Origin of the sequence: Type-D symbiont of Plautia stali (assembly GCF_001485335.1) — a bacterium.
Lineage (GTDB): Bacteria > Pseudomonadota > Gammaproteobacteria > Enterobacterales > Enterobacteriaceae > Pantoea > Pantoea vagans_C.
Window position 1 is genome coordinate 1 of record NZ_BBOC01000038.1, and the last position, 48,992, is coordinate 48,992.

At 55.2% G+C, this 48,992-nt stretch carries 44 protein-coding genes and 2 pseudogenes; 30 read left to right on the forward strand and 16 right to left on the reverse strand.

Annotated features, from left to right (window positions below; genetic code table 11):
• Positions 1–41: 41 nt before the first annotated feature.
• Complete coding sequence (locus PSSD_RS13375; protein ID WP_058972571.1) at positions 42–893, reverse strand: helix-turn-helix transcriptional regulator; 852 nt, start codon at positions 891–893, stop codon at positions 42–44.
• Between the two features lie 116 nt (positions 894–1,009).
• Here PSSD_RS13375 and PSSD_RS13380 point away from each other — a divergent pair, with 116 nt between their 5' ends.
• Positions 1,010–2,419: an MFS transporter gene (locus tag PSSD_RS13380; protein ID WP_039332618.1), complete on the forward strand. Its 1,410-nt coding sequence runs from the start codon at positions 1,010–1,012 to the stop codon at positions 2,417–2,419.
• Positions 2,420–2,633: 214 nt separating this feature from the next.
• Positions 2,634–5,071, forward strand: a pseudogene (gene bamA, locus PSSD_RS13385) (outer membrane protein assembly factor BamA).
• A gap of 201 nt (positions 5,072–5,272) precedes the next feature.
• Here the strand turns inward: bamA and PSSD_RS13390 are convergent.
• From PSSD_RS13390 to PSSD_RS13410, 5 genes and pseudogenes are all read right to left on the reverse strand, one after another.
• Positions 5,273–6,358 carry an ABC transporter ATP-binding protein gene (locus PSSD_RS13390; RefSeq protein ID WP_058972572.1) on the reverse strand — a complete coding sequence of 362 codons (1,086 nt, stop codon included), beginning with the start codon at positions 6,356–6,358 and terminating at the stop codon, positions 5,273–5,275.
• A 3-nt stretch (positions 6,359–6,361) separates the two neighbouring features.
• On the reverse strand, positions 6,362–7,303 hold the full coding sequence (locus PSSD_RS13395) for a carbohydrate kinase family protein (protein ID WP_058972605.1): 942 nt from the start codon (positions 7,301–7,303) through the stop codon (positions 6,362–6,364).
• Between the two features lie 8 nt (positions 7,304–7,311).
• Positions 7,312–8,151, reverse strand: coding sequence for a carbohydrate ABC transporter permease (locus PSSD_RS13400; RefSeq protein WP_039332612.1), 840 nt, complete (start codon positions 8,149–8,151; stop codon positions 7,312–7,314).
• Positions 8,141–9,049, reverse strand: a complete 909-nt coding sequence (locus tag PSSD_RS13405; RefSeq protein WP_039332610.1) for a carbohydrate ABC transporter permease — start codon at positions 9,047–9,049, stop codon at positions 8,141–8,143. The genes PSSD_RS13400 and PSSD_RS13405 overlap by 11 nt, the downstream gene beginning before the upstream one ends.
• A gap of 9 nt (positions 9,050–9,058) precedes the next feature.
• Positions 9,059–10,306, reverse strand: a pseudogene (locus PSSD_RS13410) (extracellular solute-binding protein).
• A gap of 258 nt (positions 10,307–10,564) precedes the next feature.
• On the opposite strand from PSSD_RS13410, the gene PSSD_RS13415 reads away from it, so the two are divergent.
• Positions 10,565–11,734: an ROK family transcriptional regulator gene (locus PSSD_RS13415; protein WP_058972573.1), complete on the forward strand. Its 1,170-nt coding sequence runs from the start codon at positions 10,565–10,567 to the stop codon at positions 11,732–11,734.
• Positions 11,735–11,887: 153 nt separating this feature from the next.
• Here PSSD_RS13415 and PSSD_RS13420 read toward each other — a convergent pair whose 3' ends face one another.
• From PSSD_RS13420 to PSSD_RS26600, 3 genes are read right to left on the reverse strand one after another with little or no spacing between them, the layout of a single operon-like run.
• Positions 11,888–12,595: a GNAT family N-acetyltransferase gene (locus PSSD_RS13420; RefSeq protein WP_058972574.1), complete on the reverse strand. Its 708-nt coding sequence runs from the start codon at positions 12,593–12,595 to the stop codon at positions 11,888–11,890.
• A 60-nt stretch (positions 12,596–12,655) separates the two neighbouring features.
• Positions 12,656–13,030 carry a hypothetical protein gene (locus tag PSSD_RS13425; RefSeq protein WP_058972575.1) on the reverse strand — a complete coding sequence of 125 codons (375 nt, stop codon included), beginning with the start codon at positions 13,028–13,030 and terminating at the stop codon, positions 12,656–12,658.
• Positions 12,990–13,238, reverse strand: coding sequence for a hypothetical protein (locus PSSD_RS26600; protein ID WP_072034423.1), 249 nt, complete (start codon positions 13,236–13,238; stop codon positions 12,990–12,992). Before PSSD_RS26600 ends, PSSD_RS13425 begins: the two co-directional genes overlap by 41 nt.
• Before the next feature lie 547 nt (positions 13,239–13,785).
• Between PSSD_RS26600 and PSSD_RS13430 the strand changes: the two genes are divergently transcribed.
• The gene (locus tag PSSD_RS13430; RefSeq protein WP_058972576.1) at positions 13,786–14,244 is read left to right on the forward strand and encodes an acyltransferase; all 459 of its coding nucleotides are present in this window, start codon (positions 13,786–13,788) and stop codon (positions 14,242–14,244) included.
• Here the strand turns inward: PSSD_RS13430 and PSSD_RS13435 are convergent.
• Genes PSSD_RS13435 through PSSD_RS13445 form a run of 3 tightly spaced genes read right to left on the reverse strand, consistent with a single transcriptional unit; the run spans position 14,241 to position 18,614 of the window.
• On the reverse strand, positions 14,241–16,031 hold the full coding sequence (locus PSSD_RS13435; RefSeq protein WP_058972577.1) for an ABC transporter ATP-binding protein: 1,791 nt from the start codon (positions 16,029–16,031) through the stop codon (positions 14,241–14,243). The genes PSSD_RS13430 and PSSD_RS13435 overlap by 4 nt on opposite strands.
• A complete protein-coding gene (locus PSSD_RS13440; protein WP_058972578.1) occupies positions 16,028–17,470 on the reverse strand; it encodes a M81 family metallopeptidase in 1,443 nt (480 codons plus the stop codon). Before PSSD_RS13440 ends, PSSD_RS13435 begins: the two co-directional genes overlap by 4 nt.
• Positions 17,471–17,480: 10 nt before the next feature.
• Positions 17,481–18,614: an ROK family transcriptional regulator gene (locus tag PSSD_RS13445; RefSeq protein ID WP_058972579.1), complete on the reverse strand. Its 1,134-nt coding sequence runs from the start codon at positions 18,612–18,614 to the stop codon at positions 17,481–17,483.
• Positions 18,615–18,815: 201 nt separating this feature from the next.
• On the opposite strand from PSSD_RS13445, the gene PSSD_RS13450 reads away from it, so the two are divergent.
• From PSSD_RS13450 to PSSD_RS13470, 5 genes are all read left to right on the forward strand, one after another.
• Positions 18,816–20,351 carry an ABC transporter substrate-binding protein gene (locus tag PSSD_RS13450; protein WP_058972580.1) on the forward strand — a complete coding sequence of 512 codons (1,536 nt, stop codon included), beginning with the start codon at positions 18,816–18,818 and terminating at the stop codon, positions 20,349–20,351.
• 3 nt (positions 20,352–20,354) lie between these two features.
• Entirely contained in the window at positions 20,355–21,275 is a 921-nt protein-coding gene (locus PSSD_RS13455; RefSeq protein ID WP_058972581.1) for an ABC transporter permease, read from the forward strand.
• Positions 21,275–22,141, forward strand: a complete 867-nt coding sequence (locus tag PSSD_RS13460; protein WP_058972582.1) for an ABC transporter permease — start codon at positions 21,275–21,277, stop codon at positions 22,139–22,141. The genes PSSD_RS13455 and PSSD_RS13460 overlap by 1 nt, the downstream gene beginning before the upstream one ends.
• On the forward strand, positions 22,138–23,070 hold the full coding sequence (locus PSSD_RS13465) for an ROK family protein (protein WP_058972583.1): 933 nt from the start codon (positions 22,138–22,140) through the stop codon (positions 23,068–23,070). Before PSSD_RS13460 ends, PSSD_RS13465 begins: the two co-directional genes overlap by 4 nt.
• Positions 23,071–23,288: 218 nt before the next feature.
• Positions 23,289–24,524 carry an MFS transporter gene (locus PSSD_RS13470; protein ID WP_058972584.1) on the forward strand — a complete coding sequence of 412 codons (1,236 nt, stop codon included), beginning with the start codon at positions 23,289–23,291 and terminating at the stop codon, positions 24,522–24,524.
• 70 nt (positions 24,525–24,594) lie between these two features.
• Here the strand turns inward: PSSD_RS13470 and PSSD_RS13475 are convergent, their stop codons facing one another.
• Positions 24,595–25,476 (reverse strand): LysR family transcriptional regulator, encoded by an 882-nt coding sequence (locus PSSD_RS13475; RefSeq protein WP_058972585.1) that lies wholly within the window; start codon positions 25,474–25,476, stop codon positions 24,595–24,597.
• Between the two features lie 123 nt (positions 25,477–25,599).
• On the opposite strand from PSSD_RS13475, the gene PSSD_RS13480 reads away from it, so the two are divergent.
• The gene (locus tag PSSD_RS13480) at positions 25,600–26,325 is read left to right on the forward strand and encodes a pirin family protein (protein ID WP_039332571.1); all 726 of its coding nucleotides are present in this window, start codon (positions 25,600–25,602) and stop codon (positions 26,323–26,325) included.
• Between the two features lie 79 nt (positions 26,326–26,404).
• Here the strand turns inward: PSSD_RS13480 and iolG are convergent, their stop codons facing one another.
• Positions 26,405–27,406 carry an inositol 2-dehydrogenase gene (iolG, locus tag PSSD_RS13485; RefSeq protein WP_058972586.1) on the reverse strand — a complete coding sequence of 334 codons (1,002 nt, stop codon included), beginning with the start codon at positions 27,404–27,406 and terminating at the stop codon, positions 26,405–26,407.
• A 238-nt stretch (positions 27,407–27,644) separates the two neighbouring features.
• Between iolG and PSSD_RS13490 the strand changes: the two genes are divergently transcribed.
• The 7 genes from PSSD_RS13490 (at position 27,645) to PSSD_RS13515 (ending at position 35,405) form a co-directional block, all read left to right on the forward strand.
• On the forward strand, positions 27,645–28,670 hold the full coding sequence (locus PSSD_RS13490) for a LacI family DNA-binding transcriptional regulator (RefSeq protein WP_058972587.1): 1,026 nt from the start codon (positions 27,645–27,647) through the stop codon (positions 28,668–28,670).
• Between the two features lie 275 nt (positions 28,671–28,945).
• A complete protein-coding gene (locus tag PSSD_RS13495; protein WP_039332568.1) occupies positions 28,946–29,512 on the forward strand; it encodes a sugar dehydrogenase complex small subunit in 567 nt (188 codons plus the stop codon).
• Positions 29,513–29,541: 29 nt separating this feature from the next.
• Positions 29,542–31,197, forward strand: coding sequence for a GMC family oxidoreductase (locus PSSD_RS13500; RefSeq protein WP_058972588.1), 1,656 nt, complete (start codon positions 29,542–29,544; stop codon positions 31,195–31,197).
• A complete protein-coding gene (locus PSSD_RS13505; RefSeq protein ID WP_058972589.1) occupies positions 31,194–32,585 on the forward strand; it encodes a c-type cytochrome in 1,392 nt (463 codons plus the stop codon). Before PSSD_RS13500 ends, PSSD_RS13505 begins: the two co-directional genes overlap by 4 nt.
• Before the next feature lie 68 nt (positions 32,586–32,653).
• Positions 32,654–32,806, forward strand: a complete 153-nt coding sequence (locus PSSD_RS27750) for a hypothetical protein (protein ID WP_167347674.1) — start codon at positions 32,654–32,656, stop codon at positions 32,804–32,806.
• 367 nt (positions 32,807–33,173) lie between these two features.
• Complete coding sequence (locus PSSD_RS13510) at positions 33,174–34,487, forward strand: MFS transporter (RefSeq protein WP_039332565.1); 1,314 nt, start codon at positions 33,174–33,176, stop codon at positions 34,485–34,487.
• Between the two features lie 360 nt (positions 34,488–34,847).
• Positions 34,848–35,405 carry a hypothetical protein gene (locus tag PSSD_RS13515; RefSeq protein ID WP_153011438.1) on the forward strand — a complete coding sequence of 186 codons (558 nt, stop codon included), beginning with the start codon at positions 34,848–34,850 and terminating at the stop codon, positions 35,403–35,405.
• Between the two features lie 222 nt (positions 35,406–35,627).
• Here PSSD_RS13515 and PSSD_RS13520 read toward each other — a convergent pair whose 3' ends face one another.
• Positions 35,628–36,302, reverse strand: a complete 675-nt coding sequence (locus tag PSSD_RS13520; protein ID WP_058972591.1) for a GntR family transcriptional regulator — start codon at positions 36,300–36,302, stop codon at positions 35,628–35,630.
• A gap of 114 nt (positions 36,303–36,416) precedes the next feature.
• On the opposite strand from PSSD_RS13520, the gene PSSD_RS13525 reads away from it, so the two are divergent.
• The 12 genes from PSSD_RS13525 to mdcH all read left to right on the forward strand — a co-directional run bounded on the left by PSSD_RS13525 (position 36,417) and on the right by mdcH (position 47,664).
• Positions 36,417–37,097, forward strand: a complete 681-nt coding sequence (locus PSSD_RS13525) for a DUF2848 domain-containing protein (RefSeq protein ID WP_058972592.1) — start codon at positions 36,417–36,419, stop codon at positions 37,095–37,097.
• An 11-nt stretch (positions 37,098–37,108) separates the two neighbouring features.
• Positions 37,109–38,455 carry an amidase gene (locus PSSD_RS13530; RefSeq protein WP_058972593.1) on the forward strand — a complete coding sequence of 449 codons (1,347 nt, stop codon included), beginning with the start codon at positions 37,109–37,111 and terminating at the stop codon, positions 38,453–38,455.
• Positions 38,455–39,087, forward strand: coding sequence for a DUF4286 family protein (locus tag PSSD_RS13535; RefSeq protein ID WP_058972594.1), 633 nt, complete (start codon positions 38,455–38,457; stop codon positions 39,085–39,087). The genes PSSD_RS13530 and PSSD_RS13535 overlap by 1 nt, the downstream gene beginning before the upstream one ends.
• Positions 39,080–40,393 (forward strand): MFS transporter, encoded by a 1,314-nt coding sequence (locus PSSD_RS13540; protein ID WP_058972595.1) that lies wholly within the window; start codon positions 39,080–39,082, stop codon positions 40,391–40,393. Before PSSD_RS13535 ends, PSSD_RS13540 begins: the two co-directional genes overlap by 8 nt.
• 211 nt (positions 40,394–40,604) lie before the next feature.
• The gene (gene mdcA, locus PSSD_RS13545; RefSeq protein WP_058972596.1) at positions 40,605–42,260 is read left to right on the forward strand and encodes a malonate decarboxylase subunit alpha; all 1,656 of its coding nucleotides are present in this window, start codon (positions 40,605–40,607) and stop codon (positions 42,258–42,260) included.
• Entirely contained in the window at positions 42,260–43,117 is an 858-nt protein-coding gene (locus tag PSSD_RS13550) for a triphosphoribosyl-dephospho-CoA synthase (RefSeq protein ID WP_058972597.1), read from the forward strand. The genes mdcA and PSSD_RS13550 overlap by 1 nt, the downstream gene beginning before the upstream one ends.
• 9 nt (positions 43,118–43,126) lie before the next feature.
• Positions 43,127–43,426 (forward strand): malonate decarboxylase acyl carrier protein, encoded by a 300-nt coding sequence (gene mdcC, locus PSSD_RS13555; RefSeq protein WP_058972598.1) that lies wholly within the window; start codon positions 43,127–43,129, stop codon positions 43,424–43,426.
• Positions 43,419–44,255, forward strand: a complete 837-nt coding sequence (locus PSSD_RS13560) for a biotin-independent malonate decarboxylase subunit beta (RefSeq protein ID WP_058972599.1) — start codon at positions 43,419–43,421, stop codon at positions 44,253–44,255. The genes mdcC and PSSD_RS13560 overlap by 8 nt, the downstream gene beginning before the upstream one ends.
• On the forward strand, positions 44,252–45,052 hold the full coding sequence (mdcE, locus tag PSSD_RS13565; protein WP_058972600.1) for a biotin-independent malonate decarboxylase subunit gamma: 801 nt from the start codon (positions 44,252–44,254) through the stop codon (positions 45,050–45,052). The genes PSSD_RS13560 and mdcE overlap by 4 nt, the downstream gene beginning before the upstream one ends.
• 139 nt (positions 45,053–45,191) lie before the next feature.
• Complete coding sequence (locus tag PSSD_RS13570; protein ID WP_058972601.1) at positions 45,192–46,151, forward strand: AEC family transporter; 960 nt, start codon at positions 45,192–45,194, stop codon at positions 46,149–46,151.
• Between the two features lie 2 nt (positions 46,152–46,153).
• A complete protein-coding gene (locus tag PSSD_RS13575; RefSeq protein ID WP_058972602.1) occupies positions 46,154–46,762 on the forward strand; it encodes a malonate decarboxylase holo-ACP synthase in 609 nt (202 codons plus the stop codon).
• On the forward strand, positions 46,759–47,664 hold the full coding sequence (gene mdcH, locus PSSD_RS13580; protein ID WP_058972603.1) for a malonate decarboxylase subunit epsilon: 906 nt from the start codon (positions 46,759–46,761) through the stop codon (positions 47,662–47,664). The genes PSSD_RS13575 and mdcH overlap by 4 nt, the downstream gene beginning before the upstream one ends.
• Here the strand turns inward: mdcH and PSSD_RS13585 are convergent.
• The gene (locus PSSD_RS13585) at positions 47,640–48,593 is read right to left on the reverse strand and encodes a LysR family transcriptional regulator (RefSeq protein ID WP_058972604.1); all 954 of its coding nucleotides are present in this window, start codon (positions 48,591–48,593) and stop codon (positions 47,640–47,642) included. The two genes, mdcH and PSSD_RS13585, sit on opposite strands and share 25 nt — an antisense overlap.
• Positions 48,594–48,776: 183 nt before the next feature.
• Here PSSD_RS13585 and PSSD_RS26605 point away from each other — a divergent pair.
• The coding region (locus tag PSSD_RS26605; protein ID WP_153011439.1) for a helix-turn-helix domain-containing protein at positions 48,777–48,992 on the forward strand (216 nt) is incomplete at its 3' end.

A 48,992-nucleotide genomic window follows, 5' to 3' on the forward strand; every position in this document is an offset into this window, starting at 1 on the left:
AGCCCCGGTACGCCCCCAGACGGCGTCACTGCTAGTACCGCCTACCCGATCAACCTCTGCAACGACACCGCACTCTGCTCATCATCAGGCACATACACCAGCAAGCGATCGCCGTTGCGTGATGCTGACCACCAGTTATTCTGGCGCAGCGTCATTTCGCCGACTTCTTCACGATAAAAACGCTTCACGCGGTTCTCAACCTGGCCCAATTCATAGCGCTGCCAGGTTTGAGCAAACTCATCGGAGCTATTCAACAGGCGGGCGAGGAAACTCTCCCAGTGCGGATCGCCCAAATGCTCTCCCATCTGCCCGCGGAACATCGCCACCATCTGCGGCATCACCTCATCCCAGTCGTTCAACGCCTTGCGCCAGCCAGGATGATTAAAGGCCAGCCAGATGCAATTGCGATCCTCCACGGCGATCTCCGCAAGATCGACACCCATCAGTGCACACCATGCCGCGTTGTAGCCGAGAATATCGAAGCGCGGCGTTTCAATAATGGCGGGTAACTGAATGGCATCCAGCATCTGCTGATTGTGCGCCGCAATTTTGCAACAGGCAGCGGCAACGCGCACCGAAGGCAGCGAATGCCCCGCCAGGGAAAACAGATGCTGGGTTTCCACATCATTGCACTGCAACGCGGTGGCAATCGCCGTCAAGGTTTTGGGCGAGGCTTTGATATCGCGCCCTTGCTCCAGCCACGTATACCAGGTCACGCCCACGTCGGCTAACTGCGCCACTTCCTCGCGTCGCAAACCCGGTGTGCGGCGCTGGCGCATATGCGGTAAACCGAGGCGATTGGGGTCGAGGCTTTCACGACGCGTGCGCAAAAAAGTGCCCAACAGTTTGCGGTTATTCTGTTCAGCGGTGACGAACGCAGCAGCGGTGCTCATGAATGGATCTCCAGGCGAGACGGGTAGTATTTATACCATGATAAACAAAGACCGGTACCCGTTTAATTGTTAGGTGATGCTATGCCGTACTGCAACTAAAAACAAGGTTAAAACCGATGCACACATCGCAACTTCAACGAGCGGGACTGGTGGTCCTGCTGGCTGGGCAACTCTTGCCCATGATCGATTTTTCCATTGTTAACGTGGCGTTAGATGCCATGGCGCACACGCTGCGCGCCACCTCCATCGAACTGGCGTTAATTGTCGCAGTGTATGGCATTGCCTTTGCCATCTGCCTGGCGATGGGTGGACGCCTGGGGGACAATTACGGTCGGCGTCGCGTATTCCTGGCAGGAGTATGGATCTTCGGTATTGCATCTTTATTATGCGGCATTGCCAACAGCGTCGGACTGTTAATGTTTGCCCGCGCACTGCAGGGTGTGGGTGCTGCATTTATCGTGCCACAAATACTCGCCACCATGCATGTCACCATGAAGGGTAGGGAGCACGCGCGCGCCATTGGTCTGTATGGCGGCATTGGTGGGCTGGCCTTTATTATCGGGCAAGTACTGGGCGGATTTCTCATCAAAGCGGATATTGGCGGTTACGGCTGGCGCAGCGTCTTCCTGATTAACCTGCCAATTTGCCTGTTTGTGCTGATCACCGCCCGTCGCTTTGTACCCGAAACGCATAACAACCAGCGCGTGCAGGTGGATGTCAGTGGCACCTTGCTGCTAGCAGGGGCGATAGGCTGCCTGATGTTGGCGCTGGCGCTCGGCCCGCTGCTGCACTGGTCCTGGCCGTGCATTCTGCTATTAGTGCTGTTCCCGGTGCTGCTACACCGTTTGCGTCAGAGTTCGTTGCGTCTTGAAGCCAGTGGTGGTGCGCCCCTGTTGCCACCTTCACTGCTGCGTCTGCCGAGTGTGCGCTTCGGTTTAACCCTGGCGGTGCTGTTCTTCTCCTGCTGGAGCGGCTTTATGTTTGCGGTGGCGCTGACGCTGCAATCAGGCATCGGCCTGAGCGCGTTCCAGTCCGGTAACGCCTTTATCGCTTTGGGGGCGGCCTATTTTATCGGTTCAATGCGTTCAACGCGTATCGTCGAGCGTTTTGGCAAACGCGCCACGCTGCTGACGGGTTGCGGCATTCAGATGATCGGCCTGCTGGCTCTGATCGCCACTTTCCAGCTTGCCTGGCCGAACGTTGGCGTGTTCACGCTGATCCCAGCCACCATCCTGATTGGCTTTGGTCAGTCATTTATCGTCAGCACTTTCTATCGTATTGGCATGAGTGGCGTACCGCATCATCAAGCTGGCGCGGGGAGTGCCGTGTTATCCACGGTGCAGCAGTCGGCACTGGGGTTAGGCCCGATGTTGCTGGGTGGCGTGTTCACGCAAATTAATCTGCACGGTAACCATTTGGCGGCCATCTCGGGCACCTTGGGTGTCGAGCTATTAATGATGGTCTTGCTGGTGGTTGTCACTGGTTTTAACCGTCGGACTTTCCAGCCTGTCACAGCAGAAGGGTAATTCTTCTGGTGAGATTTAAGCAGGAGCATTTCAGCTTATTGTAAGGTAAGCGAAAATCCGTAAGTCGCGCTGAATTTACCTTTGGCTCAGTGGTCTTTTTTCCGGAACATATCGCCGCAACTAACGGGCTGAACCGCGTGTTCAGCCCGTTTTTATGTGGTGCGGAAGAAAGGCGTTTGAATCAGGCACAGGAAAAACGGCAGGCTCATAGCAGATGAAAAAGATGTTAACCGGGTTACTTTTCATGGTAACCACCACTGCCTTTGGTGCAGATGATTTCACCCTCAAAGACATACACTTTGATGGCTTACAGCGCGTTGCCCCGGGTGCGGCGATGCTGAGTATGCCGGTGCGTGTGGGCGATCGCGTCAGTGATGATGATATTCGCAGCACCATCCGCGCGCTGTTCGCCACCGGCAACTTTGAAGACGTTCAGGTCCTGCGCGACGGCGATGTCCTGCTGATCAAAGTGCGAGAGCGTCCGGCGATTGCCAGCATTTCGTTCTCGGGCAATAAAGCCATCAAAGACGATCAGTTGAAGCAAAATCTGGACGCTTCAGGCGTGCGCGTGGGTGAAGCGCTGGACCGCACGACATTATCGGATATCGAAAAAGGACTGGAAGATTTCTACTACAGCGTCGGTAAATACACCGCGAGCGTAAAAGCGGTGGTGACGCCATTGCCACGTAACCGTGTCGATCTGAAGTTCATCTTTACCGAAGGCGTCTCCGCTAAAATCCAACAGATCAATATCGTTGGCAATCATGCGTTCTCATCCGACGAACTGATCTCACATTTTCAGCTGCGCGATGATGTGCCGTGGTGGAATTTGGTCGCCGACCAAAAATACCAGAAACAGAAACTGGCGGGCGATTTAGAAACGCTGCGCAGTTATTATCTCGATCGCGGATATGCCCGCTTTAATCTTGATTCGACGCAGGTGAGTTTAACGCCAGATAAAAAAGTATTTATCTGACGGTGAATATTCATGAAGGCGATGTTTATCATATCTCCGACGTTATTTTAACCGGTGATATGGCAGGCCATTCGGCGGAAATTGAGAAACTTGCGCATTTACCGGCCGGTTCATTATACAGCGGTGCCAAAATTACCGAGAACGAAGGGGCGATTAAAACCCTGCTCGGACGTTACGGTTATGCCTTCCCGCAGGTCAGCACCCAGCCGGAAATTAACGATGCTGATAAAACGGTGAAGCTGCATCTCAACGTGGATGCGGGACGTCGCTTCTATGTGCGCCAGGTGAAGTTCTCCGGTAATGACACCTCGAAAGACTCCGTGCTGCGCCGTGAGATGCGTCAGATGGAAGGGGCGTGGCTGGCGAGCGATCAGGTGGATCAGGGTAAGGCGCGACTCAATCGTACCGGCTATTTTGAATCCGTGGATGTGGACACCCAACGTGTGCCGGGCAGCCCAGATCAGGTTGATGTTGTGTATAAAGTGAAGGAGCGCAACACCGGCACCTTCAACGTCGGGCTGGGCTACGGCACCGACAGCGGCATCAGTTATCAGCTTGGCGTGAGCCAGGATAACTGGATGGGCACCGGTAACACGGTTGGCTTCAGCGGCACCAAAAACGATTACCAGACCTATGTGGAGATCTCCGCCACCGATCCGTATTTCACCGTGGATGGCGTCAGCCTCGGCGGCAAGCTGTTCTATAACGACTACAGCGCGGAAGATAACGACCTGTCTGAGTACAAGCTGAAAAGTCTTGGCGCCAGCAGTACCTTAAGCTTCCCGATCAGCGAAAACAGCAACCTCAGCACCGGGCTGGACTACAGCTATAACCGCGTCAGTAATATGGCACCGCAGGTGGCGATGTGGCGTTATCTCGGCTCACAAGGCATTCATCCGAAAGTCATTGAGACGGATAACGATGATGACGATGACTACGCCACCAGCAGCGAGAAGTTCACCGCCAACGACTTCTTCTGGAATGTGGGTTGGGGCTATAACTCACTGGACCGTGGTTTCTTCCCGACATCAGGCGTGAGTGCTGGGTTTAACACTAAAGTCACGATTCCGGGTTCCACCAACAGCTATTACAAAACGACGCTGAATGCCAACGCCTATGTGCCGATCAGCAAAGACCATCGCTGGGTGTTAATGGGGCGTGCCAAGGCGGGTTATGCTGACGGTTTTGGCGGGAAAGAAGTGCCGTTTTACGACAACTTCTATGCGGGTGGCTCCAGCTCGGTGCGTGGCTTCTCGTCCAACACCATTGGTCCTAAAGCGGCGTACTATAGCTGCACTGGCAGCGAGAGCAGTTACGGCGGCTGTGCGGTGAACAAGTCGGACGATGCGGTGGGCGGCAACGCCATGGCGGTGTTAAGTACCGAACTGATTGTGCCGACGCCGTTTGTTAGCGACCGTTACGCCGATTCGTTACGCACCTCGTTCTTCGTTGACGCCGGTACAGTGTGGGACACCAAATGGCAAAATACTGCCGCAACGGAAGCCGCAGGCGTGCCGGATTACGGTGATGCCACGAATATTCGTGTTTCCAGCGGTCTGGCATTGCAATGGCAATCACCACTTGGGCCTTTAGTATTCTCTTACGCCTTACCGCTGAAGAAATATGATGGCGATAAGTCGGAACAGTTCCAGTTTAATATCGGTAAGACCTGGTGATTTTTATTATTTTGTTAACGTGCGAAGTAAGTTTTACGCTTTCTTTAAACCGCAATGACAGAATAAAATAGCCGGATCGGTAAAATAATCAGGGTACGGTGCTTAAGGAATGAGTGCCTGCCACCATCGTTGTTATGCATCAAATTAAATATCTTTTTCGCCACCCAATTGGGTGGCTTTTTTATATTTTTAAAATGGCTATCAGGCGATCTCAGGTAATCGCAAGCCGGTTTCTGCATCAAACAAGTGCATCTTTTCGGCTCTTAACCCAATACGAATCTGATCGCCACTCACTGCCGCATGGCGTCCGGCGATTTGCATATGCAGCGCATGTCCGTGCCACTCCAGGTGAAGCAGTGTCGATTCCCCTGTGATTTCAACCACTTTAACCGTGGCCAGCGCGCTGGTTTCGGCCTCAATCAGGTCGTGGGGACGCACGCCGAGCGTCACGTGAGCACCCTCGCGTTCACGTCCCGCTGCTTGCCAACGGGCAGGTAGCGGTTGCCACAAGTCCTGGCACTGCACGCCGCACACGCCATCACGCGTGATCAATTGGGCTGGTAACAGGTTCATTGGCGGGGAACCGATAAAGCGGGCGACGAAAGTGTCTGCCGGTCGATCGTATATCGCCAGAGGCGCACCCTGTTGCACAATACGGCCCTCGCGCATCACCACAATCTGATCGGCCAACGTCATCGCCTCCACCTGATCGTGGGTGACATACACCATGGTGGTTTTGAAACGCTGGTGCAGGGATTTAATCTCCGCACGAAGTTCCATACGCAACTGTGCATCAAGGTTCGAGAGCGGTTCATCGAACAGGAAAACCTGTGGATTGCGCACCATTGCACGGCCCATGGCAACGCGTTGTCGTTGACCGCCGGACAGGGCGCGAGGATAGCGCTGCAGCAGCTTATCAATGCCGAGAATCCCGGCGATGCGCTCGATTTTGCTCTGCTGCTCTTCGCGCTTCACTTTCTTGACCTGCATATGGAAGGCGAGGTTTTCCGCCACGGTAAGATGCGGATAGAGCGCATAGCTTTGAAACACCATGGCGATATCGCGGTCGGCGGGATCGCGATCGTTGATCTGGACTTTATCCATCAGGATCGCGCCATCCGACAGGCTCTCAAGCCCTGCCAGCAGGCGTAACAGGGTGGATTTACCACAGCCGGACGGGCCGACCAGCACGGTGAAACTGCCGTCGGGAATAGTGAGGTCGAGCGGATGCAAAACCGATTGTTTTCCGTAGCGCTTGGCCACTTTTACGAGTTCAACACTGGCCATGATTTAGCGCTCCTGTGCGGAAAGTTGCAGTTGATGCCAGTCGGGATAGCGACGCGGCAAGGTACTGATTGCCAGTGAAGCCACCGCGATGCCCCATTGCAAAGCGGTAGTGATGTCTTGCTGATGCAGTAGCGCGGTGAGAAATCCGGCATTAAAGCTGTCGCCCGCGCCGATGGTGTCCACCACCGTCACCGGACGTGCCAACTGGCTGATCTGCTGATCCGCTTGCCAGCAGCCCGCGCCTTGTGCGCCGCATTTCACCACGCAGCCACCCCGTCCGCTGAGTTGTTGCGCTAGCTGTTGAGCGCAGTTAGCAAGATCGTCCAGACCCACTAAGCCTAAGGTTTCGACCTCATTCAGCAGCAACCAGTCACACAGCGGTAGCCAGCGGGCACACTGCTCGCGCACGGTTTCCGTCCAGCCTTGCGGCGGCCAGCCGGTATCGACAGCCGTCAGGTAGCCGCGCTGCTGCAACTCACTCAGCAACTGTGGATACTCGTCATACAGATGCAGGCATAAGAAGGTGCCGCACAGCAGCACGATATCGCCTTCCGTCGCACGCAGTGGCAGCTGGTCCAGCACATCGGCTGCGGTGAGTCGCACAATATGACCGAGGTTACTGAGAAACGAGCGCTCATGATCCGAGTGCGTGACGCCCACGGTGAGTGACGTTTCACAGCGATAGCGTTTCCAGTGTGCAGCGCTATGCGGAAAGTGACTCGCCAGCCAAGCGCTCAAGCCGTCATCACCCTGGTTGGCTACCGCGCGATGGCGTACCTGCATCGCCTCCAGCGCCAGTGCGCAGTTACCGGCCGATCCGCCCGGACGCAGTTCGCTGTGATTAAGCATCACTTCGGTGCCGCGCTGTGGCCAGCTGTCGAGCGTACCCATAATCAAATCGACATTAATATTGCCCACCACATAAAGGGTGGCGGTGGAGTCCATGTTCGCGATCATCCTTTGCTCCCGCCACTGGCCAGGCCGCTGACCAGGGTTTTCTGCAGCCAGATAGCAATAAATAAGGGGGGCACAGAGGCCAGAATACCGACAGCGGCGATCAATCCATCATCGGTGGCACGGCCAGCCGTAAAGCCTGCAATGGTCACCGGCAGGGTTTGCGCGGCGATATTGCTGGTGAACAGCAAGGCATAGAAGAACTCGTCCCACGCTAGCAGCCAGCCAAAAAGCGCTGCAGCACCCAGCACTGGTTTTGCCAGCGGCAGCGTAATGCGTAACAGCACTTGCCAGACGCGCAACCCATCTAACCTTGCCGCTTGCTCGATATCCTGCGGTAAGGTGTCGAACTGGTTTTTCAGCATCCAGGTGAGGAACGGCAGGATCAGCGAGCAGTACACGATGATCAAACCCGGGCGGGTGTTAAGCAGATCAAACTGCTGCAGCAAGAAATAGAGTGGCAGCACAAAAGCCACCGGCGGCACCATGTAAATGGCGAGTGAGGCGAACAGCCAACCATCACGACCGCGATAGCGAGAGAAGCTGAATGCGGCCGGGATAGCCAGCAGCAAGCATATGATCGTTGCGCCAGTTGCCACCAGCAGACTGTTGCCCATGGCGTGCAGAAACAGCGCGCCGGGTTGACCCGGTTCAAGCGACATTAGTCTGCCATAACGGCTGAAATCCCACTGACGCGGCAGCCACTCCAGCGGTACACGCGTCAGATCGCTGGTGGCGCTGACGCTCATTAAGAACAGCCAACCCATCGGTGCCAGTACGGAAATCGCTACCAGCAGCGCGGCAGCGTACTTCGCGGTGCTGCGCAATTTAGCCTTCATACGCGCTCCCTTTGCGGCGCTGACGCCACAGTAACAACATATACAGCGTGATCAGCACGGCACACAGCAACGTCATCAACATGGCGTAAGCCGCACCGCTGCCCGCGCGCAGATAGCTGAACGACTCCTGATACACGTAAAAACTCAGGGTTTTAGTGCTGTCCACCGGGCCGCCACGCGTCATCACATAGATGATGTCGAAAATCTTGAAGGCATCGATGGTGCGCAACACCAGTGCGACGCTGAGGGGACCGACAATCGCCGGTAAGGTGATGGCGCGAAAACGCCGCCATGCCGAGGCACCATCCAGACGTGCCGCTTCAAACAGGTCCTCCGGAATGGATTGCAACGCCGCCAGCACCAGCAGGGTAACCAGAGGATAGTTCTTCCAGATATCGGCAAACATCACGGCATTGAGTGCCGAATCAGGCGAGCCGAGCCAACTGCGATAGCCATCAATGATGCCAAGCTGGGTTAGCAGGGCGTTGATGCTGCCGTAATCGGGGTTGAAATTGAGACGCCACATCATGGCGTTAACAATGGTGGGCAGCGCCCATGGCAGGATCACCAGCACGCGCAGGACATTGCGGCCAGCAAATTTCTGGTTCAGTAGCAGCGCCACCAGCACGCCGATCACCCCTTCAAACGCCACCGACACCACGGTGAAGTAGAGCGTGCGCCACAGCGAGCTTTGGAAATCGGGATCGGTAAGGGCGAACAGATAGTTCTCCACGCCCACCCAGCCGGGGGCTTCACCGCTGCCGATTAAGGCGGCATCAGTGAAGCTGAGCCAGATGGTGCGCAGCAGCGGCCAGGCGGTGAGCAACAGCATCACCAGTAACATGGGTGCTAACAGCACCCATGCCTGCCGTTGTTCGCGTTGACGCAAACTCAGCATGCTGACCCCTTAACGCAGACGCGCCGCGCTTTTATCCACCGTCTGCATGGCGGCGTCCGGCGTGGCGCTGCCCACCAGTACCTGTTGCAACTGCTGCTGCAAGGTATTGGAGAGACGGGAATAATCGGCGGTTTCAGGACGCGACAACATCACGTTCAGCGATTTGTCAGCGGCGGCGATCAGGCTTTACTGATTTTTCAGTACCGCAGGATCCTGATAGGAGCTTTTCCAGATAGGCAGGCTCAAGGTGGCGTATTTGTTCTGCACCGGCTGAGAAGTCATGTAGCTGATGTACTGCCAGGCCTGATCAGGATGGGTACTGCCTTTAGCAATACCCAGGCCCATCGACCCGTTGACCGCACCAAATTTACCCGGCGCATCACCTGGAGCAGGGACAATACCGACCTGACCGGCCACTTTGCTCTGTTTTGGATCGTTAGCCATGTTGTACATGTAGGTCCAGTTCAGCGCGAAGGCCGCATCGCCGTTGGAGAACGCCTTACGCACATCCTCTTCCAGATATTCACGCGAAGCCGGGTTAGTCAGACCCTCATCCAGCGAACTTTTCATCAGCTTAACCGCCTGCAACGAGGCTGGACTGGAGAAGTCGAGTTTGCCGTTGTTGTAGAACTTGCCACCGAAGCCAGAGACCAGCGTGGTGTAGTCACACACCAGGGCTTCAGCCTGCGACCAACTCCAGACCAGTGGATATCTAACGATATTTTTCTGCTTGATGATGCGCGAGTCGTCGATCACCTGCTGCCAGGTTTGCGGCGGGGTGGTGATACCGGCTTTCTCCAGCATGGCTTTGTTGTAGTAGAGATATTTGGTATCGAGGATCCACGGCATGCCCAGAGTTTTACCGTTGAACACCACGGTGTTCATGGCACCGGGGAAGATCTGTGCTTTTTCATCCGCCGCGATGCGGCTGCTGACGTCTTGCAGCAGGTCGAACTTGGTGAATTCCGCTGGCCAGATGGCATCAAACAGCACCACATCGTAGCCATTACCGCCTGCGCCACGCGCCGCCACAATCTTGTCATGCAGCGCTTCGTAAGGCACAAACTCCAGATTCACCTGTACGTCCGGATGGGCTTTCTGGAACTCCTGCGTCATGGCGCGGATATCATTTTCGCTGTACGCCGCCTGAGTCATGAACAACGCATTAAGCGTGGTCGCTGCTGCTGCGTGACCGGCACTGGCGAGTAAAACCGCGATGGCACAGCCTTTCAATGTGGTCGAGAACCGGGTTTTCATAACATTTTCCGCCTTGATGCAAGAAGAGGGTGTTTAATTAAATCAATTTGATTGATTTAATTACGCGCACAGGTTGTCAGATTGCTGCGGCTGACATCGGTAAGCTTAAGCAAGTGACGTGCCAGGGCATAAATCGTGTTGCCGCTGCACACTACTTTGCACAGATTTTTGCCGCTGTCAGGTAAACAGGTTGTAAAATGTGCCGACGATCATAGATATTGATGCGCGGTCAGTCGCGGGTGAGGAGAGGGAAGCAGCATGAAAACATCGGGAACCAATCTGGAGCATGCACGCGCGCACAATCGACGCGTGATCATCGAAGCGATCCGCCTGCACGGCGAACTGACGCGGGCTGAGCTGGCCCGCCTGACGGCGCTCACCCCGCAAACCGTGTCGAATATCGTCGCTGAACTGGAAGAGGCGGAACTGCTCTCTAGCCGTCAACCGCGCAAGCAGGGGCGCGGACAACCTGCGATTCCCGTCACGCTGAATCCTGCCAGTGCCTTCTCCATCGGTATTCATCTGGATCACCAAACGCTGTTGATTGTGCTGGTGGATCTCACCGGTGAAATTCACTTCCGCCGCCTTATGCTGGTGCAAAAGCCCCAACCCGATGCCACTTTAGCGCGCATTGCGGAAGTGCTGACCGAGATGAAAACCCAGTTGGGTGCCCGCTGGCAGAAAGTGCTGGGCATTGGCGTGGTGATGCCGGGCCCGTTTGGCGTAGAGGGCATCTCTTCGGTTGGGCCGACCACGCTGCACGGTTGGGAACAGGTGGATATTGAAGCGCGGCTGGGCGAACTGAGTCATTTGCCAGTGACGCTGGAGAACGATGCCACCGTCGCGGCGATCGGCGAGCGCTTTCATGGCGTGGCGCGTCAACTGAATTCCTTTATCTATCTCTACATTGGTACCGGCTTGGGCGCGGGTATTCTGATGGATGGTCATGTTTACAGTGGTCATGCACATAACGCCGGTGAAATTGGTCACGTGGTGGTGGAACCGGGTGGACGCGAATGTTATTGCGGCAATCAGGGTTGTCTGGAGCGCTATGTCTCTTTACAGGCCGCCTATGAGTTTTGTGGTCTGGACCCGATGACCGCACTGCCGGAAGATTTACTGCAGGTCGATGCGGCGCTGTTCGATCGCTGGATCGATACCATGCTGACGCCACTGCGTCAGGCCATCAATATGCTGGAGTGCATTTTTGATGCGGAGAGCGTGATCATCGGCGGCATGATGCCAGCGGCACTGCTGGATAAGATCATTCAACGCTTGCCTCCGCTTTATCAGTCGGTGCGCGGGCGCTATTTGACCGGCTCACGCTTGAAAACCGGCATGACCGGCAGTGATACCGCAGCACTTGGCGCAGCGGCGCTGCCGATCTTTGACGAGTTTAACCCGCAGTTTCAGGTGTTGATGAAGTAGTTGAAGACGGGCGGCCAACAGCTGCGTCCTACGATGATCGTGCGTGGTTTATGATTGTCATAAATGGCGACCCTACGATGATTGTGTGCGGTATTGGCTGCCGCAGATGGTGCGCGATAGGGTGACGTTTTGCTGTTTTCGTAGGGTGCGCATTTATGCGCACTTGCCCAAAAATGCACGCAACTTACTCTGTTCGCGCCCGTTGTCATCGATGTTTGCAGGCGACAACCATGCTTTTAATGCGCGCTCAACCTGCGGCCATTCACTGTCTATCATCGAAAGCCAATCGGTATCGCGATTGCGCTGTTTGCGTGTCATGGCCTGACGAAAACGCCCTTCAAAGGTAAAGCCAAGACGCTCTGCTGCGCGACGAGAGGCAAGGTTGGTGGAATCACAGCGCCATGCCACGCGACGATAGCCCATTTGAAACGCCTGCTGAAGCAGCAGAAAGATCGCCTCACTGCCCAGCACATTGCGCTGCATCAGGGGTGACCAGGTGACATGCCCAATCTCAATCGCACCATTTTGTCCGTCAATATTGGCGAAACACACGGCACCCACCGCCTGCTGGCTGCGATGATCGATCACCACATAGCTGACCAATCCGCTGTCATGGCATTTGCCGCTAATCCACGCTTGCATCTCAGCCAGTGACGTCGGCTTAGTCGCACCCAACCACGTCCAGTCACGATCGTCTGGTGCCAGGGAAAAAGCGCTAAACAGGGCGGGGGTATGGGAGATATGAAGCGGTGCAAGAGTACAGAATCGCCCTTTCAGCGTCTCGGCGGGCGGAACGTCCACTGGCTGCCAGCCCGGCAGGGCAAATCCCACTGGCTGACCGTATTGATTCAGTTGCGTCATCGTCTCTCCTTGGCGTGGTTATTGAAGGGTAGGATCAGAGATAAGCATATGATGTATTAATCAGTTTATAACCAGAAAATTGTCGGGCGATTTAAAATCTTTTTTACGCATGACAGTAATGACATTTTGTACAACCCATAATTTCCCTAATTGGCGGTCATGAGTGATAGCGCAGGGGAAATGCAAGTGTGTTTTATTGCATTTTAATACAAAGCGTGTTCCTTCCTCGTAATCTAAAATAGTAGTGAGATGGCGCTCAATGAATGATTGAAAAACTTTATTCAGTTCATTCAAGGTAATCGGTGGATTATTTCTCGGGTCATTTAAGCGTTCAAATGCGGCATGGAAAGTAAAATGAATTCTGGCGCAGTCCTCAGCGAGGATGTCATTGATATCAGCTTGTAAATCGAGAAGTTGTTGTTCCGTGATGATCATAATGCTGTGCAGCAACCTCGCTCAGTTTCCTGTTGAGCTCTTCATTTGATAATGCATGAACAGTGGCGATGTGGGTGCTAAAACTTAACGTTCCCATTCTGACATCGAACTCTTCATTATCAAATGAATCGACAAAGACAGCGTTACCGCTTTCGGCATCAAAAAACGAGGCGTAATTCTGTTCTATTTGCATGTCAAATTTAAACATACAGACTCCCTATCAAAAAAATGCTCTTCGATTATAGATGACGGAAATTGCACCTTCTATTGAAATTTAACGGCAAGCCAATAAAAAATCTGCAGTCATCTTATCACCCGCTGAAGAATGCGCAATAGTAAACGAGTGGATTTATAAAAATATTATCATTTTAAATCAATGCATTACATCATCTCGTAATAGGGTTTGAAGGCTCTAACATGAAATGGTGCAAGTCGCTTTTTCTGACTTTCAGGAGGTTAGCCGTGACTCGTAACCGCTTCATTGCATTGTAAGAGAAAGCGATGGCTAATTTTTAAAATCGTGTAACCTTTACAAGATGTTGCGCCGAAATTAGCGAACTTATATAACAGGTTTATGAGGTGATTACTCTATTAATCAATAGATTGCCGTACCCGTAGCGGCGAAATTTATTGCGCGTTGAGTATAGGCAATACGGTTTTAAAATCGCGCGCAATAAGGCTTCAAATACGCGCGATAATGGTGGATGGATATTGTAGGGGGCGCATTGATGCGCATCGGGTAGACAGGAGCAAGAATGCAGGCGAATTTACGCGAAGCAGCAGTCAAAAACGTTGAAATGGGCAGTAACGTGACCATCTACCAGCCCAGCAATATCTATGGCTGTACTCTGCATGATGACGTGTTTATCGGTCCGTTTGTTGAAATCCAGGCACATACCGTGATTGGCCGTGGTAGCAAGGTGCAATCACACACGTTTGTCTGTGAGTATGTCACGGTCGGGGAAAACTGCTTTATCGGCCACGGTGTGATGTTCGCCAACGACATGTTTCGCGACGGCAAACCCAATGCTGACAGCGCAAGTTGGGGGCGCATCCGTATAGGAAATGACGTGTCGATTGGCAGTGGCGCGACCATCCTGGCCGTGACCATCTGCGACGGCGCGGTGATCGGGGCTGGTAGTGTGGTGACCAAAGATATTACCCAGAAAGGCGTTTACGCCGGAAACCCGGCGCGGCTGTTACGCCTGCTCTAACTCTCCATCACCCAATGGCCCGCGCTCACCTCACGATACCGTCGCGCTTCGGGCACAAATCCCAGCGGACGCACCGGGCTTTTCAGTTCACTGACGTCGAGATGGCGTTTGAGATGGCGGCGTGAGGGATCGGGCAAAGGCACCGATGACAGCAACTTGCGCGTGTAGTCATGCTGTGGATTTTCAAAGATGGCGGCGCGCGGGCCAATCTCGACGATCTCACCTAATAGCATGACCGCCACGCGATGGCTAATGCGTTCAACCACCGCCATATCGTGCGAAATAAACAGATACGACAGACCCAGACTGCTTTGCAGGTCGAGCAACAGATTGATGATCTGCGCTTTGACCGTGACATCCAAGGCAGAGACGGACTCATCGGCGATGATCATTTTAGGATCGAGCATCAAAGCCCGCGCGATACAGATACGCTGGCGCTGACCGCCGGAAAATTCATGGGGGTAGCGTTTCATCATCGCAGTCGATAAACCCACGCGTTCCATCAACTCAGCGGCCTTTTGCTGTGCGGCCTGTTTGCTGCCGAGTTGGTGCTGGAGGTACGGCTCAGTCAGCGCCTCTAGCACCGACATACGCGGATTAAGGCTGGCAAACGGATCCTGAAAAATCATCTGCATGGCACAGCGCAGTTGGCGCAGTTCCTGATGCGATAAATTCAGCACGTCATAACCGTCGAAAGCGACTTCACCCGCATCGGCTTTCACCAGACGGGTGAGGGATCGCCCCGTGGTGGATTTGCCACAGCCGGACTCACCCACCAGAGATAAGGTTTCGCCGGGCATCAAATCAAAGGAGATGTTTTCCACCGCGTGCACCGCGCCGGTTTTGCGGCTGAACAGCCCTTCATGGATGCTGAAACGGGTACTGAGATTTTTGACCGACAGCAACGGTTGCGAGGTGTCGGGGCGTGCGGGCTGTGGCGCGCTATTATCGCCTTTTAACACAAATTTCTGTGGACCCGCGATGCCACGCATTGCGCCGAGCTGCGGCACAGTGGCGATTAACGTACGCGTATAGTCCGCAGCGGGGGCGGAGAAAATATCCGCTGTGCTGCCGGTTTCCATCACATCGCCCTGGTACATCACCAGGGTGCGATCGGCCACTTCCGCCACCACACCCATATCATGAGTGATAAACAGCACGGCGGTGCCTTCTTCCTCTTGCAGTGTTTTAATCAGGTCAAGAATCTGCCCTTGAATGGTGACATCCAGCGCGGTAGTGGGTTCATCGGCAATCAGCAGTTTTGGCCTTAATGCCAGCGCCATAGCAATCATCACACGCTGGCGCATTCCGCCCGAAAAATGATGTGGATAATCGTCAAAGCGTTTGGCCGCATTGGGAATGCGCACCTTTTCCAGCAGGCGGATGGTCTCTTCACGCGCCGCGCGTTTACTGATATTGCGATGGTTAATCAGCGCTTCGGCAATTTGATTACCGATAGTGAAAGAGGGATTGAGGCTGGTCATCGGCTCCTGAAAAATCATCGCCACCGCGTTGCCGCGAATGTCCCGCATCGCTTTTTCACTCAGACTCAACAGGTCAACGCCGTTCAGCATTACTCTGCCGGTCACGCGTGCGTGGCGCATATTCAGCAGGCGCATGATCGCCATTGAGGTGACGCTTTTGCCTGAGCCTGATTCTCCGACAATCGCCAGCGTCTCACCGGCGTTAATGGTCAGCGAAACGTTCCTGACCACCTCGCGCCAGCGATCGTCGTGACGAAAGGCAACGGTGAGGTTTTCTACCTGCAATACCGGTTGCTGACTCATTTTGCCGCCACAAAGCGAGCCGAGCGGGTGCTGACTGGCAGGAAGTCGAAGTCGGTATCAAACGGGTAGGCGGGTTGCAGTTTACGTTTGCGCTCCAGGCGTTCCACGTACTGATCTACCACCCCTTCTGACAGTGCCATCAGATTAGGATTGGCCAGCGGGGCTAACTCGGGTGACAGATAACCCGATTTCACCACCACAATTTTGGCCTGAGCGGGATGCAGACCCAGCAGTTCAAAATCAGCAATGTTGTGATAAGGACGACGACGATCGGCCACCACGACCGTGATATCGCCGGTTTTCAGCAGCGCCTGTTTCGCCAGTGAGCGGGGATCGTCACTCAACAACAACACTTCAAATTCCGCACTGACTTTACCGCCAGCGGGATCGAGAGTCGCGCCCACCGTCAGGTGCTGTTTTGCCCCGACACCGGCAGCAAAAGCCGCTTCGGTAGCCGGTTTATCAGTGATGCCTGCGACGATCACGCCTTGTGCACCCTGGCGAATCAACTCCGCCAGCATATTAGCGCGATCGCCCACGCCGCCTCCGGTTGGGTTATCGCCCGAATCAGCGAGGATCACGGGCGCAGTTTCACTGGCTATCGCCATGGCGACGCACGCTTCCGTGCTGCCTGTCACACAACCGAAGCAGAATTCATCACGCGCTTGCCAGTAAGCCAGTGCCAGCTTTGCTGCCTGCTCCGAGAGCACATCGGCGTCGGTGCCGGTCATGATCGCGGCAGCCGTGGCGCGAGGCTCATCGGCCCAGACATATCCGACCATCAGTGACGCATCCCAGATGTGTTCCAGGTCGTTGATGTCCGGCAAGCGCGCATACAGACTTTTTGCCGGCTCGTCTTCGGTACTGGTACGTTCACCCGGCAGCACCACCGGAATGGGTGCCCATACCACGCCCGGTTTGACGCCGGTTTGCAGGCTTTTCACCAGCATCGATACCGAACGGCGCATGGTCTCTTCCACATCGATGTGCGGGGCGGTGCGATAGGTGGAGAACATGTCGATGGCATCGATGATGCGCTGCGTGACGTTACCGTGCAGATCATAGCTCACGGTAATAGGGCAATCCGGCCCCACCAGTTCACGCGTGGCGCTGATCCAGTCACCTTCGGCATCTTCCATGCCTTCGACATACACCGCACCGTGCATGGCGAGATACACACCGTCAACCGGCAGATGCGCTTGCAGGCGGGTGAGGAAATCCTGTTTGAAATCGTCGTAGGTAACGCGGGCAACGGGACCACCGGCGATGGCGCGCGCATGAAAGGTCGGCAGAAACTCCGCTTCGTAATCCTGCAAAAAGGCAAAGTACGGATTGGTCAGCAGATCCTGACCGCGCACGATACGGAAGTCGTCGGCATAGTTCAGCACCGGGTTATAGGTACTGCACTCCGTGTGAATGCCACCAAAAGCAATGCGCATACAGCCTCCGCTAGTCAGGTAATTGAATGATAAATCGATATGCCGCCACGCTGGCCGCTGCACGCGCCCAGCTCTCGGTATGAATTTCGATGGTAGAAATCGGTGTCTTGCCCATCATGGATGGCAACACGTGGGTGTCTATTGATTGCATCACCACGGTTTTAAGCAGGCCGTCGAAAGCCTGAGGTTGATGGGCGATGACAATCAGCTCAGGATCGTTCATCTGAATGATATTGGCGATGGCGAGGCCCAGCGCATGTCCTGCCTGGTGCAAAATGCTGATCGCCGCGCTGTTGCCTTTCACCGCCTGGGTTTCCAGCGCCGCAAGGGTGTGCGCGTCCAGCGACTTCTCCCGCGCGCTTTCGCGAATAGCGGTGAGCGAGGCGAGGGTGTCGAGGCAGCCGCGTTTACCGCAGCGGCAAGGGCGACCACCAGGTTCAATGGTGCAGTGAGCAATTTCACCCGCGCCGCCGTGTGCGCCGCGATGCAACTGGCCCTGGAAAAAGTGGGCTGATCCAATGCCGTCGCCGTGCGAAATCAGGGTGAAGTTGCGCGCTTTTTTCGCCACGCCAAAAATTTTCTCGCTGACCGCCAGTGCCTTGGCATCGTTCTCCAGCGATACGTCGAGACCCGTTTGCTGTTTAAGCATCTCAGCCAGCGGCACGTCCTTCCAGCCAAGCAGGGCGGACTGCACGCAAACAGCCTGATTTTCATCTACAAAGCCAGACAACGTCACACCTAAGCCAATCAGTTGGTCGGCTGAAATCTCTTGCTGTTTTATTAAGCCTGGAATAGCCGCAGCCAGGGCTGCACTCAGCTGTTGCGGATCAGGATTGAGCGCCATTTGGGTGCTGGCCAACACCAAGCCGTGCATGTCGATCAGCACCATCACAACCTGTTCACCCAGCAACGAGGCACCGAGGAAATAGGCGCTGTCAGCACGCATTTTAAGTAATACCGACGGACGCCCCTGACCGTTTGATTCTGGAATGCTCTCTTCCAGTAATCCGGCATTCAGCATCTCTTTAACCAGCGTGCTAATGGCGGCTTTGCTCAACTTCATGTTTTCCGCAATAGCGGTGCGGCTCAAGCCGTGTGAGGCAATAAGCAGGCGCAGAATTTGTTGCTGGTGGGCATTGAGCATTCAGTTTCTCACTGCAATAGCGATATGCCCTGACAATAATAAGGCTGAAAAACAAATTCAACGTTATTTAGTTAATTTTATGAACGCAGATCTAACTATAAGTAAAATATATGAACCAGCATCTTGGCTTTTGTTTAGAGAATGTGCCTTATATAGCGAGGTTATTTCACCGAACGTTTCAATGATTCATTGAGGGCCTTCATGGAAAGCACACTTAAGCATTTCAAGGTACTGACGCTGGCCGGTTGTATTGTGGCGTCGATGATGAGTTCCGCCGCACTGGCGAGTCAGTTGGTTATCATGCAGAACGAGCCTCCGCGTAGCATGGACCCCGGCAACCAAACGGCGACGTTCACCGGCACGGTGCTGGACCCGATGTACGAAGGCCTGACGCGTCTGGGTGATGACGGAAAAATTAATCCCGCGTTGGCACTGTCGTGGAGCGCGGACAGCAGCGGATTGCACTGGACCTTTAAGCTGCGTCCTAACGTGAAATTCCATGATGGCACGCCGTTTAATGCCGATGCAGTGGTGGAAAACTTCCAGCGCCATTTAGACACTAAACGCGGACTGGCGGGCAGCGGAAAAATCCGCACCTTTATTCAGGACGTGAAGAAAACCGATGATTTAACCGTTGAATTCCAGCTGAAAAAAATTAATCCGGCGTTTTTAACCGTGCTGGCATCCGGCCCTGGTTTAATGGTCAGCCCAACCGCCGATAAAGCGGGCAGCATCAACAATAAAGCTGACGGAACCGGGCCTTATAAGTTGGTGCAATATAAATCCGGCGAATACGTGCTGGAGCAGAAGAACAGCGATTATTGGGGCGAATCCAGCGGGCCTGATGAAATTAAATGGACGTGGAGCAGTGAGCCTTCCGTCATGAACATGGCGCTGCAGTCAGGCCAGGTAGATATTATTAACCCGGTGCCGCCGCAATTTGCCGGGATGTTGAAAAACAATCCCAACGTGAATTTGAAACAGTCACCGGGAGCAGCGGTGTTCTGGGTGGATCTCAATACGCAGAGCAAAGCACTGAGTGATGTGCGAGTGCGCCAGGCCCTTAACCTGGCAACCGACCAGACGGCGTTGGTGAAGGCGATTATGTTTGGTTATGCGCAACCGGCCAACTCCGAACTGGCACCCGTGGATGCCAACTACGACAAGAGTTTGCATGATTACCCGTATGATGTGCAGAAAGCCAAAGATCTGCTGAAAGCGGCAGGCTATGCCGATGGCTTTAGCATGTCGATTGCTGTGCAGGCACCGGATGCGCGTACCGCACAGGTGTTGCAGGGGATGTGGAGTAAAATCGGTGTAAAACTCAACGTGCGCCAGATGGAAAGCGGCGTCTGGACCAAAGCCGCCTTTGCGGACGCCAAAGAGAAAGCCCAGCAGGGTACCGATGCGGTGCTGGCTTCATGGTCATCGGGTCTGTATGGCTCTGACTTGCAACTGCGCCCGCTCTATCACACCGCCAGCTTTGCGCCAGGTGGGGCGAATCTGGGCTTCTTCAGCGACAAGAAAACCGATGATTTAATCGATACCGCTGCCTCTACCCTTGACGATGCGAAACGCAAAGATCTCTATTTCCAGGCACAGAAACAGATCAGCGCATTAGCGCCGCAGGTGTTGCTGTTCTATCAGGACGATCTTTACGCCTCGCGTAAAAATATCAGCGGCGTCACTATGCAGCCCGGCGGACAGATTGTGGTTCGTGATGCGGTGAAGAACTGATCGATGAAAGCGTACGTTGCGAAGAAGGTGCTCTCGCTGCCGCTGATTATTTTCGGCGTCTCGATCATCGTGTTCATCGCCATCCGCGCGTTGCCGGGCGATCCGGCACGCCTGATGGCGGGGCCGGAAGCGCCACAGGAAGCGGTAGACAATATGCGCATCCGGTTGGGGCTGGATCAGCCACTGCCGCTGCAATACGTCAAGTTCGCCACCGACGCTTTGCATGGCAATCTGGGTGAATCCTTACAGTCTCAGCGTCCGGTGATCACCGAAATCAGCGAACGACTGCCTTACACCCTATCGCTGGCGGCGCTGGCGTATTTGCTGGCGATTGCCATTGGTGTGCCCGCAGGGATGACCGGTGCTATTTATCGCCAACGCATTCCCGATCAAATCGTCATGGTGCTCACCATCGCCGGGGCCTCCATCGCCAACTTCTGGCTGGCGCTGTTAGCGATGAACTATTTTGCGGTGGAGTTGGGTTGGCTGCCGCTGTTAGGGGCGGACTCATGGAAAAACTACGTGATGCCCACCGTCACGCTGGCGATTTTGCCGATGGCGATGATTGCCCGCATGACGCGTTCCAGCATGCTGGATGTGCTGAGCCAGGACTACATCCGCACCGCCAAGGCCAAAGGGTTACCTTCCGCCAGCATTCACTGGAAACACGCGCTGCGTAATGCGCTGATCCCGATCGTCACCATAGTGGCGCTCAACTTCGGCAGCCTGATTGGCGGCGCGGTGGTAACGGAATCGGTGTTTAACTGGCCCGGTATTGGTCGTCTGCTGGTGGACTCGGTGAAATACCGTGACTATCCGGTGATTCAGGGCGTCACGCTGGTGGCGGTGACAGGCGTGGTGCTGATGAATTTGCTGGGTGAAATCCTGATTGGTCTGCTCAATCCAAAAATAAGGTTCGATTGATGAACAGCCTCGATACTTCGGTGCTGCCTGCGCGCTCGCGACACCGTCAAATGCTGCGCTTTCTGTTGCGTAACCCATCGATCGCCATCGGCGGCGGGCTGGTATTGTTGGTGGTGTTGGCGGCCGGGTTGGCACCGTTACTGACGCATTGGGATCCGGTGGAGCAGGATTTATTGAACACCTTGCAGGCCCCCTCGGCCGCACACTGGTTTGGTACAGATGACTACGGTCGGGACATCTTTTCCCGCGTGATTCACGGTGCGCGCATTACGTTATTTGAGGTCTGCCTGAGCGTGGCGATCTCGATGGTGATCGGCATTCCGCTCGGTATCATCTCCGGGTTGGCGGGCCGTAAAATCGATGCGCTGGTGATGTGGGTGATGGATATTATTTTCGCTTTTCCCGGCATTGTGCTGGCGATTCTGATCGTGAGTGTGCTCGGCGAAGGGCTGGCCAATATGTTAATCGCGATTTCATTGTTCTCAATTCCGGTGTACGCCCGTCTCAGTCGTAACCTGACGCTTGGCCTTAAGAATATGGAGTACATTGAGGCGGCGCACATGCTGGGCGTGCGCTATCCACGCATCATCACCCATTACATCTTACGTAACTCGATTGGCCCATTGATTGTGCAATCGACGCTGACGGCGGGTGCGGTGGTGCTGTCGGCGGCCAGTTTGTCTTTTCTGGGTTTAGGGGTGCAACCGCCGATGCCAGAGTGGGGCACCATGATGAGCGATGGGCGTAACTTTCTTGGCCTGAATATTTACGTATCGCTGTTCCCCGGACTGGCGATATTGATTACGGTGCTGGGCTTTAATGTGCTGGGCGACGGCCTGCGCGATGTCATGGATAAACGTTTATGAGTACAACACCGGCAGTGATCTGCCTCGATCTCGGTGGTTCGTTCGTCAAGCTGGGCGTGATGGATGCGCAGCAGCAGTTAACGATCCTCGATCAGCAAAAAATTCCCGCGCACAGTTGGTCAGATTTTACCGCACTGATTGTTCGCATGATTGCGGAACATCACGCGCATTTCTGCATCAATTCTCCGCTGGCGATCTCCACCGCGGGCATTGTGGCACCGGACACAGGTGAGATGTTTGCCAGCAATATTCCGGCTTTTCATCAGCGTAATCTCAGCCAGTCGCTGGGCGATTCGTTACAACGTAACGTTATTGTGCACAATGATGCTGACTGCTTCACTTATGCCGAAGCGCTGGCTGGCGTGGGCAAAGGGCACAAAGTGGTGTTTGGTGCCATTCTTGGTTCCGGGGTGGGCGGTGGATTGGTGGCCGATGGGCGCATTATTACCGGACAGAATGGCCTGACCGGTGAGTGGGGCCATGGCCCCATTACTCAGACGGAGATTGAGATCGCGGGTGAAACCCTCCGTTTGCCACGCCAGACATGTCCGTGCGGGCAAAGGGGTTGTCTCGACAGTTATGGTGGTGCGCGTGGACTGGAGAATTTGCATCGTACATTGCATCAGGTGAACGCCAGCAGCGTCGATATCATCACGGGGTGGCAGCAGCAGGAAGCCCAGTCAGCGCTTACGATTCAGGTGTGGTTGCAACTGGTGAGCCAGCCGCTGGCGTACACCATTAATATCACTGGCGCATCGCTGGTGGCGGTCGGCGGCGGGTTGGCCTCGGTGACGCCGTTGATCAATGCGCTGAATGACCAAGTGCAACGTTATGTGCTGCGCAGTACGCAGCACCCGTTAGTGGTGCCAGGTGCGTTTGCCCACCATGGTGGAATGATGGGGGCAGCATTGTTGGCCCAACAACGATAACCGCCCGGTGCGCATCAATGCGCACCCTACGATAAACGGTATCCTTTCAGGTCGGGTCGCCATTTATGGCGACCGCAAAGAATTAATTAGCCGCCACATAATTGTCTGTCATTCAATTCACCCCTAAATCAGTTATCATATGCCGCTTAATCCTTTCAGGCAGACGATGGCGTGACCACGATCTGCACTGAATTCTTCACCTGCGTTTCTGGAAAAACATGTCATCTGTTCAACCCCCACTTAATCAGTTGCCGGACGAGGCATCGCTGCCGCGCGCCAGCGTGCTGAAAGCGCTGTTTGCGCTCGGCACGGGTGGCTTTGCCATTGGTACCGGCGAGTTTGTCATCATGGGCTTGCTGCCTGATGCAGCTAAAGGGCTCAACGTTTCGATTCCTTCAGCGGGCCATTTGATCAGTATTTACGCGCTGGGCGTGGTGATTGGTGCGCCGCTGTTAGCCATACTGGGTGCGCGCGCCTCACGCCGTAACTTCCTGATGACTTTGATGGGCCTGTTTGCGGCAGGCAATCTGCTGAGTTCCATCGCGCCGGGTTACTACTCAATGCTGCTGGCGCGTTTTCTCGCCGGTTTCCCGCATGGCACCTTTTTCGGTGTCGCCGCCTTGGTAGCCGCCGGATTAGTTGAGCGCAAAAAGCGCGCGCAGGCGGTGTCGATGGTGCTGTTTGGGTTGACCATCGCCAACCTGCTCGGCGTGCCTGCGGTGACCGCGATTGGTCAGATATTTGGCTGGCGTGAAGCCTTTGCGATTGTCGGGGTACTGGCGCTGTTGACGTTGGTACTGGTCGGCATGTGGGTGCCAAATGTCGCCGGTGACAAACTGGCCAGCCCGCTGCGAGAGCTTTCCGCACTGACGCGTAAGCAGGTGCTGTTGACGCTGGCGATTGGTGCCATCGGCAGTGGTGGTCTGTTCTCAGTATTCAGCTACGTCAAGCCAACGCTAACCGAACTGGCACAAATGCCGGTGAGTTGGATCCCGGCGGTACTGGCGCTGTTTGGTTTCGGTATGATCATCGGCAACGTGGTGGGCGGAAAACTGGCCGATCGCGGTCTGGAGAAAACCATTCGTCTGGTGCTGATCTGGTCGGTACTGGTGCTGAGTGCTTTCGTGTTCACCGCACACTATGCGTTTGCGGGTTCGCTTAACGTGATGCTGGTTGGCACCATGGTCGCGCTGGCAAGCGTGCTGCAAATCCGTTTGATGGATGTGGCGGGCGATGCGCAAACCATGGCGGCAGCGCTCAACCATTCGGCGTTTAATCTGGCGAACGCCTTGGGCGCGTGGCTCGGTGGCGTGACCATCTCTGCCGGTCTCGGTTGGCAATCCACCGGCTGGGTCGGTGCGATCCTCGCGGTGTTTGGCTTGCTGATCCACGGCATTGCGGTTCGCGATGCGCGCAGAAAGTCGATCACTTTTGCGCACGAAAGTGGCATCTAAGCTGGTGCGCATAAATGCGCACCCTACGGTTTAAGCTGTTGTAGGGGCGCCATTAATGGCGCCCTGGTTTTCAAGCCCCCGCCAGTTTCTCCTGCAAAAACGTCATAAACACCCGGTTCACTTCGCTGCGTTGTCGATGCTGCGGATAGAGCGCATTCAGGTTTAGCGACGCGGGTTGCCACGCATCGAGCACTGTCATCAATTCACCACGGGCGATGGCCGGCGCGACAATAAACTCAGGCAATAGAATCAATCCCAGCCCCGCCACAGCGGCATCGCGCAGCATCTCTCCGTTATTACTGACCATCGGCCCCTGTACCGCCATCACTTTACGCTGGTCGCCGTTAAACAGCTCCCAACCGGTCTGGCTTTCGCGCCCATAGCGCAGGCAGGCGTGCTGCAACAGATCCTCGGGTTCACGCGGTGCGCCCGCGCCCTGAATATAGGACGGGCTGCCACAAATCACGCGGCGGAACACCCCCAAACGTTTGGCAATCAGGCTGGAATCGGGCAGGGTGCCAATACGAATCGCCATATCGAAACCTTCACCCACCATATCGACATAACGATCGGCCAGTTCCACCTGGAACTGCAATCCTGGATGTTGGCTGAGAAACTCGGCGATATAGGGTGACAGATGGCTGATGCCAAAAGACATCGGCACGCTAAGACGAAAGCTGCCCTGTAATACCTGCTGCCGCCCGGACACGGCCTGCTCGGCTTCCTGTATATCATCCAGAATACGCTGCGCGTGCTGGGCAAAGATCTGGCCGTTATCCGTTACGGATAATTTGCGCGTATTGCGATTCAGCAAGCGGGCACCGAGTGACTCCTCTAATGCAGCTATGCGGCGGCTGACATATTGCTTCGACAGCATTAACTGCTCGGCGGCGGCGGTAAAGTTACCGGCCTGAATCACGGCAACATAAATACGGAGATCTTCTATCTGCATATTGTCCACTCAAATGTGACAGTCATTGTCGTTTCAGCGCATTGTTGAGCGAATCAGTTTACGTATACTTATCCTCATTCGGAAGGGCAACCGCCAATCCACAGCACATTTGAGGAGCACACCATGATTGAACAACGTCTGTCAGAGCAACGCGGAGTGGGTGACCACGGTTGGCTGAACTCGCATCATACTTTTTCTTTCGCTAACTATTGGGATCCAAAACAGAGCGGTTTTTCTGATCTGCTGGTGATCAACGATGACCGCGTCGCGCCGGGTCGCGGTTTTGGTGCACATCCACACAACAACATGGAGATCATTTCCTATGTGCTGGAAGGCGCGCTGGAACATAAAGATTCCATGGGTACTGGTTCGGTTATCGTCCCTGGCGATGTGCAGTTGATGAGTGCCGGCAGCGGCGTGACGCACAGCGAGTTCAACCACTCAAAAAGTGATAACGTGCACTTCCTGCAGATTTGGATTGTGCCCGCCGAGCGCAATAGCCAGCCCGGCTATCAGCAGGTTTCAGTGGCTGAGAGTGACAAACGTGGCCAGCTGCGGTTGATCATCTCGCCAGAAGGGCAGAATGGTAGCTTGAGCGTGCGCCAGGATATCCGCATCTACGCGGGATTGTTTGATGGTGCAGAGCAGCAAACCTTCGAGTTAAGTGCCGACCGTTACGCCTATATTCATGTGGCTCGCGGCAGCATTGAAGTGAACGGCGTGAAGTTCAAAGAAGGTGACGGTGCGCGCGTGCGTAATGAAACTGCGCTGCAGTTCAGCAATGGCGATAATGCCGAAGTACTGCTGTTCGACCTGCGTCCACTGGAAGTGAATCATCCACAGCGCTAAGGGCTAAATCGTAGCGGCGCAATTCATTGCGCGCCTTTTTAAATCGCACGATAAATCGTGCCGCTACGAGCTGTGCGGGTTACGACAACAACGACTGCGGTGCCACCGGCTTTCCGCTCTTCAGCGATGCCAGCGCCGCATCCGCCAATAACAACGCCTGCAAGCCATCATTGCCGCTTGGGTAGTGGCCTTCACCTTTAGCTAAGGCTTCGATAAAGGTCGCTAACTCATTGCGATAAGCATCGGCGTAACGCTGCAGGAAGAAGTGCTGCGGTTTTTGTGCCACCACGCCATTAGCGACCGATTTCACCAACTGCGATTCTAGCTGGTTGGTGACCTGCAACATTCCTTCACTGCCGTGTACCTCAATACGCTGATCGTAACCGTAGCTGGCGCGACGGCTGTTGGTGATCACTGCCATCTTGCCACTGGCGCAGGTGAGCGTGACCACAGCGGTGTCCACATCACCCAACGCCTTGATATCCGGGTCTGTCAGTGCTGCGGCACTGGCGTATACCGATACCGGCTCTTCATTCAGCAACCAGCGCGCCATATCAAAGTCATGAATCGTCATGTCGCGGAACAAACCGCCTGAGACTTTGACATAGTCGGCAGGTGGTGCACCCGGATCGCGTGAACTGATGGTGACCAACTCCGTCTCACCGATTTCACCGTCACGCAGGCAGGCCTGCAAATGCGCCATGCTCGGATCGAAACGACGGTTAAAACCAATCATCAACGGCACACCCGCATCACGCACTGTGGCTAAGCACTTCTCGACGCGCGCCAGGCTTAAGTCCACCGGCTTCTCACAAAAGATGGCTTTTTTGGCGCGCGCGGCGGCTTCAATCAAATCAGCGTGGGTGTTAGTGGCGCTGCAAATCGCCACCAGATCAATAGAACTGTCTGCCAGAATAGTGTCCAGATCCGCCACGGTGGCACCGTATTTTTCAGCCAGCGCGTTGGCAGCAGGCGCGTAGACATCCATCACGTAAGCAAGACGACATTGCGGATGCGCAGCAATATTCCCGGCGTGAATCTGACCAATACGACCAGCACCTAACAGAGCAACTTTGAGCATTTTATATTTCCTTTGAGGGCAACAGGTGATGGCGCTATTAATCGATTTTGCCTGCTGTTAAGTCAAAACAAAGCCGAAAAAGGAGAGTGAAAAGATGAGGTCGATCACATGGATATTTGATGTTTAACACCTCAGAAACTAAGTATTGATTGAAATTCATAGTGTTATATCAATTTGATTTGTATCAACTTATCGGGATATTGTTTGCCTATCGAGGTGGAAGACATCAGGAATCGTCATGACGCAACACAACTGGAAATCGCCTTCCATTAAGCACATTGCGCAGGAAGCGGACGTCAGCCCGGCTACGGTGGACCGGGTACTCAATGGACGTGAAGGCGTACGCGAGGTAACGCGTAAAAAAGTCGAAAGCGCTATGGCGCGGTTGGGCATGCTTGCCGGAGAGGAGAGCCGCAATGCAGGCGTACAGTGCGTGGCTATTCTGTGTGAGTCTGGCACCAGCTTCCTCGGGCATCTGGAGCGTCAGGCGCGCGCGGTGATGGCGGAACGACCGCAGTTGCGCATCAGCATTGATACTTTACCGAGTGCCCAGTTCAATGCTGAACGTTTCAGTCAGCTGATTGAACGCCGCGCCGCTGAGGTGAGCGGTATCATTCTGGTTTGTCGCGATGATGTGAAGATCAATCGTGCGGTCAAAGCCGCCATCGCTGACGGCGTGCAGGTGATTTGTCTCACCAGCGATCTGCCCAACTCTCGCCGTACTGCATACGTCGGCATCGATCAAATCGCCTCGGGTGCGACGGCGGGCTGGTTTATGGGCCGCATGTTGCCGCCACAGCAGCCAGGTAACATTCTGCTGATCTGCAGCTCGACCTATCGCACGCAAGAGGAGCGTGAAATTGGCTTCCGCCGCGTGTTACGCGAAGCCTTCCCGTGGCTAACGATTCGCGATCGCGTCAACATCAATGACGAAGCGGAGACCGCCTGGCACAGCGTAAAAAAATGGCTCGACGAGGGGAAACCGATGGCGGGCATTTACAATACCGCCGGGGGAAATGAAGGGGTGGCAAAAGCGCTGGAAGCTTACGGCGTGCAGGATCAGGTGGTCTTTATCGGTCACGAACTTAGCGAGTCCAGCCGTGTGCTGCTGGAACGTGGCGTAATGGATATGGTGTTGGGTCATGATATGCGACGCGAGATCGAGCAGTGTCTGGCGATATTCAACCAGCCAATCAGTGAACGGTCAGTCAATGACATCAAAACCCCGCTGTTGATTTATCACCGCTATTCTTATTTTGCCTGAGTGTGATGAGCGGTGAACCATGCTGGCTACTTTAGTGCTGTTTGGTCGTCATAAATGGCGAGCCTGCGACGAACTTGCTCGTTGTATGTGCGGTGCAACGATATTGCGCACTGCAACTATCTCAGACCCAACAATTTTTGACCTAAATTATCATTTAGAGCTATTCCCACACTGAATAATGGGATTTCGTTCAAATCCTGATAACAGTTTTGCAACTTAGTCGTTAGGATAGCGCCGTTCGGCTTACTCCTCTTTTCTTAGCATCAGGTAACCCCATGAAACGACATTTTGCACCCGAAACCGTTTCTGTCAGTAAAAATGGAACCGGTTCCACTCGCAGGGAATTCCTGCTGGCCACGCTTGGCTTAACCGTGACGGGCGCAGTCGCCGCCCTGCCAGGACGGGCACTGGCCGCTGGCGTGATTCACGCCAGTGACGCGGTGAAACAGTTTGTTCGCGTCTCGCAAGCCATCACTGAACACCAGCATCTGGATGTGGCGCTGGCAGCACGTTTTTACGAGGTGATGGCAACGCGTGACACGCAGTTTGTCCCGCGACTGGCGCAACTCACGACCTTGATAACCCCGCAAATCAGCGCGCAGGATTTTCTGGCCAAGGCCAGCAGCGCGGGGCTGCACGATTTCCTCTATCAAATCGTCACCGCCTGGTACACCGGCACGGTAGGGGATGACTATCACGGCACCCTGGTGGCTTACAAACAGGCGCTGATGTATCAGACGGTCAGCGATGGTCTGGTGGTGCCGACCTACTGCGGCAACGGCCCGATCTGGTGGACCGCACCGGTACCGGATGAGCACAACGGTCATCTCGAACAGCTGTAATTTCCTCAAAAATAAAACGACGAAAAATCATGAAAAAACCAACGTTTACTGCGCAGGGTGATGCCTCCGCAGATATTGTGATTGTGGGCTCAGGTGTGGTCGGTGGTTTGATGGCGAACGAACTCGTCAGCCAGGGCTACTCGGTGCTGGTACTGGAAGCAGGTTTACGTATAGATCGTGCGCAAGCGGTCGAAAACTGGCGCAACATGCCGTTCGCCAATCGCGCCGGGTCAGATTTTCAGGGATTGTACCCGCAATCCAAATTTGCCCCTGCGCCGCTGTATTTCCCGCCAAACAACTATGTCAACGTCACGGGACCGAATGCCTCCAGTTTCCAGCAGGGTTACCTCCGTACCGTGGGCGGCACCACCTGGCACTGGGCGGCATCGTGCTGGCGTCATCATCCCAGCGATTTCGTGATGCAGTCCAAATACGGTGTCGGGCGTGACTGGCCGATAAGCTATGACGAACTGGAGCCCTGGTATTGCCGGGCAGAAAACGAAATTGGCGTGGCGGGTCCGAATGACGTCAGCATGCAGTCGCCGACTGAACGTAGCCAGCCGTATCCGATGGATATGGTGCCGTTCGCGCACGGCGATAACTACTTCGCCAGCGTAGTGAATCCGCATGGCTATAACCTGGTGCCGATTCCTCAAGGGCGCAGCACGCGTCCGTGGGAAGGGCGTCCTACCTGCTGCGGCAACAATAACTGTCAGCCGATTTGCCCGATTGGCGCCATGTATAACGGCATTCACCACATCGAACGTGCTGAGCGTAACGGTGCAGTGGTGCTGGCCGAGGCGGTCGTCTACAAAATCGATACTGATGGCAATAACCGCATCACCGCCGTGCACTGGAAGGATGCTTCTGGCGCATCGCATAAGGCCAGCGGCAAAGCCTTCGCCCTGGCGTGTAACGGAATTGAAACCCCGCGTTTGCTGCTGCTGGCTGCTAACGGCGGCAATCCGAACGGCATCGCCAACGGTTCCGATATGGTGGGCCGCAACATGATGGATCACTCCGGTTTCCACTGTTCATTCCTCACCGAAGAGCCGGTGTGGCTGGGGCGTGGCCCGGCGCAGAGCAGCTGTATGGTGGGTTATCGCGATGGGGAGTTCCGTCGTGATTATTCCGCTAACAAAATGATTCTGAATAATATTTCTCGAGTGGTAGCCGCCACCCAGCAGGCGCTGAAGAAAGGGCTGGTGGGCAAAGCGCTGGATGAAGAGATTCGCTATCGCTCAGTACACAGCGTGGACATTTCCATCAGCCTGGAGCCACTGCCCGATCCAGAGAACCGTCTAACCCTGAGCAAAACGCGCAAAGATCCACATGGACTGGCCTGCCCGGATATCTACTACGACGTGGGGGATTACGTGCGCAAAGGCGCGGAAGTGTCGCACGAGCAGTTGGAGAAGATCGGCAAGTTGTTCAACGGCAAAGAGTTTGCCATCAGCAAAGGATTGAACGCCAACAACCATATCATGGGCGGCGTGATCATGGGCTCCAGCGGTAAGGATGCGGTGGTAGATGGCAACTGCCGTGCATTTGACCATGAAAACCTGTGGTTGCCGGGTGGCGGCGCGATTCCATCTGCCAGCGTGGTGAACAGCACGTTGACCATGGCAGCACTCGGCCTGAAAGCCGCACATGACATCAGCCTGCGCATGAAGGAGTTCGCATGAGAGCACTTCTGTTAGCCACGTTGATCGCCTGTGGCGCCCAGGCGGAACCGCTTGATGTGAGTTTGCTACATCAGGGCGAGCAGGTGGCCACTGCCGCGGACTGCCAGGCGTGCCACACCGCGCCGGGCAGCAAAACCGCTTACAGCGGTGGGTACGGTATCGCTTCGCCGATGGGCACGATTTACGCCACCAACATCACCCCGGACAGCAGCGGAATCGGTCACTACACTGAGGCGCAATTCTCGGATGCGGTACGTCACGGCGTGCGTGCGGATGGGGCACAACTCTACCCAGCAATGCCGTACACTTCGTACAGCATGATGACCGATAGCGACCTGCATGCGCTCTATTACTACATGATGCATGGCGTGAAAGCGCAGGCGCAACACAATCCAGAAACTGATTTGCCATTCCCGTTCAACCTGCGCTTTAGCATGCGCTTCTGGAACATGATGTTTGCCAACGACAAGATGTGGCAGAACGACGGCAGTAAAAGTGCCGAGTGGAATCGCGGTAACTATCTGGTGAACGGCCTGGCACACTGCAACACCTGCCACACGCCACGCGGTTTTATGATGCAGGAGCAGCAACATCAGCCGCTGGCGGGCGGGCCGCTGGGAAGCTGGTATGCGCCCAACATCACCTCGGATGCTATCAGCGGGATTGGTGGCTGGAGCGATGACGAACTGGTGCAGTATCTGAAAACCGGGCGCGCGCCAGGCAAAAATCAGGCGGCGGGCGGAATGGCGGAAGCGGTCGAGCACAGTTTGCAATATCTGCCGGACAGCGATCTGCGCGCGATTGCCACTTACCTGAAAGGCACAACGCCGATTCGCGATGACGGCGATACGCTCCCGGCGTTCAGCTACGGTGCGCCTTATGATGTGGAAAATAGTGTGCGCGGACGCAATCCAAATAACGCGAATCACTCGCTGGATAACGGTGCCGCGCTGTTTAGCGGCAACTGTGCCAGCTGTCATCAGCCGGATGGAGCGGGCAGCAGCAATCAGGCCTATCCTTCGCTGTTCCACAACACCGCAACCGGACTGCGCAATCCCAATAACCTGATTGCCGCCATCCTGTTTGGCGTACAGCGCGACACCGCTGACCATCAGGTGTTGATGCCCGGCTTCAGCTCACCGTCATACGTTGACAAACTGAACGATCAGCAAGTCGCGGACATCAGTAACTTCGTACTGGCGCATTACGGTAATGCCGCTGTGACGGTCACCGCAGGCGATGTGGCGTGGGTGCGGAAAGGGGGGCATCCGCCGCTGCTGGCGCGTCTGCAACCGCTGATGCTGCCGGGAATGATTGGCGCGATCATCATATTGCTGGCGGGAATTGCCGTCTGGCGTGTAATGCGCCGCAAGCGTGGGGCTCCCTAAAAGTCTCTGCGCTGTGGATAGCCTGAGGGTGCAGCAGAGGTGTCAGAGCATTAGACACAGTGGCCTTTTTGACAACCCGCACTGAAGCTAATGAGCTGGCTGGGGCCGCACCGGGGCAGGCATCCGCAGCGCTGAACGGAGAGAGTATGCCAGGAGAGCCCGCAGGACGCGGGCGAAAGGTGGCGCTGGAACATGGATGTTCCATCGGCACCGGTCCGTAAGGCAGACGAATGAAGCGAAGGTACCGCGTAGCGGTGCGAGGACCGCCAGCCCCGGTGCGGCTCCAGACGGCGTTATCGTCAGAAGCATTACGCGATTAACGGCGACCTCGATGAAAGCGTGTTACGCCTTCAAGTTACACCGTGCCTTTTTTATCACCTTTATTAATGAATCCTCCTCGCTTGAAGCTGCATTTCCGCGCTCAACAACCGTTATCACATTGATTTGTGCACTCTCGATCACGCCATAAGTAACACAGTTTCTTAACATTCATCCGAGTGATTAGGATCGCAATAATAATTCCCAAACTCTCTTTAATAAGAAGCCATTGAGCTTCTTACGTAGTGTTGCTTTAAGAGAGAGGGCGTTATGCACGAGAAAATCCCCGGAACACGTTGGTATCGCGTTATTGCCCCGATTCTGATTACTTGCATTATCTCGTTTATGGATCGCGTGAACATCAGTTTCGCGCTGCCTGGCGGCATGGATCAGGACCTGGCGATCACCAGCCAGATGGCCGGTATGGTCAGCGGCATCTTCTTTATTGGTTATCTGTTTTTACAGGTGCCGGGCGGGCGTATTGCGGTGAATGGCAGCGGTAAACGCTTTATCGCCTGGTCGCTGGTGGCGTGGATGGTGGTATCGATTGCTACTGGCTTTGTCACCAATCACTACCAACTGCTGGCATTGCGCTTTGTCCTCGGCATCTCCGAAGGGGGCATGCTGCCAGTGGTGTTAACCATGGTGAGCAACTGGTTCCCGGAAAAAGAGTTGGGGCGCGCCAATGCCTTCGTCATGATGTTTGCACCGCTTGGCGGCATGTTTACCGCACCGATCTCCGGTTACATCATTAATGCCCTCGACTGGCGCTGGCTGTTTATTATTGAAGGCTTGCTGTCTGCAGTCGTGCTATTGGTGTGGTGGCTGGTGATTGCTGACCGTCCTGAAGAGGCGCGTTGGTTACCTGCCCGTGAAAAGGCCTATTTGCTTGAGCAGTTAACCCGCGAGCGTGCAGCGCATCGCAGCATTGAACCGGTGAGCAAAGCGCCGCTAAGCGCCGTCTTCCGCAATTCAGGTCTGATGAAACTGGTCGCCCTGAACTTCTTCTATCAAACCGGTGATTACGGCTACACATTGTGGCTGCCCAGCATCCTGAAAAACCTGACCGGCAGCAATATGGCTGGCGTGGGCTTGTTAGCCGCGGTGCCCTTTGTGGCGACCATTCTCGGGATCTATGCCATCTCCTGGCTCAGCGATCGTACCGGAAAACGCCGCTTATGGGTGATGGTCTCGCTGTTCTGTTTTGCTGCCGCGCTGCTGGCCTCTGTGGTACTGCACAGCAATGTCGTGGCGTCCTACATCGCGCTGGTGGTATGTGGCTTCTTCCTGAAAGCCGCGACCAGTCCATTCTGGTCCATTCCTGGCCGTCTTGCTGCGCCTGAAGTGGCAGGCAGCGCGCGTGGGGTGATTAACGGGTTGGGTAACCTGGGTGGATTCTGCGGACCCTATTTGGTTGGCATCATGACGATGCTGTATGGGCAGAATGTGGCCGTATGCTGGCTGGCGGGATCGCTGGTGGTTGCAGGCATTATCACCGCATTGCTGCCACGCAACTGCGATATCAATCCTTCTGCGCCGCGTGAGGAGGGTATGGGTAAGCGATTGCTGAGTGTGAAGCATTAAGTGATTTTCCCCCAGCCGGATGCACGAATAAAGGGCATCCGGCTTTAATATATCAATGTCGCCTCTAAGCTATGACGCCCCCTCATTAATAATTGAAATTTTAGAATTTTAAGTAATGACTGCATTTATTTTAAATGACTGGAAGTGAAAGGTTATATAAACATTAAGACTGATATATGAGCGAATTAATACACTCCTAAACATGCCTGCATTAAAAGTTACGTAAGCTTTTCGCAAAGACAACGAAATTATAATGAAATAACCTTTATCCTGGGTGAGTTGCAGCGTATGTTTTACTGTGCACAGCAGCTAATCATTTAAAATAATTTCTAAGCGAAATAGCTTAGTCTAGGTATAAACGTGCCACTCAAAAACGCCAGGGTTTTCCATATCGGATTAACCTCGCTCATCATCTATTCTGATTGCCGGTTTACGACGCTTGGCTTGTCAGAAACCATGATGGCCAGGTTTCCACAACAGCATAAATGCAGCAGCATCATCATCGTTAATGCCTGCTCTACGACGCTGGAAGCAAAAGTATTGGATGTGTTCAGGTTAAGGAAGATCTACGGTAAGAGTGCCTATATTTTTGTGCTAACCAGCGATCCAGACAGCGCCGAGATATATCAAGGTATTCATTTCGTCTCAATGCACGCACCGATTAATGAATTAATGTGCTACATCATGAGCGCAGTGATAATGCATGATAAAGGTTCTGTGAAGCTTTCATTGCAAAGCATGCAGATCATTTATATGAAATCACTAGGCTTAGCGATTGAAGATATTGCGTTGTTGATGCAACGTAGTCGATCGACGATCAAAAATAACTTTTCCTACTGCAAGCGAAGACTGCACATTAAAAGTACATTCTCTGAACGTGCATTAATCTATATCGCCAAAGGCATTGTGACGAAATAATAAGGCTGAGTATGTCTGTCGTGAGTTTATTATCCTTAGTATTTATTTTGTGCGTGATTATTATTTATTCTGTCTACGCTATGGTCCACAGCAAAAAGAAAAAGCGCTTTCACAACCGCAGGAAAGTGGGAAGCGCGCGTTAATCTTGACATGAAACGCGCGCCTGAAATTTGGCGATAAGGAGAGCGTTCACCCAGAGCGCCTCCTTTGATACGCTGCTCATCAGGTCGTCAACAGGGCGCGCTTAAATGAAAAAATATGCGCACGTGCCGCATCGGCAGCACGTTGCGTATCACCGGATGCCAGCGCATCAATAATTTCGTTGTGTTCCGCGATCACCTCATCCATATGCACAACACTCGATAGCGTTGTTGCCCAAAATCGCTGTGCCTGCGCATGGATCACACTGAGAATGTCGGCAAGTCGGCTGTTTCCGGCGATATCCGCCAGCACCTGATGAAACTCACGGTCCAGCAACATCATCTTCTCTTTACTACGGGATTCGCTCGCCCGGGCAATTTGCTGATTCAGGTCACGCAACTGATCAATTTGCGACGCCAGCGCCTTTTGGCTGGCGAGTTCAACGCACAGCGTTTCGTTGACCAATCGCACTTCAATGAGCTCCAGCGCGTCGTCAATCGAAAGCGGGGCGACCATTACACCTTTACGGGGAATGATCTGCAGTAAACCCTCGGTTGCCAGACGATGAATGGCTTGGTTGATGGGCGTGCGCCCCATATCCAGATCATCCATGACCTGAGCCGTATTTAAATATTCACCGGGTTTGTAGCGTAGCGTGATGAGCTTGTGTCTGAACGCCAGATAGGCCTGTTCATTTAACGAAAGGCTCTTCTCCGGACTGGCTGGGTTCACATTTTCGGTCACTGACTCACTCATCACTACGTTCCTTTTTTTACCTTTGAGACATATTACACAAAAAAGTGGCATGAAAATCGCTAGTTTGAAATCACAGTGAAATCTCACAGTAATTTTTCAAACGGAGATCTTCTCATGCACCTGCAGTTCACAACAGGCGATAACGCCGCTACCACGCTAGATGTTGAGGTCAATCGTTTCATTGTCGCGGGTTGGGCAGGGCGCGACATGGATGCCGTCATGCACCATATCAGGGAACTTGAGGCGCTTGGCGTGCCCGCTCCTGGTGCAGTGCCGCTGTTCTATCGCGTAGCCACTAACCAACTCAGCCAGCAATCATCGCTGGAAGTGGTGGGCAATGAAACCTCCGGTGAGGCCGAGCCTTTCGTGTTCTTCCATCAGGGCGAATGGTGGGTTTCGTTAACCTCCGATCATACCGACCGCTATCTGGAAACCTTCAGCGTGGCGCTCTCCAAACAGGCGTGTATTAAACCGGTTGCCCGACATGCGTGGCGCATGAGCGAGGTTGCTGAACACTGGGACTCGCTGGAATTGACCTCGTGGATTCAGGAAGAGGGCGAATGGGTGATTTATCAGCAAGGTTCGCTGGCTTCACTGCTCACGCCGCAAGATCTGATGACACGATATCTGGAGGGTGAAGAGGCGCAAGAGGGCGTGGCGATGTCGTGTGGCACCCTGGGCGCTATTGGGGGGATTCGCCCAGCCAGTGAATTCCGTATGGCGCTGCACGATCCGGTGCTGAACCGCACGCTGGAACACGCTTACTGCACCGGCGCACTGCCGGTGGTGGCATAAGGAGTTCGCAGATGACCACACTATGGCAGGCCAGCCAGCAACTGCTGGTGGGTGATACGAGCCCAGAAACCTTCACTGCATCGGCGTTACTGGCGGCACAACATCCTGAAAAAGAGGGTGCGCGTGTTTTCACCCGACGCTATGCAGAACAAGCGGCACAGCAAGCTTCAGCAGCAGGCCAACGCTGGCAAGCACAGCAGGCACGCAGTGCCATTGATGGATTGCCCATCAGCATCAAAGATCTGTTCGATGTACAGGGCGAGGCCACCACGGCGGGTTCACGTCTGTTGCAGGACGCCCCCCCAGCGGCAGCGAACGCGAGCGTGGTTGAACGTCTACACAGGGCTGGTGCCGCGATTGTCGGCAAAACCAATATGACCGAATTTGCTTTCTCGGGGCTGGGCATCAACCCGCATTACCACACGCCAGCTAACCCGTGGCAGCGAGCGGAACAGCGTATCCCCGGCGGTTCGTCATCCGGTGCAGCGGTCGCGGTGGTTGATGGTATGTGCCTGGGTGCAATTGGAACGGATACCGGCGGTTCGGTGCGTATCCCTGCCGCGCTTTGTGGTCTTACCGGTTTCAAACCCACGGCAAACCGCATCAATCAGGCGGGCACATTACCGCTTTCTGCCTCTCTCGACAGCATTGGGGTGATCGCGCATGACGTTCGCAGCTGCTGGCTGCTCGACGGTGTGATTGCTGATGAGCCGCTGGCGTTACAGCAGGTGAATCTGCGTAATGCGCGCTTTGCGATACCGCAAACTCGCGTGCTGGATGGGTTGGACAGCGAAGTGGCGCAAGCCTGGGAAAGGGCAATCCATGCTCTCAGGCAAGCCGGTGCCACGCTGGTGGACATCCCGCTGCTTGAACTGAATGAGATGAACACCATGAACGCCCGTGGAGGTATTACAGCATATGAGGCGTGGCAGTGGCATCAACCAACGGCGCAGGCGCAGCCAGACGCTTATGACCCGCAAGTGCTGGTCCGCGTGCAGCGCGGCAGCCACCTGACGGAACAGGATGCCGCACAACTCTATCAGCAACGTGCAGACTGGCAGCAGCGTATCAACGCCGCATTGGCGAGATTTGATGCCGTGCTGATGCCGACCGTCCCCTGCATTGCGCCCACCATCGCATCCCTTGATGACGCGCAACAGTACATGGAGGTCAACGCGCTGATGTTACGCAACACCAGCGTGATCAATATGTTGGACGGCTGTGCCGTCTCCCTACCTTGCCATCAAACCGGTCGTGCGCCGGTTGGCCTAAGCCTTGCTTCTGTTCATGGTGATGATGCCCGCTTAATCAGCTGGTCACTTGCTGTGGAAACTGCCCTTAACTGGAGATCCTCATAATGACTCAACCCCACGGCATGCTGTTTGTCGCCACCAACATCGGCGCGGAAGATGAAGCGGACTTTAACCAGTGGTATGACGTTGAACACGTAGAGGAGCGCGTGGCGATCAGCGGCTTCTTGAGCGGCACACGTTACCAGGCGATCAACGCCGAACGTAAGTATTTAGGTTTGTACGAGACCGAATCGCTGGAGGCCTTCACCAGTGCGGATTATCACGCGGCATTCACACGCCAAACCACGTGGTCGGTGAAAAATCTGCAAAAGATGATTAATCCTATGCGCCGGGTCAGCACCGTCACGCACTGTCACGGTAAAGGCACGGGCAACAACCTGGCAGTTGTGACGCTAAAGGGTTTCGATAGCGCAGCGTTAACGGCATGGCAGCAGCAGATCAACCAAACGCCGGGCTATATCTCCTCCAGTTTGCTCACTCCGGATACTGAACTGAGTTCGCCATTGCCGATGGAGCCGAAAGAAGCACGCTCGATGTTGCCAATGCTGCTGATTCACTGCCGTGATGCACAAAGTTGTGACCAACTGGCGGCAACCGCTGCCGCCGCACTGGCGGGTGATGTTCAACGTTATGCCCTTGGCTGGCAGTTAACCAAACAGGAGTTGGCACATGGCTAATACAGATTCTTCGTTGCAGCAAACGGTGCGCGATAAGCGCAGCACCTCGAAAACCGGTCGCCTTGCGGCTGCCAGTTCTATCGGCACTGCGCTGGAATGGTATGACTTTACCGTTTACAACATCATGGCGGCGCTGGTGTTTAACCATGTGTTCTTCCCGAGCTTCGATCCTTTGGTCGGCACCATTCTGGCCTTCTCAACTTACGCAGTCGGCTATATTTCCCGACCGCTGGGTGGCTTTGTCTTTGGCCACTTAGGGGATGTGGCGGGCCGTAAAGCGGTGTTGATCATTACCCTGGTGATCATGGGTGTGACCACCGCGTTAATGGGCTTACTGCCCGGCTACGCGGTGTGGGGCGTGTGGAGTCCCATCTTGCTGGTGGCACTGCGTTTTGTGCAGGGGATTGCGCTGGGTGGTGAGTGGGCGGGTGCGGTTTTACTCTCGATGGAACACGGTGATGCCGATAAACGTGGCCGCAATGCCTCTTTTGCCCAGGTTGGGCCTTCCTGCGGAACGCTGATTGGCACCGGCTTTATCACGTTAGTTACCGTGTTAATGAGCGCCGAGCAGTTCCAGGCTTGGGGCTGGCGCATTCCGTTCCTGCTGAGCTTGCTGTTAGTGATGTTTGGTCTGTGGTTACGTCGCGGTGTCGAAGAGACGCCAACCTTTGTCGCGATGCAAGCGGCGGAGAAAACCACGCATACGCCTTTGAAAGAAGTTTTCATGAAGTACTCGAAACAACTGCTGATTGCGGGTGGTTCGCGCATCGGTTCAGATGTGCTCTACGCGCTGGTGGTGGTGTTTACCCTGACTTATGTCACCACGGTGCTGCAACTGCCGCGTCCGCTGGCGCTGATGGCTACCATGTTAGGCGCGATAGGCAATGCCATCACCGTACCGATGTTTGGTGCGTTGTCGGATAAGTGGGGTCGCCGTCCGGTGTATATCATCGGAGCGCTGCTGGCTATCGTCTGGTCATTTGTGTTCTTCGTATTGCTCGACAGCACACAACCGGTGCTGATTGTGCTGGCGGTGATCGGCGGCTTGTTGATCCACGCCATGATGTATGGCCCACAGGCGGCATTTGTCACCGAGCAGTTCCCGAGCCATGTGCGCTATGCCGGATCGTCACTGGCTTACACGCTGGCTGGTATTGTGGGCGGCGGTTTTGCGCCGCTGATCATCACCTCGCTGTTTAAAGAGATGGGCAGCACCGTGTGGGTATCGCTGTATGTCAGCCTTGCGCTGCTGATTACGCTGTTTGCGTTGTGGAAAGCGAAAGAGACGGCACATAGACCCCTATAAGCCTATAAATCATGGGCCTCTCATCTGGGGCCCATTTTTATTACCCACAAATTCCTTCACTAATCGTTGATCAACCGCAAACTTCCACACCTCCAATCATTACTCTCAGGCTAACGATCAACCCATCAGGTTGATTGATGCCTATGCCGTTGAAGACCACACTTTGCTGAGTTGACGTAATCATGAGATTCGCTCATTCAGGAGGTTAGTCATGTCATCAGGACAACAAGGGGCGCGGGTGTGGAACACGCGCCGCATGGAAAAACAGCGGCGGCAGGCGTCCTTGCCGGTGCAGGGCAAAGTGTTACCCACCGACCAAATGGTTGAGATGCTGGAAAAGCTGATTTCGCCAGGCGACCGGGTGGTGCTGGAAGGGAACAACCAGAAACAGGCCGATTTCCTCTCCCGCATGCTGGCTGAGGTCAACCCGCAAAAAGTGCATAACCTGCACATGATCATGCCCAGCGTCGGGCGCAGTGAACACCTCGATATCTTCGAGAAGGGCATTGCCCGCAAACTTGATTTCTCTTTCTCCGGCACGCAAAGCCTGCGCATTTCGCAGTTGCTGGAAGATGATCAGCTGGAAATCGGTGCCATTCACACTTACATCGAGCTCTACTCCCGTTTGTACGTCGATTTAGCGCCGAATGTCGCCCTGATCGCCGGGTACAAAGCCGACCGCAAAGGCAACCTCTATACCGGGCCGAGTACTGAAGACACGCCCGCACTGGTCGAAGCGGCCGCTTTCCACGACGGCATCGTGATTGCCCAGGTCAACGAACTGGTGGATGACGAGTGCGATTTACCGCGCGTCGATATCCCAGGTTCATGGATTGATTACGTGGTCGTCGCCGACAAACCCTTCTTTATCGAACCGCTGTTTACCCGCGATCCGCGTCTGATTAAGCAAGAACACATCTTGATGGCGATGATGGCGATTAAAGGCATCTACGCCGAGCATCAGGTGCAATCGCTCAATCAAGGTATTGGTTTCAATACGGCCGCCATCGAACTGCTGCTGCCGACCTACGGCGAACAGCTCGGTCTCAAAGGCAAAATCTGTAAGCACTGGACGCTGAACCCGCATCCGACGCTGATCCCGGCAATTGAGAGCGGCTGGGTGGAGAGCGTGCACTGCTTCGGTGGGGAGTTGGGCATGGAAGAGTATATCCGCGCCCGTCCGGACATCTTCTTTACCGGCGCTGACGGCTCAATGCGCTCTAACCGCGCCATGTGTCAGCTGGCGGGGCAGTACGCCGTGGATATGTTTATCGGCTCGACGCTGCAAATTGACGGCCTGGCCAACTCCTCCACCGTGACCCGTGGACGTCTCTCCGGCTTCGGTGGCGCACCGAATATGGGGCACGATCCGCACGGACGCCGCCATGCTACCGCCGCCTGGCTGGCGATGAAAAATGGCGAAGATGCCATGGAGCGTGGCCGCAAGCTGGTGGTACAGATGGTCGAAACCTTCCAGGCGGGGGTAAAACCCACCTTCGTGGAAAAACTCGACGCCATCGAGGTGGCGAAAAATGCCGGTATGCCGTTGGCACCCGTGATGATTTACGGCGATGACGTCACCCATGTGCTGACCGAAGAGGGCATTGCTTATCTCTATCGCGCACAGGATCTCGAAGAGCGCCGCGCGATGGTGGCGGCAGTGGCGGGGATTACCGATATCGGACTGGGCGTTGATGCCAGGCGCGTGGCTGAACTGCGCCGTAGCGGCAAGGTGGTGTTCCCGGAAGATCTCGGTATTCGCCGTGCCGATGCCACACGTTCGTTGCTGGCAGCCGGCAGCGTGGCTGACCTCGTTGAATGGTCTGACGGGCTTTACAACCCACCGGCAAAATTCCGGAGCTGGTAATGAAACGACTCGCGCCGCAATCGGTTGAAAGCCGTCTACATCAACTGGCGCAGCACGCCACTGATTGCCTGATTGAAGAGGTGAATCTGACGCCGAAACCGGGGCTGGTGGATCGTCGCGGCAGCGGTGCGCATCAGGATCTGACGCTGGCACTGATGGAGCGTTCGGCGCGCAGCCTGACCCCAACGTTTATGGCACTGGCGCAGCAGAGCTGGCTACGCCCGGCGGATGTGGCGCTGCGTGAAACCATTGGCCGTCTTGGGCGTGAAGGTGAACGCCAGATGATGGTTGCCACCGCCGGGGTGAATACCCATCGCGGGGCGATCTGGGCGCTGGGTCTGCTGGTCAGTGCGGCGGCGATGCAGGGCGGTTATGCCAGCAGTGAATCGCTGTGCGCGACCGCCGCAGAGCTGGCGCAGTTGCCTGACCGCGCGGCACCCAAAACCTTCAGCAAGGGGCTGCGTGCCGTCCATCGTTTTCAGGTGCCGGGCGCACGTGAAGAGGCACAGCAGGGCTTTCCCCACATCAGGCAATTGGCGTTGCCGCAGCTGTGGCGCAGCCGCCGTGCGGGTGCAGCGGAAAACGCCGCCCGCCTGGATGCACTGATGGCCATCATGACGTCGCTCAGCGACACCTGCGTCCTCAACCGTGCCGGTCTGGAAGGTATGCAAACCATGCAGCGTGGTGCCCATGCGGTGCTGCAAGCCGGTGGGTATGCCACCTCTGCAGGCCGCGCAGCATTAGAACAACTGGATAGCGCGATGCTGGCGCTGAATGCGTCGCCAGGCGGCGCGGCTGATTTACTCGCCGCCACGCTGTTTATCGACCGTTTGTCTGCATCGCCACTCATTGATTAAGAGGTTGCTATGGAAAAGATAACGTTAGCTTACCCGGCACGTCGCACGCTCAGCGGACAAGCGCTGGCGGGCGTGGTGGGATCGGGAGATATGGAAGTGCTGTACCGCGCAGACAGCAGTGCGTCACTCAATATCACCATCACCACTTCAGTGGACAACAGCAAGGCGCGCTGGGATGCGCTGTTTAGCCGCCTGGCAGAATTAACTGAACTGCCGGCAGGGCAATTGGTGATCCACGACTTTGGTGCCACGCCGGGTGTTGCCCGTATTCGCATCGAACAGGTCTTTGAGGAGGTGAATCATGCGTGATGACAGCAGCTTTATCGAACTGCGTGCCCGTCAGCGTGCGTTGGCATTGCTGGACAGCGGCAGCGCACGCGAACTGCTCGATCCCTTTGAAGGCGTGATGTCGCCGTGGCTGGAGAAACAGGGCATTGTGCCGCAGGCCGATGACGGCATGGTAGTGATGAAAGGCACGTTAAACGGCCAGTCCACCGTGGTGATTGCCATTGAAGGCACTTTCCAGGGCGGCAGCATGGGCGAAGTCTCCGGTGCGAAAATGGCCGGTGCGTTGGAGCTGGCGGCGGAAGACAACCGTAACGGTGTGCCAACACAAGCAATTCTGTGCCTGGAAACCGGGGGCGTGCGTTTGCAGGAAGCCAATCTCGGTCTGGCCGCTATTGCGGATATTCACGCCGCGATCGTCGATCTGCGCCAGTACACGCCGGTGATCGGCATTATCGCCGGCACCGTGGGCTGCTTTGGTGGCATGTCGATTGCCGCCGCGCTGTGCAGCCATTTGATTGTCACCCGAGAAGCGCGTCTGGGTCTGAACGGCCCGCAGGTGATCGAACAGGAGGCGGGAATTGATGAGTATGACTCGCGTAACCGTCCATTTATCTGGAGCATGACCGGCGGCGAGATTCGCTATCAAAGCGGGCTGGTGGACGCACTGGTCAACGATGGTGTTAAGGCAGTTAAACATGCGGTTGACGAGGCATTAGCACAAGGTGTACCCGCTCAGCATCGCAGCGAAAATTATGCCTTTTATCTCGAGCGTTTAAGCCGTTTCGATACCGCACAGCAGGCCAGTACGGCCACCATTCATCAGGTCTTTGCGCCGGAGGTGAAATTATGAGTGCACACAACAGCCGTGGTGAGCTGTGGCTCAGCCAACTCACTAATAATGCCGCACGCCGCGACGGACTCTGCCCGTCAGTACAGGTGGCAGACGCCGAACTCAACGGTGAAAGCGCGCGTTTTATTGCCGTCGTGCCGGATGCCAACAACCGCTATCCGCGTGCCGCACAGGGTGAAGTGGGCCTGCTGGAGGGCTGGACGCTGGCAAAAGTGGTTCAGGATACGATCGCTGAAGACGCCAACAATGCGGTGAAGCGGCCGATTATTGCGGTTATTGATGTCCCAAGTCAGGCATATGGTCGTCGTGAAGAGGGCTTTGGTATTCACCAGGCACTGGCGGGGGCTGCGGGTGCCTATGCACAAGCGCGGCTCGCCGGGCATCCGGTGATTGGACTGATCGTGGGCAAAGCGATGTCCGGTGCGTTTTTGGCGCATGGCTATCAGGCCAACCGGTTGATTGCCTTTAACGATCCGGCGGTGCAGGTGCATGCGATGGGCAAAGCCTCGGCGGCGCGTATCACGTTACGCACCGTGGAAGCGCTTGAAAAACTGGCCGCCAGCGTGCCGCCAATGGCCTATGACATCGGTAATTACGCGACCCTGGGCTTGCTGTCGTCGCTGTTGGACATCGCGAATCCTGATGCGCCAGCTGCAGATGATGTGGCGCGTGTCAAAACCACCCTGGCACAAGCGATTGACGATACGCGCCGCATGCCGGGCAGAGGATCACGCCTTGCTGCACCCAATCGCCAAAGTTCGGCACGGGTCCGCGAACGTCTGCGTGCCAGTTGGTAGTACCCAATAATAAAAATCTTTAAATCAACCTGCCGGCTGTCAGTATGCCGGACGCACGCGGCGTCCGGCCTCTGCGGCAACTGATAAATTCAACACCATCGCGTCAGTACTCACTCTTTTAATAACAAACAGGTGATTTATGACTTACGTGATTCTGCATGCGCTCGCCCCGATCTTCATCATCATGCTGTTGGGGTTTTGGGCCGGCAAAGCCAAAATGGTTGATAACAAAAACGTCTCATTACTCAATATCTTTGTGATGGATTTTGCCTTACCGGCAGCACTGTTTAGTGCCACGGTGCAGACGCCGTGGAGTAGTATTGTGGCGCAGACGCCATTGATTGTGGTGCTGACATTAGCGATGTGGATCGCCTATGCGGTGCTCTATTTTGTCGCCACCAAAATCTTCAAAAAATCGCCTCAGGACGCCGCGGTGCTGACGTTAACCGTGGCGTTGCCAAACTATGCCGCACTCGGCTTACCCATTCTTGGCAGCGTGGTGGGAGAAGGTTCAGCGACATCGCTCTCTGTGGCGGTCTCGATTGCCTGCGGTTCAGTGTTAATGACGCCGTTCTGCCTGCTGATTCTGGAGCGTGAAAAAGCGCGTCTTGCCGGGGAAACACAGCGCTCGACGCTGGCGATGTTACCCGTGTTGATGTGGCGTTCGGTGAAAAAACCGATTGTCTGGGGACCGCTGCTCGGCGTGGTGTTGTCAGCTATCGGCATTAAGATGCCTGACCTGGTGCTGACGGCGATTAAACCTTTGGGTCTGGCGGCAACCGCTGCGGCCCTGTTCCTCACTGGGGTGATCCTCTCGGCACGACAGTTGAAAATCAACAGTATGGTGATCAGCTCGACTGTAACCAAACTGCTGATTCAACCAGCGATAGCGTGGGGGATTGTGCTGCTGTTTGGTCTGCACGGTACCGTAGCCATCACTGCGATTCTGATGATTGCGCTGTCGGCTGGCTTCTTTGGTGTGGTGTTTGGCAATCGCTTTGGCGTTCAGTCACCTGATGCAGAAGCGGTACTGCTGCTCAGTTCGCTGCTGTCGATTTTGTCACTGCCGCTGTTTATTAGTTTAACTGCAGGAATTTAATCATGAACGTCCGCCCACACGATCTGCTCTGGCTACAGGCTGATGCCACCTTGCTCGATATTCAAGAGCCGTGGGTGGCGCAGCAGTGGAGCGTACGGCAGCCGGTGGTGGTGCGGCGTGATCGGATGCAGCAGGGCAATATCCCGATTGGCGTGCGTGGCGCAGTACGCCATCAGCGCGCGGCAGGTTGGGTGCAGGCGCGAGATGTGGTGCGTATTGACGCGCCTGAAACGCTGGTCGATCGCGCTGCCTCGCATGTGTTTCGTGCCTTACCCACGGTGCAGGCACTGATACAACTGCAACAGCAACGTTGGACCTGGTGTTGGGGCGTGACCGGCAGCACCGGTTTTGCCCTGGCAACGTCACTGCCCGTTCTGCACGCGGACAGTGACCTTGATCTGCTGATCCGCGCGCCGCAGCCGCTTGACCCAGACGAACTGGCGGTGTGGCAGCGGCAACTTGCGCGTTTGCCCTGTCGCGTGGACACCCAGGTTGAGACGCCGGTCGGGGCTTTTGCCCTTAACGAATGGCTGCGCACCGGGCGCGTGTTATTGAAAACCGCGCAAGGCCCGCGTCTGACCGATCTTCCCTGGACGGAGGAAAACCCATGAAAACGCTCTTCACCTTTCCCGGGCAAGGTACCCAGCGTGCTGGCATGTTGCATGCCTTGCCACGGGATGAAACCTGGCACACCGCTCATGCGGTGCTGGGTGATGAACTCCGGCAACTGGACTCCGTCGACGCGTTGCAACACACCCGTGCGGTGCAATTGACGTTGCTGATCACGGCGGTTTCAGCTGCGAGACAGCTGATCGCCAAAGGCGTAGAGCCGGACATGGTGTGCGGTTTGTCTATCGGCGCTTATCCTGCGGCCGTCATCGCCGGGGCGTTGGATTTTAAAGATGCCCTAAAGCTGGTGGCACTACGTGGTGAACTGATGGAGCAAGCCTATCCGCAAGGCTATGGTTTAACCGCCATCAGCGGCATGACCCTGGCGCAGGTTGAAGCGCTGGTGGATAACCGCCAGAGCTTTATTGCCAACATCAATGCGGAAACTCAGATTGTGATTGCCGGCAGCGATGCCGCAATGGCCGCCGTGGCGCAGCAGGCTCTGGCGCAGGGCGCACAACGCGCGCACCGACTGGCGATCAGCGTGCCATCGCATTGCGCTTTGCTTTCGCAACCGGCACAGCAATTGAAAGCAGCAATGGACAGCATCAACGTGCAACGTCCACATCTGGCGTATTTAAGCGGCAACAGTGCGCGCGTGCTGTGGCAGCCGGAACGGATCGCTGAGGATCTGGCGATGAACATGGCGCGCAGCGTTCGCTGGCATGAAGCGATGGTGGCAGCCAGAGAACGGGACGTCAGATTGGTGATTGAGATGCCACCCGGTGAAGTGCTGACGGGATTAACCCGAAATGTGCAGTGTCAGGGCGAGTGTCTCGCACTGGAGCGCAACGGCGAAGAGCTGGCGCTGCGCTTGTTTCAGCGGCTGGCCGGGACGAGTTGATTTTTTTCCTGCAAACTCAACGCGAACATACGTCCCTCGGCAACTAACGCCAGCAGGTTAGGATCGTGTTCGCGGTTGCGGGGAAACACAATGGCGATGTGTTGGCGCATCTGATACGGCTCTGCCAGACGCAAAAAGCGCAGATCGTTCTCATACTGTTTGCGCATTCTGCCCGGTACCAATGAGTAACCCATGCCGGCCTGCACCAGACTCAGCATCGAGAAAATATCGTTAACGCGCGTGATGATGTTGGGTTCAAAACCGGCGACATGGCAGGCTTCCTGAAAACCGGTAAAGGTGGCGAATCCTTCGGCCAGAGAGACAAATGGCTTGTCGCTGTAGGCTCGCAGATCAATGTCATCGCTGTTTTCGCTGTCATCGTTCTGAGGGACGGCGAGAAAAATATCATCCTGAAACAGCGCGACCTGTTCAAAGACCTTGTCATCAATCTCCGCTTCACTGACTGAAATGATGATGGCATCCAGTTGATTGGCCTTCAGTGCGCGCAGCAGCAACTCGTTGGAACCCATGGTGAGATTAAGCTCAAGTTCCGGGCGGCGCAGTTTCATTTTCATGATCAGGCGCGGCACGGTTTCCAGCGACAGCGAATAAAGCGTTCCCACGCGTAGATTACCCAGCCCCATTCCCGCGGTACGTTGCGTCTCATCAATGCCCTGGCTAAGTGTCGCCAGCGCCTCACGGCTGTATTCAAGCAGCGTCCAGGCGGCGGGAAGTGCCACTAAGTGACGGCCTTTGTGTTCAAACAGCGGGCAACGCAGGCTCTCTTCCAGCGTATGCAGCGCACGGTGCACGCTGACCGTGCTCAGCCCAAGGGTTTCTGCGGCTCTGGCGAGGTTTTCACTTTCCATATAGCAGCTAAAAATCAGCAGCTTGCGCACGGTGAGATCGTTATCGAGGGTCAGTTTCATGCCGGTTTCACATCGTGAATCAGGGGGCTATTATAACGCCCTATGTGATGCGGTCGCCATAAATGGCGACCCTATATTATTTCCGTAGGGGGCGCATTTAGGTGCAAACCGGGCACATAGGTAACACTTTAGACCGGGCACATGGGTAACAGTTATGAATTGGCATAGCAGAGGAGACTCACTATGCCCTGGACTGAGACTGTTACCATGCAACGCCTTCATTTCATCCTCGCCTGCCAGGCAGGCGATAAATCCATGACCGAGCTTTGCCACCTTCACGGCATTAGTCGAAAAACCGGCTATAAATGGCTGAAGCGATTTAATGCTGAAGAGCTCTCCTCTGTTGAAAATCGCTCCCGTGCCCGTCTCACGCAGCCAGAAAAAATCCCTCCGGATATA

Bases quoted from the DNA above. Each gene is read 5' to 3' on its own strand.
- mdcC (WP_058972598.1), top strand. From the start codon at position 43,127: ATGGAAAAGATAACGTTAGCTTACCCGGCACGTCGCACGCTCAGCGGA.
- PSSD_RS13500 (WP_058972588.1), top strand. From the start codon at position 29,542: ATGAAAAAACCAACGTTTACTGCGCAGGGTGATGCCTCCGCAGATATT.
- PSSD_RS13510 (WP_039332565.1), top strand. From the start codon at position 33,174: ATGCACGAGAAAATCCCCGGAACACGTTGGTATCGCGTTATTGCCCCG.
- PSSD_RS13575 (WP_058972602.1), top strand. From the start codon at position 46,154: ATGAACGTCCGCCCACACGATCTGCTCTGGCTACAGGCTGATGCCACC.
- PSSD_RS13425 (WP_058972575.1), bottom strand. From the start codon at position 13,030: ATGATCATCACGGAACAACAACTTCTCGATTTACAAGCTGATATCAAT.
- PSSD_RS13415 (WP_058972573.1), top strand. From the start codon at position 10,565: ATGAAAACATCGGGAACCAATCTGGAGCATGCACGCGCGCACAATCGA.
- PSSD_RS13400 (WP_039332612.1), bottom strand. From the start codon at position 8,151: ATGAAGGCTAAATTGCGCAGCACCGCGAAGTACGCTGCCGCGCTGCTG.
- PSSD_RS13470 (WP_058972584.1), top strand. From the start codon at position 23,289: ATGTCATCTGTTCAACCCCCACTTAATCAGTTGCCGGACGAGGCATCG.
- PSSD_RS13420 (WP_058972574.1), bottom strand. From the start codon at position 12,595: ATGACGCAACTGAATCAATACGGTCAGCCAGTGGGATTTGCCCTGCCG.
- PSSD_RS13550 (WP_058972597.1), top strand. From the start codon at position 42,260: ATGAAACGACTCGCGCCGCAATCGGTTGAAAGCCGTCTACATCAACTG.
- PSSD_RS13505 (WP_058972589.1), top strand. From the start codon at position 31,194: ATGAGAGCACTTCTGTTAGCCACGTTGATCGCCTGTGGCGCCCAGGCG.
- PSSD_RS13445 (WP_058972579.1), bottom strand. From the start codon at position 18,614: ATGCTCAATGCCCACCAGCAACAAATTCTGCGCCTGCTTATTGCCTCA.
- PSSD_RS13430 (WP_058972576.1), top strand. From the start codon at position 13,786: ATGCAGGCGAATTTACGCGAAGCAGCAGTCAAAAACGTTGAAATGGGC.
- PSSD_RS13440 (WP_058972578.1), bottom strand. From the start codon at position 17,470: ATGCGCATTGCTTTTGGTGGCATTCACACGGAGTGCAGTACCTATAAC.
- PSSD_RS13380 (WP_039332618.1), top strand. From the start codon at position 1,010: ATGCACACATCGCAACTTCAACGAGCGGGACTGGTGGTCCTGCTGGCT.
- PSSD_RS13435 (WP_058972577.1), bottom strand. From the start codon at position 16,031: ATGAGTCAGCAACCGGTATTGCAGGTAGAAAACCTCACCGTTGCCTTT.
- PSSD_RS13405 (WP_039332610.1), bottom strand. From the start codon at position 9,049: ATGCTGAGTTTGCGTCAACGCGAACAACGGCAGGCATGGGTGCTGTTA.
- PSSD_RS13540 (WP_058972595.1), top strand. From the start codon at position 39,080: ATGGCTAATACAGATTCTTCGTTGCAGCAAACGGTGCGCGATAAGCGC.
- PSSD_RS13460 (WP_058972582.1), top strand. From the start codon at position 21,275: ATGAACAGCCTCGATACTTCGGTGCTGCCTGCGCGCTCGCGACACCGT.
- PSSD_RS13390 (WP_058972572.1), bottom strand. From the start codon at position 6,358: ATGGCCAGTGTTGAACTCGTAAAAGTGGCCAAGCGCTACGGAAAACAA.
- PSSD_RS13375 (WP_058972571.1), bottom strand. From the start codon at position 893: ATGAGCACCGCTGCTGCGTTCGTCACCGCTGAACAGAATAACCGCAAA.
- PSSD_RS13585 (WP_058972604.1), bottom strand. From the start codon at position 48,593: ATGAAACTGACCCTCGATAACGATCTCACCGTGCGCAAGCTGCTGATT.
- PSSD_RS13480 (WP_039332571.1), top strand. From the start codon at position 25,600: ATGATTGAACAACGTCTGTCAGAGCAACGCGGAGTGGGTGACCACGGT.
- PSSD_RS13395 (WP_058972605.1), bottom strand. From the start codon at position 7,303: ATGGACTCCACCGCCACCCTTTATGTGGTGGGCAATATTAATGTCGAT.
- iolG (WP_058972586.1), bottom strand. From the start codon at position 27,406: ATGCTCAAAGTTGCTCTGTTAGGTGCTGGTCGTATTGGTCAGATTCAC.
- PSSD_RS13535 (WP_058972594.1), top strand. From the start codon at position 38,455: ATGACTCAACCCCACGGCATGCTGTTTGTCGCCACCAACATCGGCGCG.
- mdcH (WP_058972603.1), top strand. From the start codon at position 46,759: ATGAAAACGCTCTTCACCTTTCCCGGGCAAGGTACCCAGCGTGCTGGC.
- PSSD_RS13450 (WP_058972580.1), top strand. From the start codon at position 18,816: ATGGAAAGCACACTTAAGCATTTCAAGGTACTGACGCTGGCCGGTTGT.
- mdcA (WP_058972596.1), top strand. From the start codon at position 40,605: ATGTCATCAGGACAACAAGGGGCGCGGGTGTGGAACACGCGCCGCATG.
- PSSD_RS13475 (WP_058972585.1), bottom strand. From the start codon at position 25,476: ATGCAGATAGAAGATCTCCGTATTTATGTTGCCGTGATTCAGGCCGGT.
- PSSD_RS13520 (WP_058972591.1), bottom strand. From the start codon at position 36,302: ATGAGTGAGTCAGTGACCGAAAATGTGAACCCAGCCAGTCCGGAGAAG.
- PSSD_RS13560 (WP_058972599.1), top strand. From the start codon at position 43,419: ATGCGTGATGACAGCAGCTTTATCGAACTGCGTGCCCGTCAGCGTGCG.
- PSSD_RS26600 (WP_072034423.1), bottom strand. From the start codon at position 13,238: ATGTTTAAATTTGACATGCAAATAGAACAGAATTACGCCTCGTTTTTT.
- PSSD_RS13465 (WP_058972583.1), top strand. From the start codon at position 22,138: ATGAGTACAACACCGGCAGTGATCTGCCTCGATCTCGGTGGTTCGTTC.
- PSSD_RS13455 (WP_058972581.1), top strand. From the start codon at position 20,355: ATGAAAGCGTACGTTGCGAAGAAGGTGCTCTCGCTGCCGCTGATTATT.
- PSSD_RS13490 (WP_058972587.1), top strand. From the start codon at position 27,645: ATGACGCAACACAACTGGAAATCGCCTTCCATTAAGCACATTGCGCAG.
- PSSD_RS13530 (WP_058972593.1), top strand. From the start codon at position 37,109: ATGACCACACTATGGCAGGCCAGCCAGCAACTGCTGGTGGGTGATACG.
- PSSD_RS13525 (WP_058972592.1), top strand. From the start codon at position 36,417: ATGCACCTGCAGTTCACAACAGGCGATAACGCCGCTACCACGCTAGAT.
- mdcE (WP_058972600.1), top strand. From the start codon at position 44,252: ATGAGTGCACACAACAGCCGTGGTGAGCTGTGGCTCAGCCAACTCACT.
- PSSD_RS13570 (WP_058972601.1), top strand. From the start codon at position 45,192: ATGACTTACGTGATTCTGCATGCGCTCGCCCCGATCTTCATCATCATG.
- PSSD_RS13495 (WP_039332568.1), top strand. From the start codon at position 28,946: ATGAAACGACATTTTGCACCCGAAACCGTTTCTGTCAGTAAAAATGGA.